This is a genomic window from Streptomyces sp. NRRL F-4489 (assembly GCF_001509485.1).
GTDB lineage: Bacteria > Actinomycetota > Actinomycetes > Streptomycetales > Streptomycetaceae > Streptomyces.
This window is the reverse complement of record NZ_LLZI01000237.1, coordinates 1-49,458: the sequence shown is the minus strand read 5'-3', so window position 1 is coordinate 49,458 and position 49,458 is coordinate 1. Positions and strand designations below refer to the sequence as shown.

The 49,458-nt window shown below is 73.1% G+C and carries 48 protein-coding genes; 12 read left to right on the top strand and 36 right to left on the bottom strand.

Annotation, left to right across the window (positions count from 1 at the left end):
• Positions 1–56: 56 nt before the first annotated feature.
• Positions 57–1,481: an MFS transporter gene (locus ADL22_RS22025; protein WP_066982404.1), complete on the bottom strand. Its 1,425-nt coding sequence runs from the start codon at positions 1,479–1,481 to the stop codon at positions 57–59.
• Between the two features lie 13 nt (positions 1,482–1,494).
• On the bottom strand, positions 1,495–2,037 hold the full coding sequence (locus ADL22_RS22020) for a cupin domain-containing protein (protein WP_066982401.1): 543 nt from the start codon (positions 2,035–2,037) through the stop codon (positions 1,495–1,497).
• 415 nt (positions 2,038–2,452) lie between these two features.
• Between ADL22_RS22020 and ADL22_RS22015 the strand changes: the two genes are divergently transcribed.
• Positions 2,453–4,099, top strand: a complete 1,647-nt coding sequence (locus ADL22_RS22015) for a DUF885 domain-containing protein (protein WP_066982398.1) — start codon at positions 2,453–2,455, stop codon at positions 4,097–4,099.
• Positions 4,100–4,373: 274 nt separating this feature from the next.
• Positions 4,374–5,438: a helix-turn-helix domain-containing protein gene (locus tag ADL22_RS22010; RefSeq protein WP_107116361.1), complete on the top strand. Its 1,065-nt coding sequence runs from the start codon at positions 4,374–4,376 to the stop codon at positions 5,436–5,438.
• 12 nt (positions 5,439–5,450) lie between these two features.
• Here the strand turns inward: ADL22_RS22010 and ADL22_RS22005 are convergent, their stop codons facing one another.
• From ADL22_RS22005 to ADL22_RS21875, 27 genes are all read right to left on the bottom strand, one after another.
• On the bottom strand, positions 5,451–6,755 hold the full coding sequence (locus ADL22_RS22005; protein WP_066982395.1) for an MFS transporter: 1,305 nt from the start codon (positions 6,753–6,755) through the stop codon (positions 5,451–5,453).
• Positions 6,752–8,224, bottom strand: coding sequence for an amino acid permease (locus tag ADL22_RS22000; protein ID WP_066982392.1), 1,473 nt, complete (start codon positions 8,222–8,224; stop codon positions 6,752–6,754). The genes ADL22_RS22005 and ADL22_RS22000 overlap by 4 nt, the downstream gene beginning before the upstream one ends.
• The gene (locus tag ADL22_RS21995) at positions 8,221–9,408 is read right to left on the bottom strand and encodes an aminotransferase class I/II-fold pyridoxal phosphate-dependent enzyme (RefSeq protein ID WP_066982389.1); all 1,188 of its coding nucleotides are present in this window, start codon (positions 9,406–9,408) and stop codon (positions 8,221–8,223) included. The genes ADL22_RS22000 and ADL22_RS21995 overlap by 4 nt, the downstream gene beginning before the upstream one ends.
• A gap of 3 nt (positions 9,409–9,411) precedes the next feature.
• On the bottom strand, positions 9,412–10,242 hold the full coding sequence (locus ADL22_RS21990; protein ID WP_066982386.1) for a 2,3,4,5-tetrahydropyridine-2,6-dicarboxylate N-succinyltransferase: 831 nt from the start codon (positions 10,240–10,242) through the stop codon (positions 9,412–9,414).
• Entirely contained in the window at positions 10,235–11,530 is a 1,296-nt protein-coding gene (locus ADL22_RS21985; protein WP_066982383.1) for a diaminopimelate decarboxylase, read from the bottom strand. The genes ADL22_RS21990 and ADL22_RS21985 overlap by 8 nt, the downstream gene beginning before the upstream one ends.
• Before the next feature lie 64 nt (positions 11,531–11,594).
• Complete coding sequence (locus ADL22_RS21980; protein WP_066982380.1) at positions 11,595–12,290, bottom strand: class I SAM-dependent methyltransferase; 696 nt, start codon at positions 12,288–12,290, stop codon at positions 11,595–11,597.
• An 18-nt stretch (positions 12,291–12,308) separates the two neighbouring features.
• On the bottom strand, positions 12,309–13,688 hold the full coding sequence (locus ADL22_RS21975; protein WP_066982377.1) for a hypothetical protein: 1,380 nt from the start codon (positions 13,686–13,688) through the stop codon (positions 12,309–12,311).
• Positions 13,689–13,778: 90 nt separating this feature from the next.
• On the bottom strand, positions 13,779–15,389 hold the full coding sequence (locus tag ADL22_RS21970; RefSeq protein WP_066982374.1) for a GMC family oxidoreductase: 1,611 nt from the start codon (positions 15,387–15,389) through the stop codon (positions 13,779–13,781).
• Positions 15,386–16,246 (bottom strand): TauD/TfdA dioxygenase family protein, encoded by an 861-nt coding sequence (locus tag ADL22_RS21965; protein WP_066982371.1) that lies wholly within the window; start codon positions 16,244–16,246, stop codon positions 15,386–15,388. The genes ADL22_RS21970 and ADL22_RS21965 overlap by 4 nt, the downstream gene beginning before the upstream one ends.
• Before the next feature lie 48 nt (positions 16,247–16,294).
• Positions 16,295–18,136, bottom strand: coding sequence for an asparagine synthase (glutamine-hydrolyzing) (asnB, locus tag ADL22_RS21960; protein WP_066982368.1), 1,842 nt, complete (start codon positions 18,134–18,136; stop codon positions 16,295–16,297).
• A 295-nt stretch (positions 18,137–18,431) separates the two neighbouring features.
• Positions 18,432–19,748 carry a cation:proton antiporter gene (locus ADL22_RS21955; RefSeq protein WP_079064330.1) on the bottom strand — a complete coding sequence of 439 codons (1,317 nt, stop codon included), beginning with the start codon at positions 19,746–19,748 and terminating at the stop codon, positions 18,432–18,434.
• Entirely contained in the window at positions 19,745–20,704 is a 960-nt protein-coding gene (locus ADL22_RS21950; RefSeq protein ID WP_066982365.1) for a hypothetical protein, read from the bottom strand. Before ADL22_RS21950 ends, ADL22_RS21955 begins: the two co-directional genes overlap by 4 nt.
• A gap of 47 nt (positions 20,705–20,751) precedes the next feature.
• Positions 20,752–21,207, bottom strand: a complete 456-nt coding sequence (locus tag ADL22_RS21945; protein WP_066982361.1) for a GNAT family N-acetyltransferase — start codon at positions 21,205–21,207, stop codon at positions 20,752–20,754.
• Positions 21,208–21,250: 43 nt separating this feature from the next.
• Positions 21,251–22,177 carry a 3-oxoacyl-[acyl-carrier-protein] synthase III C-terminal domain-containing protein gene (locus ADL22_RS21940; protein WP_066982358.1) on the bottom strand — a complete coding sequence of 309 codons (927 nt, stop codon included), beginning with the start codon at positions 22,175–22,177 and terminating at the stop codon, positions 21,251–21,253.
• Between the two features lie 93 nt (positions 22,178–22,270).
• Positions 22,271–22,552: a hypothetical protein gene (locus ADL22_RS21935; RefSeq protein ID WP_066982355.1), complete on the bottom strand. Its 282-nt coding sequence runs from the start codon at positions 22,550–22,552 to the stop codon at positions 22,271–22,273.
• Between the two features lie 35 nt (positions 22,553–22,587).
• Entirely contained in the window at positions 22,588–23,493 is a 906-nt protein-coding gene (locus ADL22_RS21930; protein ID WP_159048703.1) for a chlorinating enzyme, read from the bottom strand.
• A 19-nt stretch (positions 23,494–23,512) separates the two neighbouring features.
• On the bottom strand, positions 23,513–24,454 hold the full coding sequence (locus ADL22_RS21925; RefSeq protein ID WP_066982353.1) for an amidohydrolase family protein: 942 nt from the start codon (positions 24,452–24,454) through the stop codon (positions 23,513–23,515).
• A gap of 13 nt (positions 24,455–24,467) precedes the next feature.
• Positions 24,468–24,719, bottom strand: coding sequence for an acyl carrier protein (locus ADL22_RS21920; RefSeq protein ID WP_066982350.1), 252 nt, complete (start codon positions 24,717–24,719; stop codon positions 24,468–24,470).
• Positions 24,716–26,308, bottom strand: a complete 1,593-nt coding sequence (locus tag ADL22_RS21915) for an AMP-binding protein (protein ID WP_066982347.1) — start codon at positions 26,306–26,308, stop codon at positions 24,716–24,718. Before ADL22_RS21915 ends, ADL22_RS21920 begins: the two co-directional genes overlap by 4 nt.
• 670 nt (positions 26,309–26,978) lie before the next feature.
• The gene (locus ADL22_RS21910) at positions 26,979–27,779 is read right to left on the bottom strand and encodes a hypothetical protein (protein ID WP_066982344.1); all 801 of its coding nucleotides are present in this window, start codon (positions 27,777–27,779) and stop codon (positions 26,979–26,981) included.
• Positions 27,776–28,813: an aldo/keto reductase gene (locus ADL22_RS21905; protein ID WP_066982341.1), complete on the bottom strand. Its 1,038-nt coding sequence runs from the start codon at positions 28,811–28,813 to the stop codon at positions 27,776–27,778. Before ADL22_RS21905 ends, ADL22_RS21910 begins: the two co-directional genes overlap by 4 nt.
• Positions 28,810–29,535 carry a thioesterase II family protein gene (locus ADL22_RS21900; RefSeq protein WP_066982339.1) on the bottom strand — a complete coding sequence of 242 codons (726 nt, stop codon included), beginning with the start codon at positions 29,533–29,535 and terminating at the stop codon, positions 28,810–28,812. Before ADL22_RS21900 ends, ADL22_RS21905 begins: the two co-directional genes overlap by 4 nt.
• Before the next feature lie 29 nt (positions 29,536–29,564).
• A complete protein-coding gene (locus ADL22_RS21895; protein WP_066982333.1) occupies positions 29,565–30,974 on the bottom strand; it encodes a class I adenylate-forming enzyme family protein in 1,410 nt (469 codons plus the stop codon).
• Positions 30,975–30,992: 18 nt separating this feature from the next.
• Complete coding sequence (locus ADL22_RS21890) at positions 30,993–31,595, bottom strand: hypothetical protein (RefSeq protein ID WP_066982330.1); 603 nt, start codon at positions 31,593–31,595, stop codon at positions 30,993–30,995.
• Positions 31,588–32,697 carry a beta-ketoacyl-[acyl-carrier-protein] synthase family protein gene (locus tag ADL22_RS21885; RefSeq protein ID WP_066982327.1) on the bottom strand — a complete coding sequence of 370 codons (1,110 nt, stop codon included), beginning with the start codon at positions 32,695–32,697 and terminating at the stop codon, positions 31,588–31,590. The genes ADL22_RS21890 and ADL22_RS21885 overlap by 8 nt, the downstream gene beginning before the upstream one ends.
• A 194-nt stretch (positions 32,698–32,891) precedes the next feature.
• On the bottom strand, positions 32,892–33,152 hold the full coding sequence (locus tag ADL22_RS21880; RefSeq protein WP_066982324.1) for an acyl carrier protein: 261 nt from the start codon (positions 33,150–33,152) through the stop codon (positions 32,892–32,894).
• A gap of 481 nt (positions 33,153–33,633) precedes the next feature.
• Positions 33,634–34,656, bottom strand: coding sequence for a DMT family transporter (locus ADL22_RS21875; protein ID WP_066982321.1), 1,023 nt, complete (start codon positions 34,654–34,656; stop codon positions 33,634–33,636).
• 75 nt (positions 34,657–34,731) lie between these two features.
• On the opposite strand from ADL22_RS21875, the gene ADL22_RS21870 reads away from it, so the two are divergent.
• Positions 34,732–35,658, top strand: coding sequence for a LysR family transcriptional regulator (locus ADL22_RS21870; RefSeq protein ID WP_066982318.1), 927 nt, complete (start codon positions 34,732–34,734; stop codon positions 35,656–35,658).
• 176 nt (positions 35,659–35,834) lie between these two features.
• Here the strand turns inward: ADL22_RS21870 and ADL22_RS21865 are convergent, their stop codons facing one another.
• Positions 35,835–36,095 (bottom strand): hypothetical protein, encoded by a 261-nt coding sequence (locus tag ADL22_RS21865; RefSeq protein ID WP_066982314.1) that lies wholly within the window; start codon positions 36,093–36,095, stop codon positions 35,835–35,837.
• Positions 36,092–36,244 (bottom strand): hypothetical protein, encoded by a 153-nt coding sequence (locus tag ADL22_RS35460; protein WP_159048702.1) that lies wholly within the window; start codon positions 36,242–36,244, stop codon positions 36,092–36,094. The genes ADL22_RS21865 and ADL22_RS35460 overlap by 4 nt, the downstream gene beginning before the upstream one ends.
• Before the next feature lie 178 nt (positions 36,245–36,422).
• Here ADL22_RS35460 and ADL22_RS21860 point away from each other — a divergent pair, with 178 nt between their 5' ends.
• The gene (locus ADL22_RS21860; protein ID WP_066982311.1) at positions 36,423–37,031 is read left to right on the top strand and encodes a GNAT family N-acetyltransferase; all 609 of its coding nucleotides are present in this window, start codon (positions 36,423–36,425) and stop codon (positions 37,029–37,031) included.
• A gap of 35 nt (positions 37,032–37,066) precedes the next feature.
• On the opposite strand, the gene ADL22_RS21855 is transcribed toward ADL22_RS21860, so the two are convergent.
• Together ADL22_RS21855 and ADL22_RS21850 are read right to left on the bottom strand one after the other, a co-directional pair.
• Entirely contained in the window at positions 37,067–38,344 is a 1,278-nt protein-coding gene (locus ADL22_RS21855; protein ID WP_066982308.1) for an FUSC family protein, read from the bottom strand.
• A 207-nt stretch (positions 38,345–38,551) separates the two neighbouring features.
• Complete coding sequence (locus ADL22_RS21850) at positions 38,552–38,719, bottom strand: hydrophobic protein (RefSeq protein WP_066982306.1); 168 nt, start codon at positions 38,717–38,719, stop codon at positions 38,552–38,554.
• Positions 38,720–39,323: 604 nt separating this feature from the next.
• Here ADL22_RS21850 and ADL22_RS21845 point away from each other — a divergent pair.
• From ADL22_RS21845 to ADL22_RS21840, 3 genes are all read left to right on the top strand, one after another.
• Positions 39,324–39,740 carry an STAS domain-containing protein gene (locus ADL22_RS21845; RefSeq protein WP_066982303.1) on the top strand — a complete coding sequence of 139 codons (417 nt, stop codon included), beginning with the start codon at positions 39,324–39,326 and terminating at the stop codon, positions 39,738–39,740.
• A 54-nt stretch (positions 39,741–39,794) separates the two neighbouring features.
• Positions 39,795–39,968 carry a CsbD family protein gene (locus ADL22_RS34115; protein WP_079064326.1) on the top strand — a complete coding sequence of 58 codons (174 nt, stop codon included), beginning with the start codon at positions 39,795–39,797 and terminating at the stop codon, positions 39,966–39,968.
• A 185-nt stretch (positions 39,969–40,153) separates the two neighbouring features.
• Positions 40,154–41,788 carry an alpha/beta hydrolase gene (locus tag ADL22_RS21840; protein ID WP_234430797.1) on the top strand — a complete coding sequence of 545 codons (1,635 nt, stop codon included), beginning with the start codon at positions 40,154–40,156 and terminating at the stop codon, positions 41,786–41,788.
• Positions 41,789–41,824: 36 nt separating this feature from the next.
• Here the strand turns inward: ADL22_RS21840 and ADL22_RS21835 are convergent, their stop codons facing one another.
• The gene (locus ADL22_RS21835; RefSeq protein WP_066982300.1) at positions 41,825–42,415 is read right to left on the bottom strand and encodes a TetR/AcrR family transcriptional regulator; all 591 of its coding nucleotides are present in this window, start codon (positions 42,413–42,415) and stop codon (positions 41,825–41,827) included.
• 129 nt (positions 42,416–42,544) lie between these two features.
• Between ADL22_RS21835 and ADL22_RS21830 the strand changes: the two genes are divergently transcribed.
• Both ADL22_RS21830 and ADL22_RS21825 read left to right on the top strand, forming a co-directional pair.
• Positions 42,545–43,834 (top strand): FAD-dependent monooxygenase, encoded by a 1,290-nt coding sequence (locus ADL22_RS21830; protein WP_079064325.1) that lies wholly within the window; start codon positions 42,545–42,547, stop codon positions 43,832–43,834.
• 113 nt (positions 43,835–43,947) lie between these two features.
• Positions 43,948–45,180, top strand: coding sequence for a glycosyltransferase (locus tag ADL22_RS21825; protein WP_066982297.1), 1,233 nt, complete (start codon positions 43,948–43,950; stop codon positions 45,178–45,180).
• Between the two features lie 54 nt (positions 45,181–45,234).
• Here the strand turns inward: ADL22_RS21825 and ADL22_RS21820 are convergent, their stop codons facing one another.
• Positions 45,235–45,678, bottom strand: a complete 444-nt coding sequence (locus tag ADL22_RS21820; protein WP_066982294.1) for a cupin domain-containing protein — start codon at positions 45,676–45,678, stop codon at positions 45,235–45,237.
• A 117-nt stretch (positions 45,679–45,795) separates the two neighbouring features.
• A complete protein-coding gene (locus tag ADL22_RS21815) occupies positions 45,796–46,356 on the bottom strand; it encodes a DinB family protein (RefSeq protein ID WP_066982409.1) in 561 nt (186 codons plus the stop codon).
• Positions 46,357–46,610: 254 nt separating this feature from the next.
• Between ADL22_RS21815 and ADL22_RS21810 the strand changes: the two genes are divergently transcribed.
• From ADL22_RS21810 to ADL22_RS21800, 3 genes are read left to right on the top strand one after another with little or no spacing between them, the layout of a single operon-like run.
• Complete coding sequence (locus tag ADL22_RS21810) at positions 46,611–46,934, top strand: hypothetical protein (RefSeq protein WP_066982291.1); 324 nt, start codon at positions 46,611–46,613, stop codon at positions 46,932–46,934.
• Entirely contained in the window at positions 46,928–47,524 is a 597-nt protein-coding gene (locus ADL22_RS21805) for an RNA polymerase sigma factor (RefSeq protein ID WP_079064324.1), read from the top strand. The genes ADL22_RS21810 and ADL22_RS21805 overlap by 7 nt, the downstream gene beginning before the upstream one ends.
• Positions 47,525–47,529: 5 nt before the next feature.
• Positions 47,530–49,338, top strand: coding sequence for an IclR family transcriptional regulator domain-containing protein (locus tag ADL22_RS21800; protein ID WP_066982288.1), 1,809 nt, complete (start codon positions 47,530–47,532; stop codon positions 49,336–49,338).
• The last annotated feature ends 120 nt before the right edge of the window (positions 49,339–49,458 follow it).

Below are 49,458 nucleotides of genomic sequence, written 5' to 3'. Positions count from 1 at the left end.
GGACGAGTCGGGGCGGGAGGCGGGTCGGGGCGCGAGTCGAGGGGCGAGGCGGGGCGCTAGTCGAGGGGCGAAGCGGGGCGCGAGGCGGGGGGCGAGTCGAGAAGCGAGCTGGGCGGCGAGTCGCGGAGCGAATCGGGAGGTGAGCTGGGCGGCGAGGCGGGGCGCGAGGCGGGCGGTGAGCTGGGCGGCGAGGTGGGGCGCGAGCCGGGGGACGAATCGGAGGACGAGTCGCGGGGCGAGATGCCCGGTGAGTTGGAGGGCGAAGTGCCCGTTGGGTTGGGGGTTTCGTGGCGGGCGCAGAGGAGGGTCAGGAGGCCGGGGACGGCGGCCAGGGCGGACATGGTGAGGATCGTGGCGGTGTAGTTGCCGGAGTCGAGGAGGGGGCCGGCGATCAGGGAGCCGATGGGGAGGGCGCTGAGCATCAGGGTGCGCATCAGGGTCATGGTGCGGCCGCGGAGTTCCTCGGGGGTGTGGGCGTACCGCACGGTCTGCGAGGAGACGGTGACCATGGCGTCGGGCAGACCGTAGATCGCCTGGCCGAGGAGGACCAGGGCCGGGTGGGCGCCCAGCAGCAGCAACAGGCCGCCGCCCGCGAGGAGTTGGAGGAGGCCGATGCGGAGCATGGGGCGGGCGGCGGGCCGGAGGGCGCCGGCGATGACCGAGCCGGTGAGCTGCGCGCCGGCCAGCACGCCCGCCAGGGCGCCGAGCATGGTGGCGCCGCCGGGCAGCCGTTCGTGCGCCAGCCAGGGCTGGGCGACGGTGAGCATGCCCAGGGAGATGTTGAAGAGGGTGAAGGTGACGGTGATGACCAGCATCACCCGGTCGCGGCGGAGGAAGGAGACGACGGGCACCCAGGAGGTGCGGCGGGCGGCGGCCTCGCCGGGGGTGGGCGCGGGCCGGCCCAGGCGGGCCTTCATGCTCAGGACGGCCAGGGCGAACGCGACGTAGCTGGCGGCGTCCACGGCCAGCACCCCGTTCGCGCCGATGAGCGGCACCAGCGCGCCGCCGACCATGGGGCCGAGGAGGCCGGCGGCGCCGGTGGCGATCGCTTCGAGGGCGATGCCGGTGCCGAGGTGGCGGGCCGGGACGAGGTCGGGGATGACGGTGGGGATGATGCCGATGGGCAGGATCTTGAGCAGGCCGTAGACGGCGGCCACGGCGTACAGGTGCCACAGGGCGAGGTGTCCGAGGGCGGCGAGCAGCGGGATGCAGCCCATCACCGCGGCGCGGACGACGCTGTCGGCGACCAGCAGCAGGCGCCGGGAGAACCGGTCGACGATCTTTCCGGCGAGCAGGCCGCCGATGATGACCGGGGCGAAGTAGCAGGCGCCCAGGATCGTCAGGCTGCCCGCGCCGCCGGTGGTCACCGCGAGCCAGGACATCGCGATCCAGCTGGCGCCGTCGCCGATCAGGCTGACCACCGCGCCCAGCCACAGTTTCCGGTAGTCGGCGATGCGCAGCACCGCGAGGTAGGTCTTCACCGTGCGTTCCCCGTCAGGCGTCGCGGGCGGCGCCGATGCCGACGAAGCACATCAGTGCCGGGGTGTCGCCGCGGTTGTGCCAGGTGTGGCGGGTGCCCTGCTGGACGACGCAGGTGCCGGGGGTGAGCCGGACCTCGGCGCCGTCGTCGAGTTCGAGGTGGAGTTCGCCCTCCAGGCAGATGGCGTAGTCGAGGGTGTCGGTGGTGTGCATGCCGGAGCCGCCGGGTTCGAGGACGTCGGCGAGGCCGGGGAGTTTTTCGGCCATTTCGTCCGCGAGCCGGGCGGGGTCGCCGGCGGGTTCGGGGGTGCGGGACTCGGGGGCATAGCGCGCCAGGAGGAATCGGGTGCCGCCGAGGCCGGCGAAGAAAGGCAGGATCTTTGGCTCGGTTGGCTTATTACCGACGGTGGGGTGTCCGTCGTCGGTGCCCCACAGGAGATAGAACTCCGAGCCGGGAATGGCGCCGGCGGTAATCGGTTCGACGGGTCCGTCGCTGAGCACCACGGAAGTGTCGTCGGGACGACGGCCGGTGACCACGAGGCGGGGTTGAATCGTCATCCGTTTTTGCTCCAGGTGCTGTGGGGGCGGAAAAGGACAGCGCGCGCGGGGTGGTGCGGAGTGGTCCGGGCGGAGTGGCGGCCGGGGTCAAGTGCCTGGCCAGCGGGGTGGTCCGGCCGCCGGGGACGGATGTGAACCGGCCGTCGCGGCGGCTCGCGGTGGGCGCGTTCGGCCCGCCGCAAAAGGCGCCGGGCGGCACTGCCATAGGGCCGGTGAATACCTTACGCGCCGTCAAATCCCGGGTAAGCAAGGGATTTCCCGGGCCAGGGCTTTCCCAGGCTATGGGTCCGCGCTCGGCGGTCACAAGGTGGCGTACGTCACAGGAAAGCGGGCGGGAGGAATAGGGAAAGTAAAAGGAGGCGGCGATCAGCCGGAAGGTGATCACAGCAGGTCGGCGGGCGGTTACGGTACCCCCATGACCGCTCTGGATGATCTCGCAGCGTCCTATTCCGGGGAATTCGCCCGCCTGGACCCGTGTCAGGCCGCGATGATGGGCATCGCCGGGGAGGAGGCGGCGCTGACCGACTACGGGCCCGGCGGCTGGGCGGCCCGGGCCGGTCTGGCCCGCCGCACCCTGGCCGCGCTGGCCGGCGTCCCGGTGGACGGTGAGCGGGACCGGATCGCGGCGCGGGTGCTGCGGGAGCGGCTGGAGGTGGAGCTGGCGCTCGACGGCGCGGGGATCCCCGACGCGGACGTCAACGTCGTGGACGGGCCGCTGCAGCGCCTCCGCCAGGCCGTGGAACTCCTCGACCAGGGCGAGCGGACCCGCTGGCCGGACGTGACCGCCCGGCTGCGCGGTATCCCGGCGGCGCTGGCGGGCCACCGGGAGAGCCTGGCCGCGGCCCGCCGGGAGGGCAGGGTCGCCGCGCGCCGGCAGATAGCGGGCACCGCCGGGCAGTGCGCGGAAACCGCCCGGTATTTCGGCGAGTTGGCGGGCCGCTGCCCGGACGGCGCGCCGCGGCGGGAGGCGGAGCGGGCGGCGCGGGACGCCGGGGCGGCGCTCACCGCGTTCGCCGCCTTCCTCACCGGCGAGCTGCTGCCGTACGCGCCGGAGCGGGACGCCGTCGGCCGGGACCGGTACGCGCTTGAGGTCCGCCGGCACCTGGGCGCTGAGCTGGATCTGGCCGAAACCTATGCCTGGGGCTGGGAGGAACTGGCCCGGATCGAGCGGGAGATGGCCCAGCTGGCCGGGGAGATCCTGCCGGGCGAGCCGCTGCCCGCGGTGTTCGCCGCCCTCGACGCCGACCCCGCGCACCAGGTCCGCGGCGCCGAGGCGTTCCGCCGCCACCTCCAGGAGCTGGCCGACCGGGCGGTGGACGAGCTGGACGGGACGCACTTCGACATTCCGCCCGCGCTGCGCCGGATCGAGTGCCGGATCCCGCCGACCGGCGCGGGCGGGATCTACTACCTCGCGCCGACCGAGGACCTCTCGCGGCCCGGCCAGGTGTGGTGGACGGTGCCAGGACCGGACGCGGTGATCCCCACCTGGACGGTGCCGGCGACGATGTACCACGAGGGGGTTCCGGGCCACCATCTCCAGCTGGGCGGGACGGTGCTGAATCCGGCGCTGACGCGTTTCCAGCGGGTGGCGTCGGAGCTGCACGTCGGGCACGCCGAGGGCTGGGGCCTGTACGCCGAGCGGCTGATGGCCGAGCTGGGGTACTTCCGGCATCCGGCGCACCGGCTCGGGGCGCTGGCGTCCGGGCAGCAGTTGCGCGCCGCGCGGGTGGTGCTGGACATCGGCCTGCACCTGGAGCTGGAGATCCCGCGCGGCACCGGTTTCCACGAGGGCGAGCGCTGGACCCGGGAGCTGGGCCGGGAGTTCCTGGGCAGCCGGGTGCCCGAGGGCGGCGCGTATCTGGATTTCGAGATCGACCGGTATCTGGGGCTGCCGGGCCAGGCGCTGGCCTACAAGGTGGGCGAGCGGGTGTGGCTGGAGGGCCGCCGGGCGCAGCGGCGCGCCAAGGGGGCGGCGTTCGATCCGAAGGCGTTCCACCGGGACGCGCTGGCGCTGGGGCCGATGGGGCTGGATCTGCTCGCCGCGGAGCTGGCGCGGCTCTGAGTGGTGCTGTGCGCGGTGGTGCGCACGTGCCAGACTCGTCCGAAAGCCGCCCATTGTCCGCGGGTCGGGGCGCCACCATGGTTCCCGGAGGAGCCTGGATCGCCGGCGCTCCGCCCGTTTCCGCGCCGCCCCCACAAGGTCGTGGGCCCGCGGCCGCCTCCCCGCCCCCAAGGTCGTGGTCGGGATCCCGTTACCGGATTTGCTCCCCGACGCCGGCCACCGCGTCGTGGCGTCCTGCGGCATCGCTGTGCCAGGAGGTGCATCAGAAATGGTCATGATCCCTGAATTCCAGCTCGGGCGGCGGTACGCCGGTCCGCCATCGGTTCCCGGACACGAGCCCGCCGGCCCGGTGGAGCAGTGCCCGGCCGCCGGTCAGGAGACGCTGGAGCGGGTCTACGAGTACGTGGTGGCCCAGCCCGTGGGCCGGGAGCTGGACGGTGAGGCGGCCGCGGGGCTGCTCGGGCTGACGGCCGCGGAGTTCGGGGCGGCGGTGGAGCAGTTGACGGCCTGGGGGCTGCTGCGTACCGGGCCCGGTCGGGAGCTGATACCGGTCTCGCCCGATGTCACGGTGAGCCGGCTGCTGGGTCCGCTGGAGCGGGAGATCCGGGCCCGGCGGCTGCAGATCGAGGAGCAGCGGCGGCGGCTGATGGCGTTCCTGCCGCTCTTCGAGGCCGGGCGGTCGGCGCGGCGCGGCGGGCACCAGGTCGAGTTGCTGTCGACCCTGGATGAGGTGCGGGCGGTGATCGCCGAGCTGGTCGAGCAGAGCACCACCGAGATCCTGACGGCGCAGCCGGGCGGCGGGCGCCGGGAGGACGTCCTGGAGGAGGCGGCGCCCCGGGACATCGCCACGCTCCGCAAGGGCGTCGAGATGCGGATCCTGTACCAGCACACCGCGCGCTACAGCCGGGGCACGTCCTCGTACGTGGAGCAGGTGACGCGGCTGGGGGCGCAGGTGCGGACGCTGGACGACCAGTTCATGCGGCTGCTGGTGTTCGACCGGCAGGCGGCGCTGATCCCGGTGCCGGACAATCCCAACGCGGCGGCGCTGGTGCGGGATCCGCATGTGGTGGCGTTCATGGTGGAGTCGTACGAGCGGCTGTGGCTGGCGGCCGATCCGCTGGTGGTCGACGCGGAGTCGCATGCGGAGATCACCGACGATCTGAAGGAGGCCATCGTGCGGCTGCTGTCGGAGGGCATGACGGACGCGGCGGTGGCGCGGCGGCTGGGGATGTCGGTGCGGACCTGCCGCCGCCATGTGGCCGAGATCATGGCGGCGCTGGACGCGGAGAGCCGGTTTCAGGCCGGTTATCTGCTGGCGTTGCAGCAGCAGGCGCCGTGAGGTCATGGCCGGTCACCGTTCCAGGGGGCGGTGGGCGGTCTCGGGCAGGCGCAGGAAGACCAGGGCGGACAGTCCGCAGAGCGCGGCGACGTACCAGGGGAAGGCGTCCGGGAGGCGCAGGTGTGCCATGAGGGTGCCGACGTAGGGGGCGGTGCCGCCGAAGAGGGCGACGGTGAGGGAGTAGGGGAAGCCGATGCCCGCGGCGCGGACCCGGGCGGGGAAGATCTCGGCGTTGACCGCGGCGGCGATGGCGGTGTAGCCGGTGAGCAGCAGCAGGCCGGCGCTCTGGACGAGCAGGAGGGAGGTGAACGACCCGGTGAGCAGCTTCAGCAGCGGGACGCAGAGCAGGGCGGAGCCGGCCGCGAAGCCGAGCAGCAGCGGGCGGCGGCCGATCCGGTCCGACAGCAGCCCGGCCAGGGGTTGGACGAGGGCGAAGAGCAGCAGGGAGAGGGTGCCGGCGAGCAGCGAAGTGCCCTGGGGCGTACCGGCGTTGAGGTGGGCGTAGGTGGGGAGGTAGGAGGTCCAGGTGTAGAAGGCGACGGTGCCGCCCATGGTGATGCCGCAGATCAGCAGGGATTGCCTGGGGTGGTCGCGGAGGGCGTCGAGGAGGCGGGGGCGGGTCTGCCGGTGCGGGGCGCCGGGGGGTTCGGCGACGCCGCGGCGGATCCACAGTCCGACGAGGGCGAGCAGGGCGCCCAGGAGGAACGGCAGGCGCCAGCCCCAGGTGTGCATCGCGCGGTCGTCCAGGCAGGTCACGAGGAGGGCGGCGGTGCCGGAGGCCAGGAGCTGACCGGCGGTGGCGGCGAGGTAGTGGAAGCTGGCGAACAGGCCGCGCCGGCCGGGCCCGGCGGATTCGACGAGGAAGGTCGTACTGGCGGTGAACTCGCCGCCGGCGGAGAGCCCTTGGACGAGCCGGGCGAGGGTCAGCACGGCGGGTCCGAGGAGCCCGGCGGTGGCGTAGCCGGGGGTGAGGGCCATGGCCAGGCTGCTGCCGCCCATCAGGAGGATGGCGGTGGTAAGGGCGGTGCGGCGGCCGTGCCGGTCGGCGAGGGCGCCGAGCAGCAGGCCGCCGACCGGGCGCATGAAGAAGCCGGCGGCGAAGACGGCGAACAGCGACAGCAGCGGGACGAGGGGGTCGCCGGCCGCGGCGGGGAAGACGTCGGCGGCGACGTACACCGCGAGGAAGGTGGAGAGGTGCCAGTCGTACCACTCCACGATGTTGCCGATGGCGGCCGCGGCCAGGGCCCGGCGGCGGCCGGCGGGGGTGCCGGGGGGTGCCGCGGCCTCGGTGGCGGTGGTGGCGGAAGGCCGGGTCACGGGGTGTCCCTTCGGTGCCGGACGGGCGGCGTGGCAGGGCCGGTGAGCCGGCGGCGGACAAGGAACCAGCCGGCGGTGAGCGCGGCGGCCAGGACGGGGGCGGCGAGGACGGTCGCGCGGCCGGTGCCGGGGTCCTGCCACATCAGGACGGCGATGCCGAGGAGGAAGGCGAGCGTGGCGTAGTCGGTGAACGGTGCCAGCGGCAGCCGGAACGCCGGCCGGACCGCCCGCCCGGCCCTCGCCCGGCGCAGGAACGCCAGATGGCACAGGACGATGGCACTCCACATGCCCAGGGCGGTGAGCGCGGAGAGGTTCAGCACGATCTCGAACGCCCGCTCCGGAACGAGGTAGTTGAGGCCGACGCCGGCCGCGCAGACCGCCGAGATCAGCAGCACGCCGCCGTAGGGCACGCCGTGGCGGCTCATCCGGGCGGTGAAGCGCGGTGCCGAACCGGCCAGGGCCATCGAGCGCAGGATCCGCCCGGTGGAGTACAGGCCGGAGTTGAGGCTGGAGAGCGCGGCGGTCAGCACGACGAGGTTCATGGCGTCGCCGGCCATCGGCACGCCGATCCGGGCCAGGACGGTCACGAACGGGCTCTGCCCGGCGCCGTAGCGGTCCCAGGGCAGGAGCAGGGCGAGCAGCAGCACCGACCCGGCGTAGAAGACGGCGATGCGCCAGGTGAGGGCGGTGGCGGCGCGCGGGACGACGGCGCGCGGGGCGGCGGTCTCCCCCGCGGTGACGCCGACGAGTTCGATACCGGCGTAGGCGAAGACGACGCCTTGCAGGACGAGGACGACGGGCAGCGGGCCGTGCGGGAACAGGCCGCCGTGGCCGGTGAGGACGCCGAGGCCGGGCGGTTCGCCGGCCACCGGGTGCCGGGTCGCCAGGAGGATCAGGCCGAGTGCCATGAAGGCGGTGAGCGCGGCGACCTTGACGAAGGCGAACCAGAATTCCAGCTCGCCGAAGACCCGGACCGAGAAGAGGTTCAGGGCGAGCACGACGGCGAGCGCGAGGAGGGCCAGGACCCATTGCGGGACGGTGGTGAAGCGGCTCCAGTAGCGGCTGTAGAGGGCGGCGGCGGTGATGTCGGCGACGCCGCCGGTGGACCAGTTCAGGAAGTACAGCCAGCCGGCGGTGTAGGCGCCCTTCTCGCCGAGGAATTCCCGGGCGTAGGAGACGAACGAGCCGGTGGTGGGCCGGTGCAGGATGAGTTCGGCCAGGGCCCGTACGACGCACCAGGCGAAGCCGCCGGCGAGCGCGTAGGCGAGGAACAGCGCGGGTCCGGCGGTCGCCAGCCGCCCGCCGGTGCCGAGGAACAGGCCGGTGCCGAGGGTGCTGCCGAGCGCCATCATGGTGAGGTGGCGGGGCTTGAGGGTTTGGCGGTAGCCGGTGTCCTCGGGGTGCGGTGGCGGGCCGGCGGGGGGCGCGCCGCCGGGTGCCGGTGCGGTGGCCGGCCGGTCGGGGTTCACGGGCGGGCCCGGGCGGGGGTGAGGGCGTCGCGGAGCCGGCCGAGGGCCTGCCGCATGACGGGCCGGTCGTGGACCAGGGCGATGCGGAGGTGGCCCGCGCCGGGGTTGCCGCCGCCGGGTTCGTCGGCGGCGAGGTAGCGGCCGGGCATGGCGGTCAGGGCGTGGTCGCGCCACAGTCGGCGGGCGGTGGTCTCGTCGTCGCCGGCCGGCAGCCAGAGGAAGAAGCCGGCGTCCGGGCGGCGGTAGCCGGGGACGCCGGCGAGGAGGGTGTCGGCGGTGTCCCAGTTGGCGGCCAGGGCGCGCCGGGCGCGGTCGACGTGGGTGTCGTCGGACCACAGGGCGGCGGCGAGGTCGCAGAGGGGCAGCGGGGTGGAGACGCCGCAGAGGTGGTTGTAGCGGGCGTAGTCGGCGACGGTCGCCGCGTCGCCGGCGGCGAATCCGCTGCGCAGGCCGGGGGCTTGGGACCGCTTGGAGAGGCTGTGCAGGACGAGGAACGGGCCGGGCGCTGCGGCGCCGGTCCCGTACAGCGAGAGGTAGCCGGGCGGCGGGGGCCCGGACGACAGGTCGGTGTAGCACTCGTCGACGAGGAGCAGGGCGCCGGCGGCCGCGGCGGCTTCGGCGGTGGCGGTGAGGGCGGCGGCGGGCAGGATCTCGCCGCGCGGGTTGCCGGGGTTGCAGACGATGACCGCGGCGGCCCGCCCGCCCGCCGCGGCGAGGGCGGCGGTGAGCGGGCCGGGGTCGGCGGGGTCGTCGAGGGTGTAGAAGACCGGGCGGGCACCGGCCTCCTCGGTGGCGGCGAGGTAGGTGGGGTAGAAGGGATTGGGCAGGACGACGGCCGGGGTGCCCGGGCCGCGGTGGCGGCGGACGGCCTGGGCCAGGGCGACCGCGAGGGCCTGCTTGGTGCCGGGGGTCGGTTCGACCGCCAGGGTGCCGTCGGCGAGGGCGCGCCGGACGCCGAAGCGGCGGGCCAGCCAGCCCTGGTAGGCGGCGCGCAGGGCGGGGGTGCCGCCGGGGCGGGGGTAGCGGGTCCAGCCGTCCGGGTCGGCGAGCGGGGCGGTGTCGGCGGCCAGGGTGCCCAGGCGGGATTCCCCGAGGTGCAGGTCGACGGGGTCCAGGCCGGGGGGCGCCGGGACGTCCTGGAGCAGCTGGCGCAGGCGGGCGAAGGCGCTGCGGGCGGGCGGCACGGGTCAGTCCCGGACGAGGTCGTTCAGCGCGGTCTTGCCGCGGGTCCGGTCGTCGGCGTATTTGACGATCACCGCGGCGTAGAGGGAGAGGCCGGGCCGGCGGGGGTCGGTGCGGCTGCCGGCGACCACCACCGCGTTCTCCGGCACCTCGCCGTAGGTGACCTCGCCGGTGGCGCGGTCCACGATCGGGGTGGAGCGGCCGAGGAAGACGCCCATGCCCAGGACCGCGCCGCGGCGGACGCGGACGCCCTCGGCGACCTCGCTGCGCGCGCCGAGGAAGACCTCGTCCTCGATGATCACGGGGTCGTCGCCGATGGGCTCCAGGACGCCGCCGATGCCGGCGCCGCCGGAGATGTGGCAGCGTTCGCCGATCTGCGCGCAGGAGCCGACCGTCGCCCAGGTGTCGATCATGGTGCCGGCGCCGATGTACGCGCCGACGTTGACGAACGAAGGCATCAGGACGGCGCCGGGCGCCACGTGGGCGCCGTGCCGGACGACCGCGCCGGGGACGACCCGGACCCGGGCCTTCTCGAAGTCCGGTTCCCGCCAGTCCTCGAACTTCAGCGGCACCTTGTCGTAGCTCGCGGGCTGTCCGGCGCCGGTCTGCGCGGGGGCGTTCCGGTGGGTGCGGAAGGAGAGCAGGATGAGCTTCTTGACGTAGGTGTCCACCACCCAGTCGCCGGCCTCGGGGCGGGCGGCGCGCAGGTCGCCGCGGTCCAGGGCGGCCAGGCCCGCGTCGATGTGGGGAGCGGCGGCGCGCAGGTCCGCCTCGGTCAACTCGGCGCGGCGCTCGTAGAGTTCGTCGATCAGCGCCCGGTTCTGGCCACTAGTCACCGTGGGTTGCCTGCTTTCTGTGCGGGGCGCGGGCGGACGCCGCGACGGGGAGCGGTTCGGGCTGCCAGCGGGCGGTCGCGAGGTAGTCGGCGAACGTCTCGGCGCGCCGGATCTCCTCGATGCCGCCGTCGGCGGTCAGCAGCAGTTCGGCCGGCCGGAGGCGGCCGTTGTAGGTGAAGCCCATGGCGTGGCCGTGGGCGCCGGTGTCGTGGACGAGGAGGATGTCGCCCTCGCGCGGCTCGGGCAGGGTCCGGTCGATGGCGAATTTGTCCATGTTCTCGCAGAGCGAGCCGACCACGTCGAAGGTGCCTTCCGGGCGGCCGGCGGCGAACGGCAGGCTGATGTGGTGGTACGCGCCGTAGAAGCCGGGGCGCATCAGCGCGGACATCGAGGCGTCCACACCGGCGATCTCGCGGCCCTTGCGGGCACGGTTGACGACCCGGGTGACCAGGACGCCGTGCGGGCCGGTGACGTACCGCCCGCACTCCATGAGGATGCGGGGGGCCGGGCCGCGGGGGAAGCTGCGGCGGCGGGCGGCGAGGACAGCATTGGCGAACGCCTGGAAGTCCAGGGGGGTTTCGCCGGGCTGGTAGGGGATGCCCAGGCCGCCGCCGATGTTGACGTAGTCGAGGGTGATACCGGCCTCGGCGGCGACCCGGGCGCCCAGTTCGATCACGTCCACGGCGGCCCGCGCGGCCCGGTTCCCGTCCAGTTCGTTGGCGCAGATCATGCCGTGGATGCCGAAGCGGGTGGCGCCGCGGCGCCGGGCCGCGCGGTAGGCGTCGGCCAGTTCGCCGGCGGGCACGCCGAACTTGGTGTGCGCGGCGTCGCCCATCAGGGCCGAGCCGGCGGCCAGGCCGTGCGGGGAGACCCGGAAGGCGACGGTTTCCGGGAGCGGATCGGCCCGGTCGAAGATCGTCCGGTCGTCGAAGGTGATCAGCGCGCCGGCCTTGAGCGCCAGGTCGTATTCGGCGGGCGCGGTGTTGTTGGAGGTGAACACCACGTCGTCGCCGCGCGCGCCGAGCCGGCCGGCCAGTTCCAGCTCGACGGGCGAGGCGCAGTCCAGGCCGCTGCCCTCGGCGAGCAGCAGCTCCAGGACGGCGGGGGTGGGCAGGGCCTTGACCGCGAAGTGCTGCCGGAACGGCTCGTCGCCGAAGGCCGCGGTCATCGCGCGGTGGGTGGCGGTGATGCCGTGGGCGTCGTAGATGTGGAACGGCGTGCCGTAGCCGGCCACGAGCTCGTCGAGCACCGGCAGCAGCCGTCGCGCGAACCCCTCTGAGATGGGCACGTCTCCCCCTTACTGCCCCTCGGTGGGCGGGTGGGTGCGGTCGGTCGCGGTGGCGGCGGGGCCGTTACGGGACGCGGGCGACGCAGATGGTGCGGTTGCGCATCCCGCTGAGCGGGCGCAGGTAGGGGAAGTAGTAGCTCTCCACGGGGTGGAAGCCGTGGGCGGTGAGCTGGTCCTGGAGGTAGTCCTTGGCGATGAACCAGAAGTCCTCGACCTTCTCGTGGGGCGCGTAGGCCAGCGCGGGGTCGCGCGGGGCGTCGTTGGAGAACACCAGGTGGGTGCCGGAGGCCAGTTCCAGGGCGGCGAGTTTGCCGAGCGCGGGCTTGATCTCCTGCTGGGCGTCGAAGAGGTGGCCGAGGAAGCCGTCGGCGTAGATCGCCTCGGCGCCGGCGACGTCGGCGGGGCGCAGGGTGAAGTAGTCGGCGGTGCCGGCGTCCACGCCCTTCTGGCGGGCGAGCCGGACGGCTTCCTCGTTGTAGTCGATGGCGCGCACCGAGCGGTTGAGGTCGGCGAGGACGCCTTCGACGGCGGCGTTGCCGCAGCCGAGGGAGAAGACGGTGGAGCCGTCGGTGGTGAGGGAGAGCAGCTTGAGCGCCATGTGGGAGCGGTATTCGGGGACGTAGGTGGAGGGCGTGATGGAGTCGTTGAAGGCTCCGCCCTTCTCCCAGATGGCGTAGATGCTGGCGGCTTCCTCACCGACCCGGCGCTCGGCGGTGTAGTACTCCCGTACCCGGTCGAGGTTCTGCGTGGTCTGCATCATCGGGTGGTGCCTCCTTGGTCAGAGCGCGGCGGGGCGGTGGAGGTGTTCCTGGGTGTATTCGACGGACGCGAACGGGGTGGTGCGCAGCGCGTCGATCAGGGGGGCGAGCGGCTCGGGGGTGGCCGGGCCGAACGCCTGGTGCAGGGCGGTCGCGGGGGCGGCGGTGCCGGCGAGCAGCGAGTCGGCCAGGACCCGCGCCAGGGAGCGCAGACCGGCCAGGACGGTCTGGGAGTCGGCGGTGAGGCGGGGCCCGGCGGGCCCGCTGTCGAGGCCGAGGGCGCCCAGCTGCACGAAGTACGACAGCTGGAGGAACATCCCGTCGCTGTCGGGGAAGTGGCCGAGGCCGCGGTCGGTGTAGCGCAGGCACTCCGCCAGGTAGTAGGCGATGACGTCGGCCGGGTCGAGGCCGAGGGGCTCCGCCCAGACGTCGGCGAGGGTGAGGATGCCGAAGACGTCGGCGGCGGTCTCCTGGAGGACGACCGAGGCCCAGCGGTCGGCGGCGTTGAGCTCCTTGAAGTCGTTGCCCGGGCGGTGCACGAAGTGCCCGAGTTCGTGGCTGAGGACGCCGAGCAGCGGAATGGCCGCGAAGCGCGGATCGGCCGGGTCGAAGGCGCGGTCGCCGGCGAGGTACGCGGCGGCCAGCGGCGCGGAGACGGTGTCCAGCAGCGCGCGGTGGGTGTTGCGGAAGTAGTAGGTCTTCTTGAACGGCGAGTGCTTGACGCCCTCGTCCTCGGGGAGGAAGTAGGCGATGTGCTTGGGGTGGAGGTTGCCCTCGCCGGCCATGAAGAACAGCCGGGCGGCGCCGAAGGCCGGCAGATCGCCGAGGCGGAGGGCGGGGTGCAGGCCGCGGAGGTAGGCGGTGACGTCGCCGGCGCGGTCCAGGGCGCGGTCCACGAGGTCCTGGCCGGCCCGGTCGGCGCGGCAGGCGAAGGCCGTCGGCAGGCCCTTGACCTCCTTGCCGTACCAGGTGGAGAGCTGGCCGGCGACGACGGTGAACTCCTCCTTCAGCGCGGCGAGTTCCTTGAGGATCGCGTCGTCGTAGCCGTGCTCGACGGCGTTGGCGCGCAGTTCCAGGGCGCGGCGGTCGGCGTCGCCGGGCAGGTGGGCGGCGAGGGCGCGCAGGGCCTCGGCGGTGGGCCGGGGTTCGTTGAAGCGCCGGCGGGCGGGGACGCCGTGGTCCTTGACCCGCTGCCACTCCGCCTCGATGGCGGAGGTGAGGGCGGCCAGGCCGCGGCGGAAGCCGTCGCCGAGGTCGGGGGTGGCGCCGGCGAGGTCCAGGCAGGAGACGCGGTAGTGGCCGGCGGGCGGCCAGAAGGCGCCGCGGTGGGTGCGGTACGTGCCTGCGTTGCCGAGATTGACGTGGTAGTCGAATCGGTCGGCCGTGAGCGTGTGCGTCATATGGGGGTCCGTTCCGACAGACGTGTCCGAGGTACGGGAGGGAGGGGTGATCCACGGTCAACTCGCCGCTGCGCGGCGGTAGTTGGTGGCTTACGCGCGGTCGCTGTTCCGGTGGTCCTCCAGGACCATCGCCGCGCCTTTCTCGCCGATCATCATGCTGGCGGCGTTGGTGTTGCCGGAGACGATGACCGGCATGACGGAGGCGTCGATGACCCGCAGTCCGTGCACCCCGCGCACCCGCAGGCGGGCGTCGACCACGGCCATCGGGTCGTCGCCCATCCGGCAGGTGCCGACCGGGTGGTAGGAGGTGTCGCCGTGGGCGCGGGCGTAGGCGAGCAGCTCGTCGTCGGTCCGGACGTCGGCGCCGGGCACCAGCTCGGCGGCGCGGTACGGGTCGAAGGCGGGCTGCTCGACGATGCGGCGGGCCAGGCGCATCCCCGCGACCAGGCGGGTGCGGTCGCCCTCGGCGTCGAGGAAGCGCGGGCGGATGGCGGGGGCGGTGAGCGGGTCGCGGGAGCGGATGTGGATGCTGCCGCGGGATTCCGGGCGCAGCGGGTAGACGCCGAGGGTCATGCCGGGGGCGGTGTCCAGGCGGCGGCTGGCGCCCTCGCCGTAGCTGGCCGGGGCGAAGTGGAACTGGATGTCGGGGCGCTCTTCGGCGTCGGAGGTGCGGACGAAGCCGAAGCCGAGGGCGATGGGGAGGCTGAGCAGGCCGTGCCGGGTGCGGGCGTAGCGGACGACCTCGCGGAGCAGGCCGAGGCCGCGGGAGCGCTCGTTGAAGGTGATGGGCTGCCGCACCCGCCAGCGCAGCCGGGCGGCGTAGTGGTCCTGGAAGTTCTCGCCGACGCCGGGGAGGTGGTGGACGACGGGGACGCCGGCGCCGGTGAGCACGTCGGCGGAGCCGATGCCGGAGAGCTCCAGGAGCTGGGGTGACTGGATCGCGCCGGCGCTGACGATGACCTCGCGGCGGCAGTCGGCGCGGTGTTCGGTGCCGTTGTGGCGGAACGTGACACCGGTGCAGCGGGTGCCGTCGAAGCGGAGGGTGCCGACGTGGGCGTCGGTGACGAGGGTGAGGTTGGGGCGGCGGCGGGCGTCCTTGAGGTAGGTGCGGCCGGCCGAGGAGCGGCGCCCGTCCTCGTGGTTGACCTGGTAGTAGCCGAAGCCTTCCTGGTCGCCGGAGTTGTAGTCGCGGTTCTCCGGGTAGCCGGCCTTGCCGGCGGCGGTCAGGAACGTATCGCACAGCGCGTCGCGGTCGCGGGGCGGGCCGACCGCGATGGGGCCGGTGCGGCCGCGGGTCTCGCCGCCGATGCCGGGGGCGCGTTCCATGCTCTTGAAGTAGGGCAGGACGCCGTCCCAGGACCAGCCGGGGTTGCCCAGGCGCGCCCAGTCGTCGTAGTCCTCGCGCTGGCCGCGGACGAAGATCATGCCGTTGATGGCGTTGGAGCCGCCGAGCAGCCGGCCGCGCGGGATGGCGAGGCTGCGGCCCTCCAGGGTGGGGTCGGCGTCGGTCCGGAAGCACCAGTCGTAGGCGGGGTTGCCCATCAGGACGGTCTCGGCGGCGGGGATGGTCAGCAACGGGCTGCGGCGTTCCCGGCCGGACTCCAGCAGCAGCACGCTGATGGCGGGGTTCTCGGTGAGCCGGCCGGCCAGGACGGAGCCCGCGGCGCCGGAGCCGACGATGATGTAGTCGTGGGTCCTCATGAGCGGGCGGCTCCCGCGGTGGCCTGGGCGGCGGAGAGCGTGGTGCGGTGCATCAGCCGCCGGTGGGCGACGTGGTCGTAGTAGGTGGCGCGGTGCATGGCGCTGCGGTTGTCCCAGAGGATGATGTCGCCGGGCTGCCAGCGGTGGCGGTAGGTGAAGCGCGGCTGGACCGCGAACTCCTGGAGGAACGTGATCAGCGGGGCGCTCTCCTCGGGCGGCATGCCCTCGATGCGCCAGGGGACGTTGCCGCCGGCGTAGAGCGCCTTGCGGCCGCTGACCTCGTGGACGCGGACGAGCGGCTGGGTCACGTCCGGCCACTCGGCGATCTCCTGGGCGGTCGGGGCCGGCCGGTCGGGGTAGTTGTAGGGCCGCGACTGGACCCGGCTGATGATGACCTTCAGGTCCTCGATGCGGTCCTTGACGCGCTGCGGCAGGGCCTCGTACGCGGCGATCATGTTGCCGAACCACGTGTCGCCGCCGACCGGGGGGACTTCCAGCGCGTAGAGCATGGAGCCGATGGGCGGGTGGGTGAGGTAGTGGCCGTCGCTGTGCCAGACCCGGCCGCTGTAGGCGGAGCCGATCGGCTTCCCGTCCCGGGTGAGGTTGGACAGGATGAGGATCTCAGGGTGGTCGGTGTGGTTGAACTGCGAGCGGGTGTAGGTGTAGACCTCGCCGAACCGCCGGGTGAAGGCGATGTGCTGCTCCGGGGTCATCCGCTGGCCGCGGAAGAGCAGGATGGTGGTGTCGGTCCAGGCCCGGACGATGCGCTCGAAGTCCCGGTCGGGGATGTCGCCGGTGACGTCGATACCGCGGACTTCCGTGCCGATGCCGTCGGTGAGGGGAACGAGTTCCAGCATGAGGGGCTCCCTTGAGCTGCCAACAGTGCGTCAGGTGAGCGGCGCCGGTCAGGCGAGCGCCACCCGGTATTCCGCGATCCAGTGGTGCATCTCGACGAGCTGGATGAGCAGGGCCGCCTGATTGGATCCACCCGGGAGGTCGCCGCTGACCTCCTGGGCCTCGATCCGCCGGATCAGCTCGTTCAGGCGCGGGGTGTCGAAGAGCGCGGCGAGCGGGGAGGCGGGGTCGTTGGCGATCCAGGTGGCCTCGCGGATCAGGCCCTGGTCGTACCGCGGGTTCTGGACGTGCGGGTAGGCGCTCTTGCGGCGGTTGACGGTGGCGGCCGGCAGCAGGTCGCCCATGGCGGCCTTGAGCAGGCCCTTGACGCCGCCGTGCGATTTGAGCGCCCAGGGGACGTTCCAGACGTACTCGACCAGGCGGTGGTCGCAGAACGGCACCCGGACGTCCAGGCCGAGGGCCATGCTCATCCGCTCCTTGCGGTCCAGGATCACCGCGAGCGGGCCGGACAGGCCGAGGTAGAAGATCTCCCGCATCCGGGCGTTGACCGGGTCCTCGCCGTCGAGGCGGGGGACGTGGGTGAGCAGTTCGGCGTAGCGGGCCCGTTCGTCCTCGCGCGGGTCGATGGCGGCGGTCAGCTCGGGCGAGAGGTGGTCGGAGAGCTTGGGGCCCTGGCCGAGCCAGGGGAAGTGGTGGCGGCGGAGCACCTCGGGCTTGAAGAAGTACGGGTAGCCGCCGAAGACCTCGTCGGCCGCCTCGCCGGTCAGGGCGACCGCGCAGCTGCGGCGCATCTCCCGGAAGAGCAGGTACATCGACGCGTCGAACTGGCCCCAGCCGGGCAGGTCGCGGGCCCGGCGGGTGGCCGGGATGACGTCGAGGAGATCATGCACCGAGGCGGTCAGGGTGTGGTGGCGGGTGCCCATGTGGGCGGCGGCCTCGGCGGCGTAGGGGGCGTCGACGTCGGGCCGGAGTTCGGTGGCCACGAAGTGCGCGGGGTCGCTCTCGAACTGGACGCAGAAGGTGTCCAGGGCTGCGCCCGGGTCCCGTTCGCGCAGTGCTTGGACGGCCAGGGCCGCGACGGAGGTGGAGTCGACGCCGCCGGAGAGCATCGCGCCCACCGGGACGCCGGTGGCCAGTTGCCGGCCGACGGTGTCGGTGAGCAGTTCGCGGACGCGGGCGGCGGTGTCGTCGAACGAGTCCTCGTGCGGGCGGCTGGTGAGCCGCCAGTAGCGCTCCTGGGTGAGCCCGTCCTCGGAGAAGGTGAGCACGTGGGCGGGCCGGACCTCGTGCAGTCCGGCGAACGGGGTCTCACCGGGCAGGGCGAGCCGGGGCTGGAGGACCAGCGGGAGTTTCCGCACGTCCAGGCGGGCGGTGAAGCGGGGGTTGGCGAGGATGCCCTTGGGTTCGGAGGCGAAGAGCAGGCCGCCGGGGTAGGTGGTGTAGTAGAGCGGTTTGACGCCCATCCGGTCGCGGGCGAGGACGAGCCGGCGGGTGCGGCCGTCCCAGAGGGCGAGGGTGAACGCGCCGTGGAGCCGGGAGACGAAGGCGGTGCCCCACAACAGGTAGGCGTGGGCGAGGAGTTCGGCGGTGGCGCCGGTGCGCGGGGTGGTGCCGGCGGCCTCGAGGGCGCGGCGGAGTTCGGCGGCGTTGTCGATCTCGCCGGTGTGGGCGGCGGCGACGGTGCCGGCGGGGGTTTCCACGCGGACGGGTTCGGCCCGGTCGGGGCTGCCCGAGGTGCGCAGGGCCCGGTGGCCGAGCGCGGCGTGGCGGGATATCCAGACGTCCTTGCCGTCCGGGCCGCGGTGCTGCATCGTCTCGGTCATCGCGTGGACCACGGGGGCCTGTGCGCCCAGGTCCTGGCGGTAGTCGATCCAGCCCACCATGCCGCCCATGCGGTCACCTCCGAGGTGCTTGCTGTCGTTTCCGATTGGCTTGGTGCCGGGGTGCGGTGCGCCCGGGGGCGGACCGGCCGCCGGGCCGCCGCCCGGCTCGGTGCCGGGTGCGGGGTGGGGCGGGGACGGGCCGCGGGGGGAACGTGCGCCGCGTGCGGGGCCGTTCACGGCCCGTGTGCGGTGGTGTGGATCAGGTTGCCAGAACGGGCCGCGCACGGGTCGTTCCCGATGGAGCATCTAGTTGCCGTGCAGCTTGATGCCTGGCGGACGCATCGCGCATTTCGGGCATCGGTCGTCACCAGAGGGTTTCCCGGCCCGCGGGGGCGCCGGCCCGGTCCGCGCTCCCCCGGCCGGTGCGGGCCGCCGGCACCCGCGTCCGGTGGCCGTCGTCCGCGTCCGGCGCGGCGCTGTCCTCCGGTCTGGCGAAGCAGCGCAGCAGCGGCCCGGTCATCACGGTGGTGACCACGGCCATCAGGACCATCACCGCGTACAGCCGGCGGTCCAGCAGGCCGGACTCCAACCCGACGCCCAGTGCGATGAGTTCGGTCAGTCCGCGGGTGTTCATGAGGGTGGCCAGCAGGGCCGAGCGGCGGGCCGGCAGCCCCTGCGACCGGGCGCCGAGCCAGGTGCCGGCGAACTTGCCGGTGACCGCGACGGCCATGATGAGCGCGAAGTCCCACCAGCCGGCGGCGCCGATCTGCGCGAGGTCGACGTTGAGACCGGCGACGATGAAGTACACCGGCAGCAGCAGGGTGGTGGTGAACTGCGTGCGGTGCAGGAGTTCGGCGCGGAACCCGACGTCGTCCATCCGCGGCATGACCAGCCCGAAGAGGAACGCGCCGATCACGAAGTGCAGTCCCAGCGCCTGGGTCACCGCGGCGGAGACCAGCGCTCCGGTGAGCACGATCGCCAGGTTGCCGGCGGACATCATGCGGTCCGGGCCGCGCCGGCTCAGCAGCCGTTCCAGCAGCGGCCGGACGAGGGCGAACAGCGCGACCGCGTACGGGACGATCAGCAGCACCTGCCAGTGGCCGGGCCGGCCGCCGCCGGCGATGACCTGGACGGCGGCGAGCGCGGTCCAGGCGGCGAGGTCGCAGACGGCCGCCGAGGAGAGCGCGACGGTGCCCAGCCACGTCCCGCTCATCCGCCGTTCGGCCAGGATGCGGGCCAGGACGGGGAACGCGGTGACCGATACCGCGACCGCGACGAACAGCACGAACGCCGGGCGGCTGGCCGGGTGCCGGTCGCGCAGCAGGTGCAGCGCGAGCAGCGTGCCGAGGGCGAACGGGACGAGGGTGGAGCCGAGGACCGCGCCCGCCGCGATCCGCCCGCTCCCCCGGATCCGCCCGAAGTCGCATTCCAGCCCGACCGCGAACATGAACAGCACCAGGCCGAGGTTGGCCGGTACGCCGAGGTAGGGGCGGATGGCTTCCGGGAAGAGGGTGGCGGCGAGGGCGCCGTGGAACAGCGTCGGGCCGACCAGCAGCCCGCCGACGATCTCGCCGAGGACGGCCGGCTGGCCGAGTGCCTGGGCGATCCGGCCGGCGACCCGGGCGATCACCAGGATCAGGGCGATATCGGCCAGCAGCATCGCCACATCGAGTTCGGTCACCGCTCCCCCGGGCGCGCTCCGTAGAGGGTCCGCAGCGCGGCCACCAGCTTCCGTTCGGTCTCCTTCACCTCGCCGGCGGCGGTCCGCAGGCCGTTGGCGTCCACGGTGCCGGTCACCCTGCCGAGCAGCAGTTGGTTCTGCACGGCGGCGGCCCGGCCGGCCGCCCGGCCGGCCAGCTCCCCCGGCTCCGGGTCGGCGGCGGTGGCCTTGAGGTAGGCGCGGAGCAGTACGCGGGAGCCCTGGTAGAGCGCGAACGCGTCGTGGAGGGCGGCGATGGCCCGTTCCGGGGCGATCCACGGGGAGGCCAGCAGATCGCCGAGGCCGTCGAAGAGCCGGTAGCTGTCCTGGTGGGCGGCCAGCAGGGCGGAGAACGCCGCGCGGGTGCCGTGTTCGGCCTCGGTGACGTCGTAGGGCTGGCTGGTGAAGTGGCGGACGCGGCGCAGTTCACCGTGGTCGAATCCGGCGGCGATGACGGATTCGGGATAGCGGTAGGTGCACAGCAGACTCGCCGGATTATCGTCGATGACCGTCCACTCGCCGGTATCGGCATGGAATTCACGCAGGGTGAGGGTGTGGGTCAGGTGCGTGGTGCGGTATTCGGGGCAGTGCGGCCAGTAGTAGACATCGCCGACCATGATGGCGTAGCCGTCCCGGCGGACCGTTTCCAGGATCAGCGGGCGGGCCTCGGCGAAGGTCTCGAAGGCGGATTCCTGGCGGACGAAGCCGATCCGGGCCAGGTCCTCCGGCGCGAAGTAGCCGCTCTCGAAGTCGAATTTGGGCCGCTGCTGCCGGATGACCTGGTCGGCGATGGCGTCGGTGCTGATCAGGGCGCGGTGGAAGAGCTGGTGCAGATGCGGGGTGCGTTCGGCGAGCATGACCGAGGACTGCCGCTGGAAGCAGTTCAGGAAGAGCCGGCTGTACAGCTCCCGGTCGTAGGGGTAAACGGCGTCCTTCATGTGCTACGCCCTTTCCGGTAGTGCGGTACGGCGGTGCCGTGGGCCGGTCACAGGGTGCGCGTCATGAAGACGCTGTTGGGGTCCTCGCGGTAGTCGGCGAAGGGCGGGCAGTAGTCGAAGCCGAATTTCCGGTACAGGCCGCGGGCGGGCGCGAAGAAGTCGGTCGAGCCGGTTTCCAGGCTGAGCCGCTGGTATCCCATCCGCCGGGCCTCGGCGAGGATGTGCGCCAGCAGCCGCGAGGCGACACCGGACCGTTTGCGGGCGGGGTCGGTGCGCATCGATTTGATTTCGCCGTGGCCGGCGTCCAGGCGCTTGACCGCGCCGCAGCCGATGAGGGCGCCGTCGTCCCGTACGGACCAGAAGGTGACCTCGGGCCGCCGCAGTCCGTCGAGGTCGAGGGCGTGCTTGCTCTCCAGCGGGGTGATCTGCCGCATTTCCGTCACATGCGCTTCGAGGAACGCGGCGATCTCCGGTCCGGACAGGTCGTCGACAACGATGTGCATACCGCTAGCCTTCGTTCGGGTCGGTTACGTGGGTGCGGGCCGGTCAGACCCCGGCGAGCACGGCGCTCGCGGAGAAGCCGGGGGCCGAGGCGTGGGCGAGATAGGTCTCCCCCGGGCGCAGGCCGGTGCGCTGCCGGTAATCGGCGAGGTTGATCAGCCAGTCGGAATTCCCGCAGTGGCCGTAGGCGCGCAGGGTTTCGGTGAAGTGGAGTTTCTCCCGGTCGATTCCGGCGGCCATCGCGCTGAACTGCGTCACCGGCTGGTACAGGTTGGTGGGAAAGACCTTGGTGATGTCGCCGAGTTCCCGGCCGCTGTCGCGCAGGGCCTTGGTGAGGGCGGCGCGGGCCACCCGCTGCCGGGAGACGAAGGAGTCCTCGCCGATCAGGCCCGCGGGGTCGGTGCGGGCGGCGGAGCCGAGCAGCCGTACCTCGCCGGGGCGCTCGCGGCTGAGCAGGCAGCTCGCCACCGCGTCGCTGAACAGGGCGAACGAGCGGACCCGGGCGCGGTCGTCGGGGGTGGCGTCCAGGGAGACCACGGCGACGTCGGTGGTCTCCGGGTCGGTGAAGAGCTGCCGGCCGTGGGCGAGCGCGGCCAGCGAACTGCAGCACTGCCGGCCGGAGATCAGCACCGGGACGCTCTCGGTCAGGCCGGTGGCGGTGAGGACCTCGACCACGAAATCGCCGCCGAGGGTGCGCAGCACCGCGTCGCTGGCCGCGAAAAGGACGTGGCCGACCGCGCCGGGCGGGACGTCGTGTTCCCGCAGGGTCTGCCGGAGCGCCGCGGCGGCGTATGCCGCGACCGGTTTCGTCATCGTCCGGAAGGTGCCGCAGCCCATCGCGCCGAAATCGGTGTCCGGGGATTCCGCCCGCCACAGCGCCTCGAAATCCGGGATGTCGTCGGGGGTACGTTCCCGGTCGCCGAAGACGCGGGCGAACGAGCCGATGGTGACGCGGTCCTGTGCGGAAGTCATGCGGTCCTCGCGGAAAAGGGTGGCCGGGCGTGGTGGGGGCGGGCGGGCCCGGCGGTCGCGGTCCGGGGGACGCGGACCGCCGGGCCGGGGGTACTAAGCGGAGGCCGCGGTGCGGCTTTCCCGGTCGATCTCCCGGAAGACCGAGAGGATGCCCTCGACGTCGTTGAGCCGGGAGACCCATTCCGGCTTGAGCGCCACCGTTCCGCCGGTGTGCTCCTTGAGGTAATTCACCAGGATCAGGATCATGTTGAGCGAGCTGATGCCGAGTTCTTCCCGGGTCTTGGCCCGGGTGAGGTCGTCGTACGTCACCTCGGCGGCCGCCGGCTGGGTGGCCAGGAAGTCGGCGACCTTCCGCAGCTCCGCGTTCTCCGGCACGGGGGACTCCTGTTCTTCTCGACGGGCGGCGCTCATCACGGACCGACCTTCTTGAACGGGAAGCCGTTGAGGTTCTTCTCGTGGAGGCGGTTGTGGCCGTAGCGGTCCTCGCCGGAGACCAGCACGCTGCCGTGGTAGTCGAGGCTGATGGTGTCGCCGAACTCGCTCAGCTGGTCCACGTTTTCGTAGACCTTGACCGAGGGCGAGACATAGCGGGAGGCGTATCCCAGCCGCGTGGTGTCGCTGACGTTGGGCAGCGAGCCGTGGATGCACTTGGCGAGGAAGATGACGAACTGGCCGGGCTTCATCTCCATGTCGAAGACGTCTTCCTGGCTCGGGTCCCAGTCCTTGTCGAGCTTCAGCTCGGAGTAGTCGTAGCCGAAGAAGTCGTGCGATTTGCTCTCGACGTTCCGGGTGAGCGACTTGCTCTCGTCGTAGTACCACTTCTTGTGGCTGCCGGGGATGAAGCGCAGGCAGCCGTTCTCCTTGGCGGCCGGGGAGAACGCGGTCCACACCGTGAGTTCCTGGGTGAGGTACTGGCTTTCCTCGGTGTACTTCAGGGAGGGGGTGGAGGTGGTGGTGGTCTCGCCGACGACGAAGGTCTCGACCTGGTGCCAGCCGGTGCCGGTGGCGCCCGGCTCCTTCTGGAAGATATTGCTCTTCCAGCACAGGATGTCGTCGCCGATGAGGCTGCGGAGCTTGTGCACGATCTCCGGGCGGCTGATGTGCGCGGAGAGGGTGTTGCAGTCCAGGTGGCGGTCGTAGTTGATGATGGTGGAGTCGTGCGGCTTGTTCTCGGACGTGACCATTTCGATCATGGCCTGATTCCAGAGCAGCGGTGCCTCGTCCGACGGGTAGAGGTCGAACGGCCCGACGAAGCCGTTCTGCTTGAAGGACTCCACCTGCTCGTCGGTCAGTCCCAAGGACGTGTTCTCGGTCACTTGTCGTTCCCTTCTGCGGTCAGCGCTCGGACGACTTGAGTGTGTTCTTTCCCAGCAGCCGTTCCGCGTTCTTGTGGAAGAACAGCGCACGGTCCGCCTCGGACATGGTCTCGGGGAACGCGCCTTCTTTGGTGAGCTTTTCCACCAGGTCGGTCTGGCGTCCCTGGAGGCGGAACACCGGCCAGTCCGTACCGAACAGGATCTTGTGGTTGATGCCACGGCGGAACAGGGTGTTCAGCGCGGCGGTTCCGGCCGCCTCGTAACCGCTCACATCGATATAGATATTGGGCCGGTTGTTGCACAACATGGCGCACTCGTCCGGATAGTGCACACTGCCGTGCGCCAGGACGAAATCGACGCCGGGGAAGTCCTTGGCGGCCTTGTCGACGAAGATCGGCTGGGCGATCTCGAAATCCAGCACCGGGGACGTGGCGCCGATGTGCGACAGCACCGGGAGTCCGTACTGGGAGCAGATCTCGTAGTACGGGTAGAGCTGGTCGTCGGAGAGTTTGTAGCCGCACGGCGGGTAGAGCTTCATCCCGTCGAAGCGGTACTCCACGATCGCCTTCTCGAAGAGGGCGATACCGTCCTTGCCCCACCTGGGGTCCACGCCCACCAGGACCCGGAAGCGGCCGGGGTGCCGGTCCACGACCGCTTTGTGGTGGTCGATGATCTCGGCGATGGTGTGGGTGCTGTCCTTCAGGGCGTAGGTGAAGTCGGGCACCAGCAGGACGGATTCCTTGATGCCGGCCTCGTCCATCTGCTTGACCAGTTCGTCGCAGAGCGGATCGTTGAGCGTCCCGGCGTGCATCTTGGCGACCTTGTCCTTGGTCACCGGCAGGCCCTGGCTCGCCAGCGCCACGGTCATATTGTCGACCACGCCGCTCTGGAAGGACCGGGGGAAACACATTTCGGAGGCGATATGGCAGTGGAAGTCGATGATTTCCGGCGCACTGGTCATCTGTCCGGGCCTTTCAGCTCTGCCGCACGATGTCGATGATGTCGGACACCGCCTCGGCGCCGACGAACTGCTCCACCTTGCTGAAGGCGTCGATTCCGACCTGTTCCTCCAGGACGAAGACGATGCTCATGAGGGCGAGCGAGTCGATACCCAGATCCGCCCGCAGATCCATATCCGGCGTGATGCCGCCGCGGGCGGCCGCCTTGGGAATGACACTCCCGATGATCTGGCAGATCGCCTCATCGGTCACGGGGCCCTTGTTCATTTTCCCACCTGCTTGCTGTCGGCAAGAATGGTCCGGACGACCGCGTTCCGGTCGACCTTGAGATTGCGGGTGAGCAGACCGGATTCCGCCGTCAGTTCCGCGGCCGGGCGGAAGACGACATCGGTGATCCGGTGCGAGGCGGCCCGCTGCTGATTCACCCGGGCGAGATGGGCCTCCACCTCCTCGGCGGCGTCCGCGGACTCCGTGTCGTCGAGCCAGACGACGCAGGTCAGCAGCCCCTCCTCGCCCGGGGAGACGACGATCGCGCGGGCGATCGGGCAGTTCTTCTCGATATCCGCTTCGAGTTCCTCGGGGTTGATCTTGACCCCGCTGCGGGTGATGATGACGTTTTTCTTCCGGCCGATGAGCCGGAGGAATCCATCGGCCTCGAAGCGTCCCAGATCGCCGGTGGCGATCCGGCCGTCCGGCCGGAAGACCGCTTCCTGGGATTCCACTCCTTCGAAGACATAGCCCAGGGCCTGCCGGGCCGCGGTGGTGACCACCACCTCGCCGTCCTCGGCCACCGCCACCTCGATACCGTCCACCGGCCGGCCCGCCGAGCCGATCCGGTGCCGGCCCGGCAGATTGAAGGCGATCCAGCCGATTTCGGTACTGCCGTAGACCTCGTAGAGCGGCGCCCCGAGCTGCTGGAAAAGCTTGACCGTACGCGGCGGGACCGGTGCGGAACCGGTGAGCATCAGCCGGACCCGGGAGCCGTACATGCTCATCCATTTCCGGCCCAGCCGGGAGCGGATACCGCGGGTGAGCCGGTCCGGGGCCAGGGCGTGCAGCGCGGCCGCGAGATGGTACGGCAGCTTTTCCCGGTCATCGGCGGACTGCACCCGGTTGTGGACGAGTTCGAAGAAGGACGGCGGACCGAGGATGATGGTCGGCTCGAATTCCCGGAGCTTCTGGAACATGCGCTCCGGGGCGACCACGGTGGCGTCGCAGCCGTACCAGATGGCGGTGTAGAGCAGGTACCGCTGCTGGAAGTTGGAGAACGGCATCACGATGAGGATGTTGTCGTCCTCACGGATCCGCCAGGCCCGGCCGGAGGTCACGATGGTGTTCTCGACGCCCTTCCTGGACATCAGCAGGCCCTTTTTGGTGCCGGACGTCCCCGAGGAGAAGGCGAGGGAGAACACCTCCTCCGGAAGCGGCGGATGGGCCTTTCCGGTTTCCTCGCGCTTGGTGAGCCGGAGCGGATTGCCGTCCAGGACGGCGGTTTCGGGCGGGAGTTCGGTGCCGGCCGCCGGCGGGGCGGAGAACAGCAGTGCGCTGAGATCGTAGGTCTCGCAGAGCCGGGCCGCGTCCACCCGCTCCCCGCGTTCGGCCGGCAGCGCCACCGAGACGCATTCCAGCGCGAGCAGCGCGAGATCGGCGACCACCCAGGCGTAGGAGTTCGGGCCCAGGATCCCGACCTTGTCGCCCGCGCCGATACCGCAGGCGCGCAACTCCGAGACCGTCCGCTCCACATCGGCGTGGATATCGGCGAACGTCTTGGTGACCAGGGTTCCGTCGAGGGCGAGGAAGCGCATCTGACGGTCCGGGCGCGCCGCCAGTTTGTGGTGCAGACCGTTGAGAGACAATGGTGATCCTTGGCCGTTTCGCGGAGAGTTCCGTTGTCCGTGTGCGGTATTTCCCGTGCGGTGTTTCCGGTGCGGTACCGGCAGGCCGGTCAGCCCCAGCCGGTGTCGTGGGATCCGGTCACGGCGCGGCACCTCCAGCCCGCCGCCCGCTCCAAGCCCGCGACTCCGCGGCCCCAGCCCGTGTCGCCCCGGCCGGTTTTCGCTGTCCGGCCGATTTCCAGGGCCTTGCTCAGGTGGTTCACCCGCCCCCCAAACGCTTTCTCTGCTGGCCTTTTTCCGTCATACCGGCCGTCCGCTTCCGCGTATTCGGCGGAGCGGAACGGGCCTGTTTCAGGCTGCCAGAATTCGGAACGCGGAGGTTCGGTGCCGGGCAGCATCAAGCTGCATGGCAGCATGATGCGCGAGGGAAGTACGCCAATAAATCGCCTATAAGCGGCATTTCCCGCCCTGGGGGCGACTGCCGCGGCCTTCCGCGACCGGCGAACCGGGTGCACCGGGCGGACCGGCGGGGGCGACAACTGATCACACCGTACCGGCAGTTGGCGGCCGCCCGTGCCACGCGACCCGCCGGCCGGTCCGCGCGCACCACGCGAAAGGCCCTGGGAGACCCGGTGATTCCGGGCCTCCCAGGGCCTGGGAGGTGGTGCGGTACGCGCCCGCGGCGGCGCGGCTACGCGGTGGACACGGTGCCTTCGAAGACCCGCCGTCCGGACTGGACCGCCCACACCTCCACGGTGTCGCGCGGCGCTCCCCCGGCGGCGACCGCCACCGGGCCGGGCGCCGCCCGGGTGTGGAACCAGCACGGCGCGTCCGGCGCGGTGTAGCCGGTGAACGCCGCGGTCAGCCCGACCGGACGCCGCCCGCCGCCCGCGCCCGCCGCGGCGACCGCGTCCAGGGCCGCCCCCGCGAGCACCATGCCGGGGATGTGGTCGACGGCGGCGCCCCGGAACGTCAACTGCTCCATGGATGCGCGGAGTTCGTAGCCGTCAGGGCTCGAACCGTCCTCCCCCGCCGCCACCTCCTCGCCGCCCGAGCCGCGGACGAAGCGGTACACCGCCGGGGAGAGGAACGCGAAGTCCACCTCGGCCCGGCCGAACGCCGCCTCCCCGTGGAACCGCGCGCCGACCAGCTGCCCCCGGCGCAGATCCGGCTCGGCGCAGGTCATCCGCAGCGCCAGCTCCGTCCCGGCCGCCGGCAGGGCGGGCGCGCCGTCCGGCGCCGCGCAGGACAGCGCCCGGAAGACGCAGTGGTGGCCGCGCGGGACGCCGTACGCCTCGTGCGCCAGCAGCAGCGCGCCCTGCCGGACGGCGTGGACGAGGGCTAGCGGCCGCGCACCGTGCTCGTAGCGGAGCCGGACCTCGAAGCGGTGCTCGTCCAGCCGCTCCCAGCCGAGGAGGGAGAAACCCGCGGCCGGGTCCTGGAGGTCGTCCGGCGCCGGGTGGTGCGCCCGCTCCGCCTGCCGCGCGGTCATCGTGCGCTCCGGCGGCGCAGCGCGGGCTCGGTGAGCTCCGGGGGCGTCCAGCCGCCGTCCTCGGGGTTGAGGGTGCGGCCGGGCGGGACGATCTCGTCGATCCGGTCCAGGATGTCCTGGCTGAGCTGGACGTCGGCGCCGCGCAGCTGGCTCTCCAGGTGCTCCATGGTGCGCGGTCCGATGATCGCGGAGGTGACGGCCGGGTGCTCGGTGACGAAGGCCAGGGCCAGTTCGATCAGGGTGATCCCGGCTTCCTCGGCGAGCTGGGCCAGTTGCTCGACGGCGTCCAGCTTCTGCTGGTTGGCCGCGAGCGTCATGTCGTAGCGCTTGCCCCAGCGGCCGGCCCGGCGGGTGGGGGCGACGTCCTGGCCCTTGCGGTAGCGGCCGGTCAGCCAGCCGCCGGCCAGCGGGCTCCAGGTGGCGGTGCCCATCCCGTACTTCTGGCACACCGGCAGGACGTCGGCCTCGATCTCGCGGGCGAGCAGCGAGTAGGGCGGCTGCTCGCTGACGAAGCGCTCCCGGTGGCGGCGCTCGGCGACCCACTGGGCCTCGACGATCTGGTGGGCCGGGAAGGTCGAACTGCCCAGGTAGCGGATCTTGCCGGCCTGGACGAGGTCGGTGAGCGCGCCGAGGGTCTCGTCGATATCGGTGTGCGGGTCGGGGCGGTGGATCTGGTAGATGTCGATCCAGTCGGTGCCCAGCCGGCGCAGGCTGTTCTCGACGGCCTGGTGGATCCAGCGGCGGCTGTTGCCGCGGGAGTTGGGGTCCACGCCCATGGGCGCGTGGCATTTGGTGGCCAGCACGATCCGGTCGCGCTTGCCGGTGCGGGCCAGGGCCTTGCCGACGATCTCCTCGGACTCGCCGCGCGAGTAGGAGTCGGCGGTGTCGAGGTAGTTGATGCCGGCGGCCATCGCGCGTTCGATGATGCGGATGGAGTCGTCGGCGCTGTTGTCGCCCCACGAGCCGAACATCAGGGTGCCCAGGCAGAGCTGGCTGACGCGGATGCCGGTGGTGCCGAGATAGCGGTACTTCATGCGGTGGCGACCCCCGGCGCCGGTGTGCCGGCCACGCGCAGGGCGACCTGCTCGGGCCAGTCGTAGAGGAAGTAGTGGCCGCCGGGGAGGTAGTCGACCTCGACGGGTGCGGTGGTGTAGGCGGACCAGCCGGGCAGCTGGTCGGCGTGGGTCATCTCGTCCTCGCTGCCGGCCAGGACGCGTACCGGGACGGTGACGCGGTGGACGGGCCGGGCGGGGGTGTAGGCGTGCACCATGCGCTGGTCGTTGCGGATGATGTCGAGGAAGCCCTGCGCCATGGCGCGGCTCAGGCCCTTGGGGACGCCGCCGACGGCGGAGAGTTCGGCGAAGAGTTCGTCGTCCGGCAGGCCCGCGACGCGCTTGCCCCAGGCGGTCTGGAGGTGCGGGGGGTTGCGGCCGGAGACGATCAGGGTCCGCGGGGCCGGCTTGCCGTGGCGTTCGAGGTGGCAGACCATCTCGTACGCGAGGAGGGCGCCCATGCAGTGGCCGAGGAGCACGAAGTCGTCGCCCGTCAGCCGGTCCAGCATCATGTCGCTCAACTCGGCGGCGGCGGTGGTGAGTTCGGTGGCGAACGGTTCGCCGCGGCGGACCCCGCGGCCGGCCGGCTCCAGCGGGACGACCTCGATGTCCTCGGGGAAGGAGCGCTGCCAGGGGCGGAAGACGCCGGCCGAGCCGCCGGCGTGGGGCACGCAGAAGAGCTGGGTGCGCGGGGTGTTCGGCACGGTGCCGGTCCTCTCTGGGATTCCTGGGGTCATTTGTGCTGGGCGGTCGCGGCGAGCGGGACGACGGTGATCCGGCGGGGGCGTTCGCTGCGCATCAGCAGGGGGCGCAGCGCGTCGTGCACCATCGCGTCGGTGACCAGGACCGGTTCCGAGGCGTGGATCTCCAGGTCGACGCAGGTCTCGCCGTCGTCGTCCCGGACGACCCGGGGCAGCGCGCGGGCGACGCCGGGGATGGTCTGGGCGGCCTGCCGGAGGGAGTAGAGGGAGACCTTCTCGCCGCGGACCACCACGAAGTCGGAGAGCCGGCCCTCGTAGTAGAGGTAGCCGTCGTCGTCGCGGCGGAAGAGGTCGCCGGTGGCGATCCGGCCCGGTGCCAGCAGCGGCTGGCGGGCCGAGGGGCCGACCTTGCGCAGCAGCGCGGTGTCGGTGGCCACGATGAGTTCCCCGACGCCGTCCGGGCCGGTGTCGCGCAGCGCGACGGTGATGTCGTCCAGCGGGAGGCCGACCGAGGCGTACCGGTGGGCCGGTTCGCGGTGGGCGGCGAGGGTGGCGACCCTGGGGCCGGCCTCGGTGAGCCCGTAGGTGACGTACAGCTCGCCGCCGGGGTTGAGGGCGAGCAGGCCGGCGACGTGTTCGGGGGTGAGGCGGTCGCCGCCGACGGCCAGGGAGCGGAGCGGGGCGGGCAGCGGTTCGCCCTGTTCCAGCAGCTGGCGGGCGATGGTCGGGGTGATGGACGAGGAGGTGACGCGGTGCCGTTCGATGGTCGCGCGGTAGGCGGCGGGGTTGAACGGCGGGCCGGAGATGACCAGTCCGGCGCCGGTGACCAGGGCGGTCAGGGCCTGCGCGACGATCGCGTACGAGTAGTACAGCGGCAGGCTGATCAGCAGCCGGTCGTCGGCGCGGACGCCGACCGCGGCGCTGTGCCGGCGGGCGTTGCGCAGCAGCGAGCCCAGCCGGTGCAGGCAGGCGCTGAACATCCCGGAGGTGCCCGAGGTGAGCATCAGCACCTCGCCGGGCCGGTAGGCGCCCTGGGGTCCGCCCATGGGGAGCGGGACGGCCTGCTCGGTGCCGGCCGGGCGGACCCGGTCCGCGCCGTAGCGGGCGGGGTCGACGCGGGCGGCGATCAGGGCGCCGGCCTTGAGGTGTTCGGCGAGCGCGGTGATCCGGGCGGAGGAGGTGGAGGGGGAGACGGCGAGCGGGACGCCGCCGGTGAGGAGGACGGCGAAGTAGTGGGTGAGCAGGTGGGCGCCGTTGGACAGGGCGATGATGACGGGGGTGCCGGGGGCCAGGTCCAGGCGGCGGTGGTCGGCGAGCACCTCGTCGAAGGCGGGGCCGGGGCCGGTGCCGGCCGGGCGGGTGAGGTCGGTGGTCCGGGAGAGCAGGGCGACGACGTCGTCGCGGCTGATCTCCAGCGCCGGGGCCGTGGTTTCGGTCAGCATGGCAGGCGGTCTCCTCGGTCAGCGGCCCGCGGCGGCCGGTGCCGGGACCGGGGCCGCGAGGCGGGAGAGATCGGGCTCGGTGTACGGCTCCGGGGTGCGGGCGGACTGCAGGACGTGGCAGCGGGCGGCGTGCGCGTCCCCGTCGCGGCGGTGCGCGCCGATGAGGACGTAGCGGGCGCTGCCCTGGGCGATCCAGCCCTCGGCCATGGCGAGGGCGGCGGGCAGCGCCGGTCCGGGCGGCATGGACAGGGCCAGGGTGGGGCCGCGGAAGCCGTTGCGGATGCAGGGCAGTCCGGCGACCGAACCGGGGTTGGCGCCGGCGAACTTCAGCGGGGAGAGCCGGCCGCGGGGCGTGGCCCGGGCGATCGTCCGCATGGTGTCCATGGTGCAGATCTCGCTGATGGCGATCATGCCGACCTGGTCGCCGGCGGCGGTCAGGTCGGTGTCGCAGTCGGCGGCGGCGCGGGCCGCGGCCTCGGTCATGAGCCAGGCCACCGGGTCGGCGAACAGCGAGGAGCCGTTGCGTGAGTGGGCGGCGGGGTCGGTGGTGACGACTTCGCCGTAGCCCGTGGTGATCAGGGGGCGGCGGGTGGCCGGGGCCGTCGGGCGGGGGTCACTCATGGCCGCTCCCGGGGTGGGCGAAGAGGAGTGCGGTGTTGAAGCCGCCGAAGCCGAGGGTCAGGCTGAGGCCGGCGGTGCCGGCGACCGGTTCCGGGGCGCCGGCGGGCAGCGGGAGCGGGAAGTCGTCCATCGGGGTGTCGAGGCCCTGGACGGGCGGCACCTGTCCGTCGTGGAGTGCCTGGATGACGGTGATCGCCTCGATGGTGCCGCAGGCGCCGAGGCTGTGGCCGAGGGCGCCCTTGGTGCCGAAGACGACCGGGCCGGGCTCGCCGGAGCCGAAGAGGGTCCGCAGGCTGGTGGCCTCGACGGCGTCGTTGACGGGGGTGCCGGTGCCGTGCGCGCTGACCACCGCGAGGTCGCCGGCGGTCAGTCCGCTGCCGGCCAGGGCGCGTTCGACGGCCAGGACGACGCTGGCGCCGCTGGGGTCGGGGGCGGTCATACCGGCCGCGTCGTTGGCGGAGCCGGTGCCGCGCAGTACGGCCCGGACGGGGGCCGAGCGGCGGCGGGCGTGGGCGGCCGATTCGAGGATCAGGACGCCGGCGCCCTCGCCGAGCACCATGCCGTTGTGGCGGGCGTCGAAGCTGCGGAGCGCCTCGTCGGTCATGGTCCCGAGGAGGGAGTGGCCGAGGCGTTTGGCGGGGGTGACGACGTCGGCGCCGACGCAGACGCACACCTCGCGGCGGCCGGAGCGGATGAGTTCGGCGCCCATGAGGACGGCGTCGGAGCCGGCGGAGCAGGCGGTGGTGACGCACAGCGGGCTGCCGGGGTAGCCGAGGCGGTCGGCGGCCTGTTCGGCCCACGCGTAGAGCGAGGGGACGTCCGGGTCGTCGAGATTTCCGGCGTAACTGGTGCCGAGAATGAGTTCCACACCGTCCGCGTCGAGGGAAATTCCGGCGTCGGCGAGCGCGGAATTCACCGCGGAAAGCGTGAGGGCGAGCTGGCGGTCGTGCGGGCTCTCGGTCAGCGGGATATCCGGGACAAGGGCCGCCAGCGGGCTGCGGAGCGGAATGTCCGAGGGCGTTTCCCGTACGCCGGATTCGCCTTTGAGCAGATCGTGCCACACGTCGGGCACGGAATTTCCCAGTGGTGTGGCCCAGCCCATTCCGGTGACGACGCAGTGCTCGGGTGGAGCCGTTGCGCTGCCCGGTGGAGCCGTTTCCTGATCCGGTGGGGCCGTTTCGTTGAAGGTGTCCATTCCCCGTTTCCCCCTGGAGTGGAGCGGTGCGGGCGCGGGCGGTGTCCGGCGGCACTGCGGCGGCCGGACACCGCCCGCGCGGGAGCGGTGGCGCGGCGGTGTCAGGCGGTCGCCGCGACCTGCTGCCGGGCCTCGATCAGCGAGGTCAGGGACGCGATGGTGGCGAAGTGCTCCGGGGTGAAGTCGTCGTCCGAGATGCTGATGTCGAACGCCTCCTCGACCTGCACGCGGAGCTCGACGAAGCCCAGCGAGTCCACGCCCAGTACGTCCCGCAGGCTGTCGTGCTCGCCCATCTGGTCGGTGGGGACCTCGACGTATACGTGCTGGACGAGAATGTTCTTGATGGTCTCGGCAATAGCCATGAGAAACCCTTTCCGGTTCCCCCGAAACGGAAATTCGGGAAGTGTGATGACGGTGGAAGAATGCGCACGCAATAGGTGCGCCAATAAAGCCGATTCGCTTGTCCGGGATTCCCCGAAGGCATTTCCAAGCTAGATTCAACGAAGCCCGGTCGTCAATTGCCTGCGACGTGGGGAAGATCTCATCGGGGCAGGTGGCGGGGGCCGTACGTCAAGAGAACGGCAAAAAAATTCCGTGCCGAATTCCGGGGAGTTTCCGCCGTGTTACCGGCCGGCGAACAGTGCGGGACGGGAACGCCCCGGGACGGCAGCGCTCCGGGACGGCAGGGGAAGGGCCGGCGGCGGCCGGTCGGCGGCGCCGCGGACGCGGAAGAAGGCGCGCTCGGGCGGCAGCCGCCACCGGCGGAACGTCGGTGTTCCCCGGCGGCGGCTGGCGGTCAGCTGCGTGTGGAAAGTCCGGAAAGGCCGGAAAGATTACGTATCGTTACGCATCGGGCAGATCGCGGCCGCGTCCGCCCCGCTTACCGGCAGCGGGCGACTGCGGCCGCTGCGAGAGTGCCGCGCCGGCCAGGATGACGAGCGCGCCCACCGGCTGATGCCACTTCAGCACCTCGCCGAGGACCACCACGCCGGCCGCGGTGGAGACGACGGGCACGAGGTAGGTGACCATGGACGCCACCGTGGCGCCCGCGTCGCGGACCAGCCCGTACTGGATGAGGAAGGCCACCCCGGTCCCCAGCGCGCCGAGCACGATCAGGGAGAGCGTGGGGACGAGCGGGAAGTGCGTGGGGACCGACGTCAGGAAGGGCGTGACGACGGCGAGTTCGACGGCGCCGGCGGTGACCTGGGCGGCGGAGAGCGCCACGCTGGAGTGGCCGGAGTCGGTCAGGAAGCGGCGGACGTAGACCCAGCCGGCGCCCATGCTCAGCGCGGCGCCCAGGGCCATCCCGGCCCCCACGGGGTCGCCGACGTTCGCGCCGTTCCAGATCCCGAAGACCACCAGCACGCCGAGGAAGCCCAGGGCCATCCCGGCGAGCCGGTTCCTGCTGGGCCGCTCCCCCGGCAGCGCGCTGACCGCGACGAGCAGGGTGAACAGCGGGGTGGTGGCGTTGCAGATGCCCGCGAGCGCGGAGGTGATGCGCTCCTCGGAGTAGGCGAAGAGCGTGAACGGCAGCGCGTTGAGCAGGAACGCGGCCACCGCCAGATGCAGCCACAGCCGCGGGTTCCTGGGCAGCGCCTCGCGCTTGAACGCGAGCACCGCGAGCAGGGTGAGCGCGCCGAAGACGACCCGCCCCAGAGCCACGTGGAGCGGTGCGTAGGCCGCGCCGCTGATCTTGACGAAGAGGAAGCTCAGGCCCCACACCAGCGCCAGCAGCGCGAAACGTATCCGCCAGTCGAGGCGGGGGCCGGGTGCCGGGACGGGTGCGTCGCCGGAGCGCGCCGCGGGAACGGGGGGCGGTGGAGCCACGGCTCCGCCCGCCTCGGTCGCAGGGAGGGACGAGTCCATGGCCGAAACTCTGATGTTCGCTACATCAAAGGACAAGCGAGAAAAACTGAGAGCTCACTGTAGGGTTGCTTCAACATGCTCAATCTCGAACGTCTCCGCATCCTCCAGGCCATCGCCACCTACGGCTCCGTCAGCGGCACGGCCGAGGTCCTGCACGTGACCACCTCGGCCGTCTCGCAGCAGATCCGGAAGCTGGAGCAGGAGACCGGGCACCAGCTGGTCAAGCGCAGCGGCCGGGGCGTGGAACTGACCTTCATCGCCCAGCTGCTGGCCGTCCGCGCGGGCCAGATCCTGGCCCTGGTCGACGAGACCGAGGCCGAGCTGCAGGCGTACCGCGGCGCCCCGCTGGGCGAACTCACCCTCGGCGCCTTCCCGACCGCCGCCCGCGGCCTGGTGCCGCGCGCGCTGCGGCTGCTCGCCGAACGCGCGCCGGAACTCCAGCTGCACATCCGGGAGATGGACTTCGACTCGCCGATGATCCAGGTGGAGCGCGGCGATCTGGACGTCGGGCTGGTGCAGGACTGGGACCACGTCCCGATCGACTGGCCGGCCACGGTCCGCAAGAAGCTGCTGATGACGGACATGGCGCAGGTGGCGCTCCCGCACGACCACCGGCTGGCCGGCCGGCCGACGGTGCGGATCAGCGAGCTGGTGGACGAGCGGTGGATCAGCCGGGTGCGCCGCTCGACGTGCCATGAGTGGCTGCTGTTCACCATGCGGGAGCAGGGCACCGAACCGCGCATCGTGCACACCGTCAACGAACACCCCACCCAACTCGCCCTGGTCTCGGCGGGCGTGGGACTGGCCATGGTGCCCACCCTGGGCCTCGGGTCGCTCCCGGACGGCGTCCGGGTGGTACCGGTCGAGCCCGAGCTGACCCGCCGGGTCTACGCGGTCTGGCGCGCCGAGGGCTCGGTCCGCCCCTCGGTCCGGGCCGCCGTCAACGCCCTGGCCGCGGTGGGCGACCAGCTCTCCACGGGGCCGTCCCCGGCCGGCGCCTGATCCTCGGCGGACCGCACCTTCCGCCTCCGCCGCCCCGGCACCGTACCCACCCCCGCGCCCACCGGCCCCCGTGCAGCAAGCTGCCAGGCAGCTTCCTGCCACGGTCCGCCACATCCGCACCACCCGTCACTCTGGCAACCTGATCGGGCACCGTGAACGGGCGGCCGGCTCCTCACTCACCGCCTCCGGGCCGGGGCCGGACGCGCGCCACCCGCACGGTGCCGTCGCGGTACCGGACCGGTCCGCGGGCCGCCGGCCCACTCGCGCCGGGCGACCAGCTCGGTCAGCACCCGGTGCGCCGGCGTGCCCTCCTCGTACTCCCGGGCCAGCCGCCGCAGCGCGACCCACAGCAGGACGGCGGCGGCGCCGGCCACGACCAGCAGGCCGAAGCCGGTCGGCACCCCGTCCGCCACGGACGCCGCCGACGCCGCCGTCACCAGCCGGCGCCCAAGTCCCGGGACGGTTTGCTCGGCATCGAGCTGTGATGCTCCACCGGCCGGTCCGTGCCCAGATACGCCCAGATCGCGAACACCGCGGTCCCCAGGCCGAGCAGCCCCACCGGTATGAGCAGCGCAATCAACCACATCGGCATCCGTCCGCCCCCGTTCCCCCGTGTTGCGGTCGTCCCTCCACGGTAAGCACCTCCGGGACGACGGCAGAAGGATCCGTCGCGAGCGGCTTCAGGTCACGCGCGTTCGCGCCGCCGGGCGGAGGCCGGGCACGATGCCCTTGACCACCGACCCGTCACCTCACCGGGAGGCCCGATGACGTCGCTCCGGCCCGCCGTCCGCCCCGCCACCCACGACGATCTGCCCCGCATCGTCCGTACGCTGGGGCGCGCCTTCGCCGACTACCCCCTGACCCGCCACACCATCGCGGCCGAGGACCATCAGGCGCGGCTGGAGCGGTTCCATGAGCTGTTCGTCGCGCGGATCGGCCTGGACCACGGCCGGGTGTGGGTGACCGAGGACTGCGCGGCGGTGGCCGTGTGGACCACCCCGGAGACCGCCGCGGAGGAGGCGTTCGCCGAGATCGGGCCGCGGCTCGCCGAGATCTGCGGGGACCGGGCCCGGGCGTCGGCGGAGGCGGAGGCCGCGATGCGGCCGCACCGGCCGGCCGGACCGGTGTGGTTCCTCGGTTCCGCGGGCGTCGATCCGGCGTGGCAGGGCCGGGGCCTGGGGGCAGCGGTGATCCGGCCCGGGCTGCGGGCGGCGGAGCAGGCGGGGGTGCCCGCCTTCCTGGAGACGTCCGACGAGGGCAATGTGCGCTTCTACGAGCGTCTGGGGTTCGCGGTCACCGCGGCGTACCCGCTGCCCGGGGGCGGTCCGCGTACGTGGGCGATGACGCGCGAGCCGGGGGCGGGCGGCGCCTGAGCCGGGGTACGGCGAGGGGCCGGCCGCCGGGCCCGTTACCGCCGGGGCCCGTCACCGCCGCGTTCCGCTGTGCCGCGCCCCCTTTTGCCGCGCCCCGGTTGACCGCCCGGCTCGACGTAGCGGCGCAGCACGTCACCGGTGTGCTGGAGCTCCTCCATCAGCCGGGCGGACTCGACGACCAGCACGCCGTACGGGCGGGCCGGGTCGGCCAGCGGCAGCCCGGACGACTCGGCCTCCGCGGTCACCCGGCGGCAGCAGGCCCACGCCTGGTCCGTCAACTCACCTATATCTGCGGCCTGTTGGTGGAGCCGGTCCTCGTCGAGGACGGACAGGACCTCGGTGATGCGGGCGGCGCACGCCAGGAAGTCCGCGTAGGAGCGGAGGAAGGCCCGCGGCAGCGCGTTCTCCCGGTCGGTCTCCCACCGGTCCAGGCTCCGGATGAGCGAGGTCACTTGGTACAGGGCCCGCTCCAGCGCCTCCAGCACCGCGCGGTAGCCCTCGAAACCGGTGCCGCCGCGCACCCGGTGCCGGCGGAACAGCCGCCGCGGGTTGTAGTACAGGCTCTCGCGCGCTGTGGACAGGCCGGACCGGGCCTGGGAGATCAGCGCCTCGCCGCGTTCCGCGCGGGCCCGCCAGTGCCGGGTCCGCTCCGCGTCCAACTCCCCTTCGCGCAGCGCCGGATGGAGGTCGCCGAGCAGATCGCACAGCCCGTGGGCGAGGGTGCGGATCCCGTGCTCGGCGCGGCGGTAGTGCAGCGGCGGCACCACCAGTACGTTGATGAGCACGCCGACGCCGCACCCGATGAGGACGAGCAGGATGATCTGCCCCAGCTGGGTGGCCTTGCCCACGGTCGAGGTGGCGGAGACGTACGCGGAGAAGGCGAAGAACGCCGCGGTGGCGACCTGCGGGCCCTGCGGGACCAGGGCCGGCCAGCGGCCGATGATCAGCGCGACGAGCGCCACCAGCGCGAAGGTGAGCAGGTCGGGGCCGACCAGGAAGCCGAGCGCGGCCTGTACGGCGACCCCGGCCGCCACCGCCGCCACGTAGCGCAGGGAGTCCAGCAGGGAGCGGTAGACGGTCACCTGCATGGTGAGGACGGCGGAGAAGGGGGCGAAGGCGGGTGAGTGGGCCGCGAAGACGTCGTGGGACAGGAACCACGCGAGCGTCGCGGCCAGGGTGCTCTTGCCGAGGACGAGCAGGGTGTGCCGCTCGTGCCCGGCGCCCCTGGCCCGCTGGAACCAATGCCGTACCCGCCGGCTCCGTCCCTGCCGGGCAGCCGGCTCCGGCCGCGCCGTGCTCCCGCCGTGGCTCATGCACGCTCCGTTCCGCCGTGTCCCGGTGCCCCGCCCGGCACCCCTCGGCACCGGAACCCCGATCGAGGAGTTCCCCGCCTCCCCGTCCCTGATCTGCGCGCCGCGATCCTGCACCCGTACGGCAGGCGGCCGCGGCGGCAGGCCACGGGCCGGACGTGGGCCGCCACCCGCGGCGGGGTGACGGCCCACGGCCCCGAGCGGCCCAGGTCACCATCGGTACCAGCGGCGGCGGCCGGCGCCGTCGGCCGCGCGGAAGACGAATCCGAGCAGCCACAGCACCAGCACGGCCAGGGCGACCCACCACAGGACCTTCACGGCGAATCCGGCGCCGAACAGGATCAGGGCCAGCAGCAGGACGAGCAGCAGGGGACCCATAGTCATATACCTCCACACCAGTGGTTGCCCGTATCGGCACCCTCACGGCTTCCGGCCGGACCGGGCGCGCGCTCCGTCCGCGCACCGCCCGGATCGGCTCGTGCGCCGGGCCGGTGCGGTGAGGGCCCCGGCCGGGACGGGGGGCCCGGCCGGGGTCATTCGTCCATGTGCCCCGTGATCCGCCGGGCACGCGGGGAATTTCCCCGGCGGCCCGGGGAAGGCACGCACGACGCCCGCCCGCGCCCGCTCTCCGGAACTTCCGAGGAGTACCACCGGATCACCCGGGCAGGCGATGCACCGTCACCGATTGCCGCGACGACCGCCGTCCGGAACGCACCGGCGCCCGACCGATTCCGCCCGGGGAGCACCCGGCGCGGCTGAGCGGGAGCACTCCCGCACCGACCGGAATCGGTACGGAAACGCGAACGGGAAAAGCGAACCGGAGAAGCGAACGGAGAGGACCATGGCTGAATTCCTCACGGATATCGGCGGCCGGCGTGTGTGCGGAGCCGGTGGCGGCCGCATTCCTGGAGCACGCGGCGGAAGAGCAGGGGGCACGGACGAACGCGGCGCACAGACGAACCACGGCGAGGGAGCCCTGCCCATGCTGAACCCCGAACTGCTGACCGTTGAGGTCACCGTCATCGACGAGCGGACCGCCGTGGTGGCCGTCTGCGGTGAACTCGACGCCGAAACCGCCATCGCCCTGCACCACCAGCTCGCCAACCAGCTCACCCACGGCCGGCGCCACCTCGTGCTCGACCTGCGGGACGTCCCGTTCATGGATTCCTCGGGGCTGAACATCATCATCCGGGCGCACAACGACACCCGGAAGCTGGGCGGCAGCGTGCGGTTGGCCGCCGTGTCGCCGGTGGTGCGCCGGCTGCTCGATCTGACGGGCATCAGCGTCACCGCCCCGCTCCACGACACCCCGGAAGAGGCCCTGTTCGCCCTCGCGGCGGCCACCCTCCCGGAAACCGAGGAGGCCCCGGGACCGTCCCCGGCGCCCCCGTCATCGTGACAGCGTCTGTCCTCGTGACAACGCCCGTCCCCGTCGAAAAGAAAGGAAAGGAACATGACCGCGGAAGAAAAGCGCAAGGCCATGACCGAACAGCTCACCGGAAAGGCCAAGAAGGAAGCCGGCCGGACGGTCGGCAACGAGAGCGCGGCCGCGGACGGCGCCGCCCGGGAATCCAAGGGCGCCCTCCGCTCCGCCAAGGAAAAGCTCAAGGACGCCTTCAAGAACTGACAGCGGGCGTTCCGGGCGGGCCACGGCGTACGACAGCGCCGTGGCCCGCCTCCGCCGTTTCCGGGGTGGCACTGGCACCACCCCGGAAACGGAAGAAGGCGCCCTTGAGGACGGGCCCGCCCTGACGAAGGATCAAGCCGACGGATTGATTCTCAAGGGGGACCCCAATGCACATGACGCACCGCGTGCCGGAACACGCTTCGGAGCCCGCCCCGGCACCCGCGTCCCGGAAATCCACCCGCTGGGCGGCCGCCGCCGCTTCCGTACTCCTCGCCGCCGCGGCGCTCCCGTTCACCGGGACGGGCACGGCCACCGCCGCGGACACCGGCCACCCGGGGACCGACCGCACCACCCCGGCCCGCTACCTCACCCAGCGCCTCGACTGGCAGCCCTGTGCCTCCGGCGCGCTGGAGTGCGCGGCGATGGCCGTCCCCCGGGACTGGCACCACCCGGGCCGGGGCAACGACCTGACCGTGCAGGTCTCCCGGCACCGCGCGACCGATCCCGCCAAGCGGCGCGGGGTGCTGATGATGGCCGCGGGCGGCCCCGGCGGCTCGGGCCTGAAGCGGCCCGCGGGCCTGGCAGCGTACGCGCCCGCGCTCGCCGCCGCGTACGACATCGTCAGCTTCGACCAGCGCGGCGTCGGCAGCAGCACCAAGGTCGTCTGCGCCGACCAGCCGGCCGTCGACGCCTACTTCACCGGCGACAAACGCGACCGCTCCCCCGAAGCGATCCGCACCACCTTCGCGCGGGCCCGCGCCTTCGTCCGCGACTGCCAGCGCGACTCCGGGGACCTGCTGCCCTACCTCACCACCGACCAGGCCGTCCACGACATGGACCTGTACCGGTCCCTCCTCGGGGCCGACACGATCGCCTACTACGGCCCGTCCTACGCCACGTACCTCGGCGCCGCCTACGCCACCGAATTCCCCCGGCGCGTGGCCCGGATGGTCCTCGACAGCAACGTCGACTACACCGGCACCTGGCAGACGTTCATGGAGGGGCAGCCGTTCAGCTTCCAGCGCCGTTTCGAGCAGGACTTCCTCCCCTGGCTGGCGAAGTACGACGGCGTCTACCACCAGGGCCGCACGCCCGCCGAGGCCAGGGCGTCGTACGAGCGCCTGCGCGCCAGGCTGCACGACACTCCCCTGGTCCTCGACGGGACGACCATCACCCCCGACCAGTTGGACACCCTCGCCAGCAACGCCATCTACCAGGCCGACCCGGGCTTCCCGAACCTCGCCACCGCCCTGACGGTGCTGGAGGACCCTGCGACCGCGCCCGCCGCCGCCAAGCAGACCCTCGCCAAGGCCATGGCGCACCCGATGGACGCGAGCTTCGTGGCCGACTTCTTCTCCGTCGTCTGCAACGACACGCCCTGGAACCGCAGCACCGACTACTGGATCGCCCAGAGCGCCCGCGCCACGCGCGAGACCCCGCTGGTGGGCGCCCGTTCGCTGTCCTACTCCGCGGTCTGCGCCGCCTGGCCGCGCTCTAACGCCCCGCGCATCGAGGTCACCGGCCGCGGCCTGCCGCCCGTGCTGATGCTGAACTCCACCCACGACCCCGCGACGTACTACGAGGGCGCGGTGCGCGACCACCGGGCGCTGGCCGGCTCCCGCCTGATCACGGTCACCGGCGGCGGCGACCACGGCACGTTCCAGAACCACAACGCCTGCGTGGACGCGTACATCGAGGGCTACCTCCTCAACGGGACCGTCCCGCCCGCCGACACCACCTGCGCCGCCAATCCGCTGCCGGTCCCGGGGACGGCACCGGGCGCGGCACCGGCCACCGCCGCGTCGCTCCGGCTGCGCTGACCGTCCGGCCGGAGGCCCCGCTCCGGACCGCGCCGCTCAGTCGGTGGGCCGTCCGGCGAATCCGCGCAGCACGGCGTGCAGCGCGTCGTTGAGCTCTGCGGGCGGTCCGGAGAGGGGGTCGGCGCCGGTCAGGTGGCGGAAGACCAGGCCGTCCAGGCAGGCGATGAACACCTGGGCCTGGCGCGCCGGATCGGTGGCCCCGGCGGCGGCGAGGGCGGTCTCCGCCAGGCGGTGGTAATGGTCGCGGGCGGTGTCCAGGGCGGCCTGGAGCCCGGGGCGGCGGCGGGCTTCCAGCATGAGTTCGTAGCGGGCCGCCATCCGGTCGCCGGCGCGGGTCGTCCAGTGCCGCACGATGTCGGCGGCGGCTTCGGCCAGTTCGGCCGGGTCCGGGCTCCGCCCCAGGAGCGCGGGGTGCGCCGCCAGGTCGGCGGCGTCCACCTCGACGAGGCGCTCGACCGCCGCCTGGAGCAGGGCCTGACGGGTCCGGAAGTAGTACGAGCAGGAGCCCTGCGGCAGGCCGGCGGCCCGGTCGACCGCGCGGTGCGTCAGCCCGCGCATCCCCTCCCCCGCCAGCGTGGTGATCGCGGCGTCCGCCACCTGCTGCCGCCGGGTGCTGCTCTCCGCCATGTCCCGCTGCCCGCCCTTTCCGCTGCTTCACCCATCTTGCTCTACAAGTGTAGAGTACCGCTCCGTCGCAGACCCCCTACAGGTGTAGAGGGTCGTTCTCCGGAGGGGTACGTGCTGATGAGGGGCGAGATGGACGTTCCGGGCCTGCCGGGCTCGGACCTGACGGGGCGTCAGGACACGGAGCGGGATGACACGGGCCCGGCCGGGCGCACGGCGGTCGTGGCCGGTGGCGGGATCGGCGGGCTCGCGGCCGCCCTGGCCCTGACCCGGCGCGGCTGGCGGGTGCGGGTGCGGGAGCGGGCCGCGCGGTTCGGGGAGGTCGGGGCCGGGCTGTCGCTGTGGCCCAACGGCCTGCGCGCCCTGGAGGCGCTCGGCGTGGGCTCCGCGGTGCGCGCGCACGTGCTGACCGAGGCGCAGGCCGGCTTCCGCGACCCGTCAGGGCGCTGGCTGGCGCGCACCGACACGGCCGAACTGGCGCGCCGGTACGGCCCCGTGGCGATGATCCACCGGGCGGACCTGCTGGACGTCCTGCGCCGCGCCCTGCCCGCGGACGCGCTGCGCACCGGCAGCGCGGTGACGGCCGTGGAGGCGGACGGGACGGGGGTGCGCGTGGCGCACGGCACCGGCACGACCCGCGCCGACCTGCTGGTGGGCGCGGACGGCATCCGCAGCGGCGTGCGCCGGGCGCTGTGGCCGGACGCACCTGAGCCCCGCTATGCCGGGTACACCGCGTGGCGGCTGGTGGCCGACTGCGGGCCGCTCGCGGCCGGGGGCGAGACCTGGGGCCGCGGCGAACGCGTCGGGATCGCCCCGCTCCCGGACGGCCGGACGTACCTCTTCGGGGTGGCGAACGCACCGGCCGGGCAGCGCGGCCCGGACGGCGAACTGGCCGAGCTGCGGCGGCGGTTCGGGCACTGGCACGATCCGATCCCGGCGCTGCTGGCGGCCGCCGCCGAGGAGGCGGTGCTGCGCCACGACATCTACGAGCTGCCGCCGCTCCCGTCGTACGCGACCGGCCACGTCGCGCTGCTCGGCGACGCCGCGCACGCCATGACCCCGAATCTCGGCCAGGGCGCCAACCAGGCGCTGGAGGACGCCGTCACCCTGGCCGCGCTGCTGGACGCGCACCCGGCGGTCCCGGAGGCGCTGGCCGCGTACGACCGCGTGCGCCGCCCCCGCACGCGGCTGATCGCCCGGCGTTCGCGCCGCGTCGGAGCCGTCGCGCAGTGCGGGCGGGAGCCGGGGCGGGCGGTGCGGGACCGCGTGCTGCGCCTGATGCCGGCCGCGCGGCTGCTGGATTCCCTCGCCCCGGTCCTCGACTGGGAGCCGCCCGCCCCGGGCCCCGCGGTCGGCGGGGCGGCCGGAGCGAGGCCGGCCGGAGCGCAGGGCAGCGACAGCAAAGGCAAGGAGGTGAGGTGACCCTCCTTGCCACTTTCAACATATAGCGGGAAGGGGGGCTTGCGGCAAGGGCCCGGGGATGGCTCAAGATGGGCGGCTCGAACCGGAAACCGGGGAATGTGGGGGATTGCGTGATGCGTGTGGTGCTGACGTCGTGGGGCTCGCGCGGGGACGTGGAACCGCTGGTCGCGCTGGCGGTGCGGTTGCGCGAACGGGGCGCGCGGGCGCGGGTGTGCGTACCGCCGGACGAGGAGTTCGCGGGGCTGCTGTCCCGGGCGGGCGTGGAGATGGTGCCGCTCGGCCCGTCGGTGGCTTCGGTGGTGACCGGGCAGCGGCCGCCGTCCGCGCGGGAGGCGTTCCGGCTCGCGCCCGAGCTGGTCGCCGCGCGGTTCGAGACCCTCGGCGCGGCGGCCGAGGGGTGCGACGCGGTGCTGGCGACCGGGCTGATGCCGGCCGGGGCCCGTTCGGTGGCCGAGAAGCGGGGCATCCCGTATGTGTTCGCGTGCTGCCATCCGTTCGGGCTGCCGTCCCGGCACTACCGCCCGGGGCTGCGGCCGGGCACGCCGTCCCCTGAGGACGAGACCGACTGGAAGGTGCTGTGGGAGCAGGACGCCCAGCGGGTGAACGCGCTGTACGGCGACGCCCTCAACCGCCACCGCGCGGCGATCGGCCTGCCGCCGGTGGACGACGTCCGCGCGCACGTCGTCACCGGCCGGCCGTGGCTGGCGGCCGACCCGCTGCTGGGCCCGTGGCAGGACATCACGGAGCTCGATCCCGTGCAGACCGGCGCGTGGCTGCTCCCCGACGAACGGCCGCTCCCGGAGGAGCTGACGGCGTTCCTGGACGCCGGGGCGCCGCCGGTGTACGTGGGCTTCGGCAGCATGGCCGCGCATCTCGCGCCCGATCTGGCCCGGGTGGCGATCGAGGCGGTCCGGGCGCGGGGCCGCCGCGTCCTGCTCTCGCGCGGCTGGGCCGGGCTGGCCCCGACCGACGACCGGGACGACTGCTTCGTCATCGGGGAAGTCAACCACCGGGCGCTGTTCGGCCGGGTGGCGGCCGTCGTGCACCACGGCGGGGCGGGCACCACGACGACGGCCGCCCTGGCCGGTGCGCCGCAGGTGGTGGTACCGCAGATCGTGGACCAGCCGCGCTGGGCGGCCCGGGTCGCCGCGCTGGGCATCGGCGCGGCGCACGACGGCCCGGCGCCGACCACCGCCTCCCTGGCGGCCGCGCTCGCCACGGCCCTGGCGCCCGGTACCCGGGACCGGGCGCGGGCCGTGGCGGGCCGGATCCGCACGGACGGGGCGGCGGTGGCCGCCGAGATGCTGCTGGACATGGCCGCCGGGTCGGAGCGCCACCGGGGCTGACCCGGGGCCGGGCGGCGGGCGCACCGGGGGCCCGCCGCCCCTGGTGCGCCGGTGCTACTCCGCGTCCGCCGCCCGGAGTTGGTACAGCTCGGGTACGGAGACCTTGATCGGCTCCTGGGTGGTCCGGGCGATCACCACGACCGCGGGCTCCTCCGGGTCGGGGTTCTCCTCGCGGTGCGGGACGAACGGGGGGACGAGGAAGAAGTCGCCCGGCCCGGCGGCGAGCCGCACCTCCTGTGTGCCGTCGTGGTAGACGAAGACGGGGTGGCCGCTGACCACGTAGATGCCCGCCTCCGAATCGCCGTGGTGGTGGTTGTCCGTCGCGCTGAGCGGCGGATTCTCCACCATCCCCATCCAGAGTCTCTTCGAGCCGACCGTACCGCCGCTGATCGCCGCGTAGCCGTCCAGCTCGCCGGAGCGGACGTGGTGGACGCGGTTGTTCAGCGGCGGGTTGCCGCCGGTGTCCGGTGCGTTGCCGGTGGTTTCCCGCGTGGTCATGGGGACGCTCCTGTCTCTCGGTTCGAGGGGGTTCTCCAACGCCCTGGGCGGATTCAGGCTGCGGTACGGCGTGCGGGAGCGGCAACTTCTGTTGCGGTTACGGCAACACGGCCGCGGTTATTGCCCCACCCGCCCGTCGATGCGTTCGCGCAGCAGATCGGCGTGGCCGCAGTGGCGGGCGTACTCCTCGACGCGGTGGACCAGCAGCTCGCGGACCGATCCGCCGTCCCGGCACACCCGCGCGCCCAGGTCCGGGAACGCGGCCAACGCGGCGTCGGTGGCGGCCTGTTCGCGGGCGAGGTCGGCGAAGGCGGCCCGGACCAGCTCCTCGTCGGCGGCGGCGCCCTCGAAGTCGCCGTCGTCGGGGCCGTAGAGGGAGGGTTCCGGGTCGCCGGAGGCGATCCAGTTGCGCCAGTCCCGCTCCACCTCGGCGAGGTGGCGGACCAGTCCCAGCAGGGACAGGGTCGAGGGCGGTACGGACCGGCGCGCCAGCTGCTCGGCGGTCAGCCCCTCGCACTTCATCCGCAGGGTGAGGCGGTAGTTGGTCAAGTAGTCCTGGAGGGTGGCCAGTTCGCCGTCGGGGCTGGGGCCGTCGCTGTTGCGGGGGTCGTGGTCGGGGTCCGCCCACATGTCGGGGTAGACGCTCGCCCCGCTCCACCGCTCGGGTATGTCGGTCATCTTGCGGATGATGCTGAACGGGGGTGGGGCGGGCAAGCGAATAACGCCGCCCGGGGGCCGGGGCGTTGCGGTCCGGTGCGGCCCGGCGCGGCCCGGCCCGGCGCGGCGGCGAGGGGGCGGTGCCCCGCCGACCTCGGGGGATGTCACCCGTTCGGCTGAATGGCGGGGGCGCGGGGGGAGAAGCGGGTGGCGGGACGCGTCAAGGGAGCGAGGACGTATCCCGCGTCCCTGCCCGACAGAGGGAGCGCCACTACATGATCCAGCCCCCGGAATGGACCGGTTATCTCCCGGGCGCCGTGAGCGCGCTGCACGCGCTGGGCGTCCTGCTGCGCCTCTGCCGGGGCCGTATCCCCGCCGACGGGCCGCCCCCGCGGTCCGGCACGGCGGACGGTCCGCGGGGGCGCGGGGGCGCCTGCCGGTGCGTGGCCGGCCCTCCGGTGGGGGTGCGGGTGGACGCCGCGGCTCCGGCGGTGCGGGTGGACGCCGGGGCGCCGGCGGGGGTGCCGGTGCGCGTCGTGGTGACCGTAACCGCCGCCCCGGGGGGCGGCATGGCGGGTGAGGAGCGGGGACCGTGGTAGGGGACGGCCGGCCCGGGGAGGCGGCGGTCCTGGGCGGGGAGGTGGCGCAGCGACTGCTGGACTGCTACGAGGAGTTCATGGGCAGTCAGCCGCTCGCGCTGCGGGGGGCGTTCCCCGACCTGTCGCTGGCCGCGTGCCAGGACATCGCGCAGGAGGCGTTCCTCCGGGTGGGGAAGAAGGCCGCCGAGGGCGGGCTGGCGCCGGGGACGAACGTCCTGGCGTATCTGCGGCGGGCGGCCCGCAATCTGGCGATCGACCGCTTCCGGTCGGAGCAGCGGGGGATTCGGCTGGCGTCGCTGGTCAGGGATGAGGCGGTGCCGGAGCGGTGGGAGCCGGCGGGGGAGGATCGGGTGCTGGAGGAGTTGGTGCGGCCGGCGATCAGGGAGTTGCCGGCGAGCCTGCGGCGGCAGGTGGTGGAGCTCCAGAGTCAGGGCCTGGACGACGACGAGATCGCGGCCGTGCTCGGCATCCCCGCGCGCCGTCTGCACAATCTGCGGAACAAGGCCGTCGCACAGCTGAGAAGCAATCTCTCGGGGCATATTCGGGACGGGCACCGCAAGCGGAAGCAGCACGGGGTGAGGGACAGGTGAGGGATGTGAGCAGGTACGACGGCCACCGCGGCGGGGCGGAGCGCCCGGAGCCGGTGGTCCCGGCCGGGCTCGCGGCGCTGCTGGGCCGCCTCGGCGGCCCGCCTGACTTCTGGGACCGGCCGTGCGGCGACTTCGGCCCGCTGACCGCCGCCCACGCGCTGCCGCCCGAGGACCGGCAGAACGCCAACTCCTGGTACCGCCTGGGGTCCAAGGCGCTGGCCCGCGATGAGCTGGCCGCCGCGGCGGACTGGCTGGGCGCGGCGGCCGAGGCGGGGCATCCCGGCGCGCTGTTCCGGATGGCCGCGCTCGCCGCGCGCACCGGCTGGGAGCGCGGCGAGCTGCGGTTCCTGGTGGCGGAGGCCGCCCGGCACGGCCACGGCGACGCCCGGGCGCTGCTGGCGGCCGGGGACGCGTCCGGTGCCGGCTCGGCCGTGATCGAGGACCCGCAGTTCATCGACGAGGTCCGCCGGGGCATGGCCGCGCCCCCGGTGTCCGAACCGGCGCTCCCCCGGGACGCCGCCGGGGAGGGCGAGGACGGCGGGCGCAGCGGCGACGGCGGGGACGGCCGGACGACGCCCGGCACCGCGGCCACCGGCGGTCAGGCACCGCCCGGGGCCGGCGGGCTCGTTCCGGTACCGGCCCCCCGGCTGGGCCGGGTCCCGGGGCCGGTACGCCCGGAGACCATCTGGCCGGAGGCCGCGCACCCGGAGGCGGCGCGCCCGGAGCCCGGCCACCCGGCGGACGCGGGGCACCCGGCGGCCTTCTGGCTCCCGGACGCCCGGCCCGGGGGCGGCGGCCCCGGGGCACACCCCGGTGACGGGCTGCTGCTGCCACTGCCCGCCGGCCAGCCCGGGCCCGTCCTCCCCCCCGCGGCGGACGACGCCGGGCCCGAGCCGTGGTGGTCGGCCAACGCGCTGCGCCCGGCGGTGCTCACCGATACGGCCCGCAGGACGCTCGCCCACGCGGACACCCCGCAGCAGTGGCAGGCCGCCGCCCGCGCGCTGGACATCCTCTACCTCGTCGACGGCGCGAACGGCATCACCACCCGCTCCCTGGCCCGCCGGAGCGGACTGGCGCCGGGGCCGGTGGCGTGGCTGCTCCACTGGCTGCGGGGCCAGCAGCTGGTCTCCACGGTCGCCGGCGCCCACTTCCCGGGCCCGCTGATGGAGCTGACCCGCCGCCCCGAGCAGCGGACCCAACTGCTCCAGCAGACCCTCACCGGCCTGCGCGACCACCTCGGCGCCGCGGTCTACGTCAGCGACTACACCGATGGCGACGTCACCGTCCTGCACACCGCCCACGGCCCCCAGGCGCCGCCGGTGCGGGAGTGGGTGGCCTTCCGCGACGCCGCCCACGCCAGCGCCGTCGGCAAGAGCCTGCTGGCCCAGCTCGACTTCGACGGCCGGATGAACCACCTCGCCCGCTACCGCCCCATCAAGCTCACCGACCGCACCATCACCAACCCCCGCGCGCTCTTCGACGCCCTGGACGGACACGGGCCGTACGCCGCCCAGTTCGACCTGCTGGAGTATTCCGACCGCGAGGTCTGCGCGGCGTTCCCGCTGGGCATCCCGGGTCAGGCCCTCTCCGTGGCGCTGTCCCTGCCCACCGGGCAGCGGCACCGCCTGCTGCCCGCCGCGCGCGCGCTCAGCGAGCGCTCCGCGGGGCTGCTGATGGCCCTGATGCTGACGGACGAGGCCACCACCCGCCGGCCACCGCCCCCGGCGTCCCCGCCGCCCCCGGACGGCACCGGCCCCGCCGCCGCACCGGGAAGCGGCCCGGCCCTGCCCCGCGTACCGGCCACCCAGCGGTGACAGCGGTGCCTCCGTCCCACCGGGCTGGGGACGGAGGCACGGCCGGGCCGGGGGCCCATGTCAACTGCCGCCGAAACCAAGGGCGTTGAGCGTCACAAGTTGAACGTCATCGGCCCCCGG

Coding starts and splice junctions, on each gene's coding strand:
- ADL22_RS21860 (WP_066982311.1), top strand. CDS start 36,423: ATGACGTCGCTCCGGCCCGCCGTCCGCCCCGCCACCCACGACGATCTG.
- ADL22_RS21965 (WP_066982371.1), bottom strand. CDS start 16,246: ATGCTGGAACTCGTTCCCCTCACCGACGGCATCGGCACGGAAGTCCGC.
- ADL22_RS22010 (WP_107116361.1), top strand. CDS start 4,374: ATGATCCCTGAATTCCAGCTCGGGCGGCGGTACGCCGGTCCGCCATCG.
- ADL22_RS21815 (WP_066982409.1), bottom strand. CDS start 46,356: ATGACCGACATACCCGAGCGGTGGAGCGGGGCGAGCGTCTACCCCGAC.
- ADL22_RS21945 (WP_066982361.1), bottom strand. CDS start 21,207: ATGCACATCGTTGTCGACGACCTGTCCGGACCGGAGATCGCCGCGTTC.
- ADL22_RS21910 (WP_066982344.1), bottom strand. CDS start 27,779: ATGACCGCGCGGCAGGCGGAGCGGGCGCACCACCCGGCGCCGGACGAC.
- ADL22_RS21940 (WP_066982358.1), bottom strand. CDS start 22,177: ATGACTTCCGCACAGGACCGCGTCACCATCGGCTCGTTCGCCCGCGTC.
- ADL22_RS21825 (WP_066982297.1), top strand. CDS start 43,948: ATGCGTGTGGTGCTGACGTCGTGGGGCTCGCGCGGGGACGTGGAACCG.
- ADL22_RS21970 (WP_066982374.1), bottom strand. CDS start 15,389: ATGAGGACCCACGACTACATCATCGTCGGCTCCGGCGCCGCGGGCTCC.
- ADL22_RS35460 (WP_159048702.1), bottom strand. CDS start 36,244: ATGTGGTTGATTGCGCTGCTCATACCGGTGGGGCTGCTCGGCCTGGGG.
- ADL22_RS21925 (WP_066982353.1), bottom strand. CDS start 24,454: ATGACCAGTGCGCCGGAAATCATCGACTTCCACTGCCATATCGCCTCC.
- asnB (WP_066982368.1), bottom strand. CDS start 18,136: ATGGGCGGCATGGTGGGCTGGATCGACTACCGCCAGGACCTGGGCGCA.
- ADL22_RS21885 (WP_066982327.1), bottom strand. CDS start 32,697: ATGGGCTGGGCCACACCACTGGGAAATTCCGTGCCCGACGTGTGGCAC.
- ADL22_RS21980 (WP_066982380.1), bottom strand. CDS start 12,290: ATGATGCAGACCACGCAGAACCTCGACCGGGTACGGGAGTACTACACC.
- ADL22_RS21835 (WP_066982300.1), bottom strand. CDS start 42,415: ATGGCGGAGAGCAGCACCCGGCGGCAGCAGGTGGCGGACGCCGCGATC.
- ADL22_RS22015 (WP_066982398.1), top strand. CDS start 2,453: ATGACCGCTCTGGATGATCTCGCAGCGTCCTATTCCGGGGAATTCGCC.
- ADL22_RS21855 (WP_066982308.1), bottom strand. CDS start 38,344: ATGAGCCACGGCGGGAGCACGGCGCGGCCGGAGCCGGCTGCCCGGCAG.
- ADL22_RS21845 (WP_066982303.1), top strand. CDS start 39,324: ATGCTGAACCCCGAACTGCTGACCGTTGAGGTCACCGTCATCGACGAG.
- ADL22_RS21850 (WP_066982306.1), bottom strand. CDS start 38,719: ATGGGTCCCCTGCTGCTCGTCCTGCTGCTGGCCCTGATCCTGTTCGGC.
- ADL22_RS21975 (WP_066982377.1), bottom strand. CDS start 13,688: ATGACGCACACGCTCACGGCCGACCGATTCGACTACCACGTCAATCTC.
- ADL22_RS21870 (WP_066982318.1), top strand. CDS start 34,732: ATGCTCAATCTCGAACGTCTCCGCATCCTCCAGGCCATCGCCACCTAC.
- ADL22_RS21880 (WP_066982324.1), bottom strand. CDS start 33,152: ATGGCTATTGCCGAGACCATCAAGAACATTCTCGTCCAGCACGTATAC.
- ADL22_RS21875 (WP_066982321.1), bottom strand. CDS start 34,656: ATGGACTCGTCCCTCCCTGCGACCGAGGCGGGCGGAGCCGTGGCTCCA.
- ADL22_RS21890 (WP_066982330.1), bottom strand. CDS start 31,595: ATGAGTGACCCCCGCCCGACGGCCCCGGCCACCCGCCGCCCCCTGATC.
- ADL22_RS21810 (WP_066982291.1), top strand. CDS start 46,611: ATGATCCAGCCCCCGGAATGGACCGGTTATCTCCCGGGCGCCGTGAGC.
- ADL22_RS21830 (WP_079064325.1), top strand. CDS start 42,545: ATGGACGTTCCGGGCCTGCCGGGCTCGGACCTGACGGGGCGTCAGGAC.
- ADL22_RS34115 (WP_079064326.1), top strand. CDS start 39,795: ATGACCGCGGAAGAAAAGCGCAAGGCCATGACCGAACAGCTCACCGGA.
- ADL22_RS22020 (WP_066982401.1), bottom strand. CDS start 2,037: ATGACGATTCAACCCCGCCTCGTGGTCACCGGCCGTCGTCCCGACGAC.
- ADL22_RS21905 (WP_066982341.1), bottom strand. CDS start 28,813: ATGAAGTACCGCTATCTCGGCACCACCGGCATCCGCGTCAGCCAGCTC.
- ADL22_RS21820 (WP_066982294.1), bottom strand. CDS start 45,678: ATGACCACGCGGGAAACCACCGGCAACGCACCGGACACCGGCGGCAAC.
- ADL22_RS21920 (WP_066982350.1), bottom strand. CDS start 24,719: ATGAACAAGGGCCCCGTGACCGATGAGGCGATCTGCCAGATCATCGGG.
- ADL22_RS21895 (WP_066982333.1), bottom strand. CDS start 30,974: ATGCTGACCGAAACCACGGCCCCGGCGCTGGAGATCAGCCGCGACGAC.
- ADL22_RS21950 (WP_066982365.1), bottom strand. CDS start 20,704: ATGAAGGACGCCGTTTACCCCTACGACCGGGAGCTGTACAGCCGGCTC.